51 protein-coding genes (2 of these 51 only partly in view) are annotated in these 57671 nt (G+C 34.6%); 18 read left to right on the top strand and 33 right to left on the bottom strand.

Going from position 1 to position 57671, the window contains the following annotated elements:
- Positions 1 to 1584 carry the 5' portion of a 1,4-alpha-glucan branching protein GlgB gene (glgB, locus tag MKS83_RS01865; protein ID WP_240581737.1) on the bottom strand. Its footprint begins 357 nt before the window's first position, so 1584 of the gene's 1941 nt are visible here — the first part of the coding sequence; it begins with the start codon at positions 1582 to 1584; its stop codon lies off the left edge, out of view.
- A 315-nt stretch (positions 1585 to 1899) separates the two neighbouring features.
- Here glgB and MKS83_RS01860 point away from each other — a divergent pair, with 315 nt between their 5' ends.
- Entirely contained in the window at positions 1900 to 2136 is a 237-nt protein-coding gene (locus MKS83_RS01860) for a YtxH domain-containing protein (protein ID WP_100375446.1), read from the top strand.
- Between the two features lie 391 nt (positions 2137 to 2527).
- A complete protein-coding gene (locus MKS83_RS01855; RefSeq protein WP_240581736.1) occupies positions 2528 to 3190 on the top strand; it encodes a TerD family protein in 663 nt (220 codons plus the stop codon).
- Positions 3191 to 3272: 82 nt separating this feature from the next.
- Here the strand turns inward: MKS83_RS01855 and hisS are convergent, their stop codons facing one another.
- The 3 genes from hisS to MKS83_RS01840 form a co-directional block, all read right to left on the bottom strand.
- Positions 3273 to 4622, bottom strand: a complete 1350-nt coding sequence (gene hisS, locus MKS83_RS01850; RefSeq protein ID WP_240581735.1) for a histidine--tRNA ligase — start codon at positions 4620 to 4622, stop codon at positions 3273 to 3275.
- Positions 4623 to 4771: 149 nt separating this feature from the next.
- Complete coding sequence (locus tag MKS83_RS01845) at positions 4772 to 5224, bottom strand: HRDC domain-containing protein (protein ID WP_240581734.1); 453 nt, start codon at positions 5222 to 5224, stop codon at positions 4772 to 4774.
- 37 nt (positions 5225 to 5261) lie between these two features.
- Positions 5262 to 5594 (bottom strand): single-stranded DNA-binding protein, encoded by a 333-nt coding sequence (locus MKS83_RS01840; protein ID WP_240581733.1) that lies wholly within the window; start codon positions 5592 to 5594, stop codon positions 5262 to 5264.
- 173 nt (positions 5595 to 5767) lie between these two features.
- Here MKS83_RS01840 and MKS83_RS01835 point away from each other — a divergent pair, with 173 nt between their 5' ends.
- From MKS83_RS01835 to MKS83_RS01815, 5 genes are read left to right on the top strand one after another with little or no spacing between them, the layout of a single operon-like run.
- On the top strand, positions 5768 to 6370 hold the full coding sequence (locus MKS83_RS01835) for an HPP family protein (protein WP_240581732.1): 603 nt from the start codon (positions 5768 to 5770) through the stop codon (positions 6368 to 6370).
- A 5-nt stretch (positions 6371 to 6375) separates the two neighbouring features.
- A complete protein-coding gene (locus MKS83_RS01830; RefSeq protein ID WP_100375440.1) occupies positions 6376 to 6720 on the top strand; it encodes a hypothetical protein in 345 nt (114 codons plus the stop codon).
- A 12-nt stretch (positions 6721 to 6732) separates the two neighbouring features.
- A complete protein-coding gene (locus MKS83_RS01825) occupies positions 6733 to 7671 on the top strand; it encodes a TIGR01777 family oxidoreductase (RefSeq protein ID WP_240581731.1) in 939 nt (312 codons plus the stop codon).
- Positions 7653 to 8234 carry a GDP-mannose pyrophosphatase NudK gene (gene nudK / locus MKS83_RS01820; RefSeq protein ID WP_240581730.1) on the top strand — a complete coding sequence of 194 codons (582 nt, stop codon included), beginning with the start codon at positions 7653 to 7655 and terminating at the stop codon, positions 8232 to 8234. Before MKS83_RS01825 ends, nudK begins: the two co-directional genes overlap by 19 nt.
- Before the next feature lie 35 nt (positions 8235 to 8269).
- On the top strand, positions 8270 to 8845 hold the full coding sequence (locus MKS83_RS01815; RefSeq protein ID WP_240581729.1) for a hypothetical protein: 576 nt from the start codon (positions 8270 to 8272) through the stop codon (positions 8843 to 8845).
- A gap of 52 nt (positions 8846 to 8897) precedes the next feature.
- Here MKS83_RS01815 and MKS83_RS01810 read toward each other — a convergent pair whose 3' ends face one another.
- From MKS83_RS01810 to MKS83_RS01795, 4 genes are all read right to left on the bottom strand, one after another.
- Positions 8898 to 9476, bottom strand: coding sequence for a hypothetical protein (locus MKS83_RS01810; RefSeq protein WP_240581728.1), 579 nt, complete (start codon positions 9474 to 9476; stop codon positions 8898 to 8900).
- A 125-nt stretch (positions 9477 to 9601) separates the two neighbouring features.
- Positions 9602 to 10639 carry a peptidylprolyl isomerase gene (locus tag MKS83_RS01805; protein WP_240583221.1) on the bottom strand — a complete coding sequence of 346 codons (1038 nt, stop codon included), beginning with the start codon at positions 10637 to 10639 and terminating at the stop codon, positions 9602 to 9604.
- Between the two features lie 81 nt (positions 10640 to 10720).
- Positions 10721 to 11233 (bottom strand): hypothetical protein, encoded by a 513-nt coding sequence (locus MKS83_RS01800; protein WP_240581727.1) that lies wholly within the window; start codon positions 11231 to 11233, stop codon positions 10721 to 10723.
- A gap of 281 nt (positions 11234 to 11514) precedes the next feature.
- A complete protein-coding gene (locus MKS83_RS01795; RefSeq protein WP_240581726.1) occupies positions 11515 to 12585 on the bottom strand; it encodes a branched-chain amino acid aminotransferase in 1071 nt (356 codons plus the stop codon).
- Between the two features lie 84 nt (positions 12586 to 12669).
- Between MKS83_RS01795 and mnmD the strand changes: the two genes are divergently transcribed.
- Positions 12670 to 13344, top strand: a complete 675-nt coding sequence (gene mnmD / locus MKS83_RS01790) for a tRNA (5-methylaminomethyl-2-thiouridine)(34)-methyltransferase MnmD (protein ID WP_240581725.1) — start codon at positions 12670 to 12672, stop codon at positions 13342 to 13344.
- 155 nt (positions 13345 to 13499) lie between these two features.
- The gene (locus MKS83_RS01785) at positions 13500 to 13916 is read left to right on the top strand and encodes an NUDIX hydrolase (protein ID WP_240581724.1); all 417 of its coding nucleotides are present in this window, start codon (positions 13500 to 13502) and stop codon (positions 13914 to 13916) included.
- 27 nt (positions 13917 to 13943) lie between these two features.
- On the opposite strand, the gene MKS83_RS01780 is transcribed toward MKS83_RS01785, so the two are convergent.
- Positions 13944 to 14648 (bottom strand): DUF4294 domain-containing protein, encoded by a 705-nt coding sequence (locus MKS83_RS01780; RefSeq protein ID WP_240581723.1) that lies wholly within the window; start codon positions 14646 to 14648, stop codon positions 13944 to 13946.
- A 52-nt stretch (positions 14649 to 14700) separates the two neighbouring features.
- On the opposite strand from MKS83_RS01780, the gene MKS83_RS01775 reads away from it, so the two are divergent.
- The 3 genes from MKS83_RS01775 to MKS83_RS01765 all read left to right on the top strand — a co-directional run bounded on the left by MKS83_RS01775 (position 14701) and on the right by MKS83_RS01765 (position 18566).
- On the top strand, positions 14701 to 15777 hold the full coding sequence (locus tag MKS83_RS01775; RefSeq protein ID WP_100375431.1) for a M42 family peptidase: 1077 nt from the start codon (positions 14701 to 14703) through the stop codon (positions 15775 to 15777).
- A 34-nt stretch (positions 15778 to 15811) separates the two neighbouring features.
- Positions 15812 to 16462: a ribulose-phosphate 3-epimerase gene (gene rpe / locus MKS83_RS01770; RefSeq protein ID WP_240581722.1), complete on the top strand. Its 651-nt coding sequence runs from the start codon at positions 15812 to 15814 to the stop codon at positions 16460 to 16462.
- A 259-nt stretch (positions 16463 to 16721) separates the two neighbouring features.
- On the top strand, positions 16722 to 18566 hold the full coding sequence (locus tag MKS83_RS01765; protein ID WP_240581721.1) for an alpha-L-fucosidase: 1845 nt from the start codon (positions 16722 to 16724) through the stop codon (positions 18564 to 18566).
- Positions 18567 to 18627: 61 nt separating this feature from the next.
- Here the strand turns inward: MKS83_RS01765 and MKS83_RS01760 are convergent, their stop codons facing one another.
- The 8 genes from MKS83_RS01760 to MKS83_RS01725 form a co-directional block, all read right to left on the bottom strand.
- Positions 18628 to 19044, bottom strand: coding sequence for a nucleoside-diphosphate kinase (locus tag MKS83_RS01760; RefSeq protein WP_039365479.1), 417 nt, complete (start codon positions 19042 to 19044; stop codon positions 18628 to 18630).
- 333 nt (positions 19045 to 19377) lie between these two features.
- On the bottom strand, positions 19378 to 20304 hold the full coding sequence (gene rsgA / locus MKS83_RS01755; RefSeq protein WP_240581720.1) for a ribosome small subunit-dependent GTPase A: 927 nt from the start codon (positions 20302 to 20304) through the stop codon (positions 19378 to 19380).
- 125 nt (positions 20305 to 20429) lie between these two features.
- Positions 20430 to 21509, bottom strand: coding sequence for a chorismate mutase (locus MKS83_RS01750; protein ID WP_240581719.1), 1080 nt, complete (start codon positions 21507 to 21509; stop codon positions 20430 to 20432).
- Between the two features lie 383 nt (positions 21510 to 21892).
- Complete coding sequence (locus tag MKS83_RS01745) at positions 21893 to 22153, bottom strand: hypothetical protein (RefSeq protein WP_240581718.1); 261 nt, start codon at positions 22151 to 22153, stop codon at positions 21893 to 21895.
- 350 nt (positions 22154 to 22503) lie between these two features.
- Positions 22504 to 23589: a DNA polymerase III subunit gamma/tau gene (gene dnaX, locus MKS83_RS01740; RefSeq protein ID WP_100375425.1), complete on the bottom strand. Its 1086-nt coding sequence runs from the start codon at positions 23587 to 23589 to the stop codon at positions 22504 to 22506.
- An 82-nt stretch (positions 23590 to 23671) separates the two neighbouring features.
- Positions 23672 to 24310: a TetR/AcrR family transcriptional regulator gene (locus MKS83_RS01735; protein ID WP_240581717.1), complete on the bottom strand. Its 639-nt coding sequence runs from the start codon at positions 24308 to 24310 to the stop codon at positions 23672 to 23674.
- Positions 24311 to 24315: 5 nt separating this feature from the next.
- The gene (locus tag MKS83_RS01730; protein ID WP_240581716.1) at positions 24316 to 25572 is read right to left on the bottom strand and encodes an aminotransferase class I/II-fold pyridoxal phosphate-dependent enzyme; all 1257 of its coding nucleotides are present in this window, start codon (positions 25570 to 25572) and stop codon (positions 24316 to 24318) included.
- A gap of 642 nt (positions 25573 to 26214) precedes the next feature.
- Entirely contained in the window at positions 26215 to 27381 is a 1167-nt protein-coding gene (locus MKS83_RS01725) for a cytochrome-c peroxidase (RefSeq protein ID WP_240581715.1), read from the bottom strand.
- Between the two features lie 190 nt (positions 27382 to 27571).
- Here MKS83_RS01725 and MKS83_RS01720 point away from each other — a divergent pair, with 190 nt between their 5' ends.
- Positions 27572 to 28069, top strand: coding sequence for a hypothetical protein (locus tag MKS83_RS01720; RefSeq protein ID WP_240581714.1), 498 nt, complete (start codon positions 27572 to 27574; stop codon positions 28067 to 28069).
- 304 nt (positions 28070 to 28373) lie between these two features.
- Positions 28374 to 29363, top strand: a complete 990-nt coding sequence (locus MKS83_RS01715) for an SDR family oxidoreductase (protein WP_240581713.1) — start codon at positions 28374 to 28376, stop codon at positions 29361 to 29363.
- A 100-nt stretch (positions 29364 to 29463) separates the two neighbouring features.
- Here MKS83_RS01715 and MKS83_RS01710 read toward each other — a convergent pair whose 3' ends face one another.
- Positions 29464 to 31662, bottom strand: a complete 2199-nt coding sequence (locus tag MKS83_RS01710) for an outer membrane beta-barrel family protein (RefSeq protein ID WP_240581712.1) — start codon at positions 31660 to 31662, stop codon at positions 29464 to 29466.
- 204 nt (positions 31663 to 31866) lie between these two features.
- Between MKS83_RS01710 and MKS83_RS01705 the strand changes: the two genes are divergently transcribed.
- The 3 genes from MKS83_RS01705 (at position 31867) to MKS83_RS01695 (ending at position 34717) form a co-directional block, all read left to right on the top strand.
- Positions 31867 to 32223 (top strand): hypothetical protein, encoded by a 357-nt coding sequence (locus tag MKS83_RS01705; RefSeq protein ID WP_240581711.1) that lies wholly within the window; start codon positions 31867 to 31869, stop codon positions 32221 to 32223.
- A gap of 148 nt (positions 32224 to 32371) precedes the next feature.
- Positions 32372 to 32731 (top strand): prevent-host-death protein, encoded by a 360-nt coding sequence (locus MKS83_RS01700; protein WP_100375416.1) that lies wholly within the window; start codon positions 32372 to 32374, stop codon positions 32729 to 32731.
- A 141-nt stretch (positions 32732 to 32872) separates the two neighbouring features.
- On the top strand, positions 32873 to 34717 hold the full coding sequence (locus MKS83_RS01695) for a chloride channel protein (RefSeq protein WP_240581710.1): 1845 nt from the start codon (positions 32873 to 32875) through the stop codon (positions 34715 to 34717).
- A gap of 41 nt (positions 34718 to 34758) precedes the next feature.
- Here MKS83_RS01695 and MKS83_RS01690 read toward each other — a convergent pair whose 3' ends face one another.
- From MKS83_RS01690 to kdpB, 6 genes are all read right to left on the bottom strand, one after another.
- Complete coding sequence (locus tag MKS83_RS01690; protein ID WP_240581709.1) at positions 34759 to 36483, bottom strand: ATP-binding protein; 1725 nt, start codon at positions 36481 to 36483, stop codon at positions 34759 to 34761.
- Entirely contained in the window at positions 36480 to 37604 is a 1125-nt protein-coding gene (locus tag MKS83_RS01685; protein WP_410679638.1) for a sensor protein KdpD, read from the bottom strand. The genes MKS83_RS01690 and MKS83_RS01685 overlap by 4 nt, the downstream gene beginning before the upstream one ends.
- 25 nt (positions 37605 to 37629) lie before the next feature.
- Positions 37630 to 38484 carry a DUF389 domain-containing protein gene (locus tag MKS83_RS01680; RefSeq protein ID WP_240581707.1) on the bottom strand — a complete coding sequence of 285 codons (855 nt, stop codon included), beginning with the start codon at positions 38482 to 38484 and terminating at the stop codon, positions 37630 to 37632.
- A gap of 105 nt (positions 38485 to 38589) precedes the next feature.
- A complete protein-coding gene (locus MKS83_RS01675) occupies positions 38590 to 39675 on the bottom strand; it encodes a porin (RefSeq protein ID WP_240581706.1) in 1086 nt (361 codons plus the stop codon).
- Between the two features lie 48 nt (positions 39676 to 39723).
- Complete coding sequence (locus MKS83_RS01670; protein ID WP_240581705.1) at positions 39724 to 40284, bottom strand: K(+)-transporting ATPase subunit C; 561 nt, start codon at positions 40282 to 40284, stop codon at positions 39724 to 39726.
- A gap of 114 nt (positions 40285 to 40398) precedes the next feature.
- Positions 40399 to 42423, bottom strand: a complete 2025-nt coding sequence (kdpB, locus tag MKS83_RS01665; RefSeq protein WP_240581704.1) for a potassium-transporting ATPase subunit KdpB — start codon at positions 42421 to 42423, stop codon at positions 40399 to 40401.
- Positions 42424 to 42521: 98 nt separating this feature from the next.
- Here kdpB and MKS83_RS01660 point away from each other — a divergent pair, with 98 nt between their 5' ends.
- Entirely contained in the window at positions 42522 to 42878 is a 357-nt protein-coding gene (locus MKS83_RS01660; RefSeq protein ID WP_240581703.1) for a four helix bundle protein, read from the top strand.
- A gap of 75 nt (positions 42879 to 42953) precedes the next feature.
- On the opposite strand, the gene kdpA is transcribed toward MKS83_RS01660, so the two are convergent.
- From kdpA to MKS83_RS01625, 9 genes are all read right to left on the bottom strand, one after another.
- Positions 42954 to 44651: a potassium-transporting ATPase subunit KdpA gene (gene kdpA, locus MKS83_RS01655; RefSeq protein WP_240581702.1), complete on the bottom strand. Its 1698-nt coding sequence runs from the start codon at positions 44649 to 44651 to the stop codon at positions 42954 to 42956.
- Between the two features lie 180 nt (positions 44652 to 44831).
- Positions 44832 to 44909 carry a potassium-transporting ATPase subunit F gene (locus MKS83_RS22280; protein WP_081999161.1) on the bottom strand — a complete coding sequence of 26 codons (78 nt, stop codon included), beginning with the start codon at positions 44907 to 44909 and terminating at the stop codon, positions 44832 to 44834.
- 362 nt (positions 44910 to 45271) lie between these two features.
- Complete coding sequence (locus MKS83_RS01650; protein WP_240581701.1) at positions 45272 to 46621, bottom strand: sigma-54-dependent transcriptional regulator; 1350 nt, start codon at positions 46619 to 46621, stop codon at positions 45272 to 45274.
- Between the two features lie 162 nt (positions 46622 to 46783).
- Positions 46784 to 46918: a hypothetical protein gene (locus MKS83_RS22225; RefSeq protein WP_262916676.1), complete on the bottom strand. Its 135-nt coding sequence runs from the start codon at positions 46916 to 46918 to the stop codon at positions 46784 to 46786.
- An 11-nt stretch (positions 46919 to 46929) separates the two neighbouring features.
- Positions 46930 to 47289, bottom strand: a complete 360-nt coding sequence (locus MKS83_RS01645; RefSeq protein ID WP_240581700.1) for a hypothetical protein — start codon at positions 47287 to 47289, stop codon at positions 46930 to 46932.
- Positions 47290 to 47518: 229 nt separating this feature from the next.
- A complete protein-coding gene (locus tag MKS83_RS01640; RefSeq protein ID WP_240581699.1) occupies positions 47519 to 50854 on the bottom strand; it encodes a DEAD/DEAH box helicase in 3336 nt (1111 codons plus the stop codon).
- 170 nt (positions 50855 to 51024) lie between these two features.
- Complete coding sequence (locus MKS83_RS01635) at positions 51025 to 52773, bottom strand: amidohydrolase (protein ID WP_240581698.1); 1749 nt, start codon at positions 52771 to 52773, stop codon at positions 51025 to 51027.
- 314 nt (positions 52774 to 53087) lie between these two features.
- Positions 53088 to 54335, bottom strand: coding sequence for an efflux RND transporter periplasmic adaptor subunit (locus tag MKS83_RS01630; RefSeq protein WP_240581697.1), 1248 nt, complete (start codon positions 54333 to 54335; stop codon positions 53088 to 53090).
- 1 nt (position 54336) lies between these two features.
- A protein-coding gene (locus MKS83_RS01625) for a CusA/CzcA family heavy metal efflux RND transporter (protein ID WP_240581696.1) crosses the window boundary here: on the bottom strand, positions 54337 to 57671 show its 3' portion. Its footprint extends 1027 nt past the window's final position; the window shows 3335 of its 4362 coding nt (coding positions 1028-4362); its start codon lies off the right edge, out of view — the gene reads right to left on this strand; it ends in the stop codon at positions 54337 to 54339.

Raw genomic sequence — 57671 nt, 5'->3', positions numbered from 1 at the left:
AAACTGGTTTTCATAAAAGGCAGGTACATCTCTGTAAATAAAGTTAAGATCCTTAACGAGTGTCTGCAATCCTTTATGAACAGGATATTGTAATAATTCCCAATCCAGGCTTTTGGTAAAATTCCATTCACTGGTCTGGCCAAATTCATCTCCCATAAACAGAAGCTTTGCTCCGGGATGGGTATACATATAAACGTATAATGTCCGGAGGTTGGCAAATTTTTGCCATTCGTCCCCCACCATTTTATAAATAAGACTCGATTTCCCATGAACAACTTCATCATGGGACAATGGCATCATATAGTTTTCATTATACATATACATTGAGGCAAATGTAAGCTTATGATGATGATATTTTCTGTTCGTAAACTCTTCTTCAAAATAATCCAACGTATCATGCATCCAGCCCATCATCCATTTCATTCCAAAACCGACTCCTCCGTCATGGACAGGCTTTGTCAACATTGGAAAATCTGAACTTTCTTCCGCAATCGTGATAATGGCATTACCAAATTCTTTATAAACAGCAGTATTAAATTCCTGCAAGAAAGTTTTTGCTTCAAGATTTACATTACCTCCAAAAATATTGGGTTCCCATTCTCCTTCATTCCGTGAATAATCGAGATGAAGCATAGAGGTAACTGCATCTACTCGCAATCCATCTACATGATATCGGTCTAACCAGAACATGGCATTTGAAATCAAGAATGATTTTACTTCATTTCTTCCATAATTGAAAATATAAGATTTCCAATCCGGATGAAAGCCCTTTCTGGGATCTTCAGGCTCATATAAATAACTTCCATCAAATCTGTGAAGCCCATTCACATCTCCCGGAAAATGAGACGGAACCCAGTCCAAAATAACTCCTATATTGTGTTTGTGAAGTTCATCAATTAAAAACATTAAATCCTGAGGAGAACCGAAACGTGATGTGGCCGCATAAAAACCTGTAATCTGATATCCCCAACTCGGATCGTAAGGATATTCCATCACCGGCATGAATTCCACATGGGTAAATCCCATATCTTTAACATAAGGAATCAGTTCTCCGGCAATATCTCTATAATTTAAAAAAGTATTGAATTCGCTTTTTCTCCAGGAACCCAGGTGTAATTCATACACAGAAATCGGAGCTTCTATACTGTTTTTTTTCCATCTGCTATTCATCCACTCCTTATCATTCCATTCGTACCAGTTGGTAGAAACTAGAGAAGCGGCCTGTATATTCTGTTCCCAGCTCAAAGCATAAGGATCACTTTTTTCCAACATTTCACCATGAGCTGTTTCAATGGCATATTTGTATAAAGTTCCCCATTCTAATCCTTCAATAAAACCTTCCCAGATTCCGGATTCATCCCATCTTGGGTACAGGATATGATCTGTTGAGTTCCATTTGTTGAAATCTCCTATTACAGAAACCTTCGTTGCATGGGGAGCCCAAACTGAAAAATACACTCCGGAAATCCCTTCTTTCTCTACGGAATGCGAACCAAATTTTTCGTAAAGACGATAATGTTTACCTTCTTTAAAAAGATAAATATCATGATCCGTAAAAAGAGTATATGTTTTAACAGAATTCATATTCAAACGATTTCGAAATAATAGCATCAGAAAAAAAGGTATTTCAAAATCTATTTATTTTAAAATTTGGATGTCACTCAAATATATGACTTTCTACCGTTTATTTTGAAAGTTTTTTATCATTAAATTTAAGTAATAGCTTTTTGCTGTCTATAATGACAAATTTAGTTACAAATTAAACTTTCAATAAAATTACTTAGCAATTAGGAAAAAGAAAATTTTAACATTATTTTATTACAGTTAATTTTATTTTGGCACGTAATTTACTGATATACTAATATCAAATCTTAATTATTAACTTTAAAATCGGAAATCATGGGAAATAAAACAAATGGCTTATTGGCTTTATTAGGTTTAGGAGCTTTAGCATATTGGAAATATAAGAAATCTACTCCCGAGCAGCAGCAAGCTGTAAAAGATAAAATCAATTCAGCAAAAGATAATCTTAACAAGTGGGGAAATGATATTAAAAATAAAGCTAATGAGGTAGCTTCTCAGGTTCAGGATAAAGTTGAAGAAACTAAAGCGAAAGTTCAGGATTCCAACTTTTAACTAACTTAACAATTTAACATTCATATACACAACAGAAAAAGCCATCATAATGATGGCTTTTTCTGTTGGTTCTGTACTAAAAGATCTTGTTTCCGACTGAGAAATTCTCCATTTTTCTTTCTTAAATTCTTCCCCAGTGTATTCTACTTTTGCATCTCAAGATTTTCTATTAGCATCCAGATAATTCTATTGTGTTATTTACATTACAATTTCATTATTTTTAATAGATATATCACAATTAAATGAAAAAAATTCTTGTTGTTGTAAAAATTTACATTTTTTTTACACAAATTCACAGATTTATAAGCAAAAAAATATATACATTTGTGAAAACGCCATTAATCAAAATTTATAAAACTAAAACTACCATTATTCAAAATAAACCATGCTCATGTTAAATTTAAAAAAAGGAGACTTTTTTTCTCTAAAAAAAAATACAGGACAAAACCTTACTGACTTCTGTTTGGGAGTTAGCTGGAGTAAGGTTAAATTGCCTCTCCCTTTTTACCTAAGTCTTTTTAACAGAAAAAGTTTAACAGAAATTGATCTTGAATTAACTTGTATCATGCTTGATAAAAATGGAAACAGGCTCGACTGGATCCATTCTCCCAAATACAACAGCTGGCTTATTCAGAATAATTTTCCGCTAGGAAAACTTTCTTCCAAAGATGAAGCTTTTAAACATCAGGAAAGCGATAATTCTTCTTTAAATAATTCCGATAAGAAATTAATAAAAATAAATCTGGAAAAGATTAATATTGAGATCGATCAGATCTTTTTTTACCTTCATATTAATCCAAAAAAAATTAATACAATAGATTTTTCTCTGATACCTTTTGTAACAGTTCAGATATTTGAGGGAAATATTCATCACATCAACAAGACATATTGCCAGTTTGAGATTCCAAAAAATAACGATTTAACTAAAAAAGGAAGTTTACTCGTTGGAAGGCTTTTTAAAACAAATAATGAATGGAAATTTGAGGCGATCGGTAAAGGCCTGTTGGATAAAAAGCATGCCATGGAGAAAAAGGATTTTGAGTTCCTTTCGTAAGAAAACGTAAATAAAATATATAAAAAACTCCGGCCTCTTCGTAGAAGAATGGCCGGAATTTAATTTTGATCTATAAATAATCTTATCCTAAAAACTCTTGCTGAGAAATTATAGTTTGCTCACCTGTTTCTAAGTTTTTGAATCGGATCGTATTTGTTTTAATTTCTTCTTCGCCTAAAAAGACAAGGTTTTTAATTCCCTTCTTCTCTGCGTAAGTAAATTGCTTGTTCAATTTAGCATTTTCAGGATAAAGTTCTGCAGAAATTCCTTTTTCCCGTAATTGATTTATTAGCTTTAAAGACTCCAATGTTTCTTCACCTCCAAAGTTGGCAAACAGATATTCAATATTCGCTGTTGCCTCTTCAGGGAAAAGATTTAATTCTTCCATCACCAGATAAATCCTGTCAAGACCAAATGAAATTCCAATTCCCGGGACATTTTTCACACCAAACACTTCAGTAAGGTTATCGTATCTTCCGCCACCTCCAATGGATCCCATCTGCGCTTCATCTGCTTTTACTTCGAAAATGGCTCCTGTATAATAATCTAAACCTCTTGCCAACGTAATATCAAAAACAAGATTTTGGATATCAACTCCAAGATTAACCGATTGTGTAAGAACAAATTCTAATTCTTCTACTCCTTTCAAACCTATCTCGTTACCCGCAAATTTTTCTTTCAGTTGAAGAAGATTTTCTAAAGCATCATTCGATTGATTAAAAAGGAAATCTAATTTATTAATCGAATCCTGAGCAATCCCTCTTTCTAATAGTTCTTTTACCACTCCATCTTTTCCAATTTTATCCAGCTTATCCAGAGCTACAGTAAAATCAATCAGCTTATCTGTAATTCCTGCATATTCCGCTAAACCCGAAAGAATTTTTCTGTTATTGATATGAATGGTTACTGAAACATTTAGCTGTAAAAACGACTTCAGATACAACTGAATCAGTTCTACTTCCTGCCAAAGACTTTCGCTTCCCACTACATCTGCATCACACTGATAAAATTCTCTGAATCTTCCTTTTTGAGGACGATCTGCTCTCCAAACCGGCTGGATCTGATAACGTTTATAGGGAAACGTTAGTTTTCCATGGTTCATGGCAACAAATCTTGCAAAAGGTACGGTAAGATCGTAACGAAGAGCCTTATCTGAGATTTGAGAAGTTAGTTTCTGATGGTTTTTATTTTCCCAGTCTTCCTGATTTACTTTTGAAGTATATTCCCCAGAATTTAAAATTTTAAAAATCAAGCGATCTCCTTCTTCACCATATTTCCCGGTCAATGTGGACAGGTTTTCAAAACTAGGTGTTTCTAGCGGCTGAAAACCAAACAATTCAAAATTCTTCTGTAAAATATTGATAATATATCTTCTTCGGGAAACTTCTAAAGCCGTAAAATCTCTAGTTCCTTTCGCTAAACTTGGTTTCATTTTATAAATGATTGATAGTTGATAATTGTGTATGCAAAAGTAAGCATTTGCAAAGACTTTTCTGTAATCAAAAAGCCAAAGAAATACATTCTTTGGCTTCAAAATAAATCATCATTTGTGTTGTTTTGATTTATTGAATCAATATTTAATCAGATACTTTCCAAAATTTCTAAAATTTCTTCTCCATAGTTTTCAATTTTATGCTTACCAAAACCTTTAATGTCTAATAATTCTTCTTTCTTAGCAGGTTTATATTTCGCAACAGAAGTCAGTTCTTTATTAGTCGCTATAAAATATGATGGCAGATTTTGCTCTTTAGCTTTTTCTGACCTCCATAATTTTAAAGCATCTAATATTTTAATATCATCTTCACTTAAAATCTCTTCTTCAGCAGAATATTTTACAGGTTTAGAATCTTTTACGCTGTTTACCGTTTGTTTAATCTCATCATAATAGAAGATAACTGACCAAAAATTTTCATCATGTACAAAAGCCGTTTCAACATTTAGTATTTGATGTTCATTCAGAAACTCATCAATATTTTTTTGATCGATGCGCAAAAACTCATCTGCAATTCTTACTTTTAAAACTTTAATTTTCATTTGTGCTTATTATTTTAAGATTTGGTAATCGTACTAATTATTTACTTCCTAAAAGTAAAATTTCATCTACTCTTATTTCTGTAATATATTTTTTCACTCCGTCTTTATCATCATACGATCTGTATGTTAGTTTTCCTTCTACAGCGATTTCTTTTCCCTTTGGAACATATTTCTGGAAAATCTCTGCTGTTTTGCCAAATGCAACCAGATTATGCCATTGTGTTTCTTCCACCTTTTCTCCTTTTGCATTAGTATAATGGTCATTCGTAGCTAAAGACACGCTTGCTTTGCTGTTTCCGTTTTCGAAATTTGTAATTTCTACTTCTTTTCCTGTGTAACCAATTAATGTTACTTTGTTTCTTAGTGACATGATTTTATAATTTATAAGTTAAACAATCAGATAAGAGAGGCTCACTGTTTTCTCAAATCTCTGTTGCAAAGATTCTGAAAATCTGTTTATTGAATCGGTTAAAAATTATTTAAATTCATTTGTAGTCGTTTGTAAACGGATATTTTGTATCTTTAGCTTATAAAAAGAAAATTGTGCGAAAAACCCTTAAGAGAACATTAAGAGTATCAAAATATGTAATCTACAAAGAAACACTGGTAGATTATAAAGAACATTTCTGGTCATTTCTAGGCGCTTTTTTTGGAATTGGGATCATTGCTTTTATCCAATCTCACACATTGTCTGCGACTGAAAACATTTTCCTTATCGGTTCTTTTGGGGCATCGAGTGTTTTAATTTATGGAGCTATTCAAAGTCCTTTAGCACAACCGAGGAATTTAGTTGGCGGACATGTTCTCTCGGCTTTGGTTGGTGTTACGGTTTATAAGATTGTACCGGACATTATTTGGCTTTCAGCACCACTTGCCGTTGCTTTTTCTATTGTATTAATGCAGTATACCAAAACTCTACATCCTCCAGGAGGAGCAACTGCACTTATTGCGGTAAGTTCCACAGGAAAAATTCCTGAATTAGGATATTGGTATGTTTTATCTCCTGTTTTATCAGGGTGTATTATCTTATTGTTTGTTGCTTTGTTTTTTAATAATTTAACACCTAACAGAAGTTATCCCAACCATACAAGGTTTAAAAGGTTATTAAAGAAAAAGCACGCGCATCCACACAAAATGAAAAAATAAAAATTATGAATTGTCTAGAATGCGGAGAAAAAATTATCGGAAGATCCGACAAAAAGTTCTGCAATGATGCCTGTAGAAACGCCTACAACAATAAGCAGAACAAGGATTCAAACAATCTGATGCGTAATGTCAATAATAAGTTACGCAAGAATTACCGTATTCTGACAGAGATAAATACCGAAGGGAAAACTAAAATCGCAAAAGCAAAACTGGATGGCTTGGGTTTTGATTTCAATTATTTTACCAATATCAAAGTGTATAAAAACGGAGCAGAATATAAATTCATTTACGACTACGGATACAAAATACTGGAAGATGACTATATACTGATCGTAAAAAATCAAGCATAAAAGACTTGCTATATGAAAGAAATAGTACTGATTACAGGAGCCGGCGGATTGATTGCCCAAGAGCTGTCAAAAAAAATAAACAATGATTTTGAGGTAAGATTTCTAACCCGAAATAAAAAACATGAAAATGATTTTGAATGGGATGTAAAGAGAGGCAGTATTGATGAATCTGCATTAGAGAACGTTTCTCATATTATACATCTTGCGGGAGCCAATATTTCAGAAAAGCGATGGACTGCGGAAAGAAAAAAAGAACTTATTTCCAGTCGTGTAGATTCTGCAAAGCTACTTTTAGATACTGTAAGAAAAAAAAATATAAAACTAAAATCTTTCATTTCTGCTTCCGGAATTAATTATTACGGAACAGTAACTTCCGAAAAAATATTTACAGAAAATGACGCTCCAGGGAATGATTTTTTAAGCGAAGTCGTTGTTCTTTGGGAGAGAGCTGCGGATGAATTCGAAATACAAAATCTGGCAGAAAGAGTAGTAAAAATAAGGACTGCCGTTGTACTATCCGAAAAAGAAGGTGCTTTAAAGAAAATGCTTCCTCCAATACAATATGGTATAGGTTCAGCACTTGGGACAGGAAAGCAGTATATGCCATGGATTCATATTAAAGATATATGCTCTATTTATGAATTCGCCTTAAAAAACTCACATATAAATGGTGCTTATAACGCGAACTCTCCAGAGCATACCACTAATGAAAATTTAACAAAACAAATAGCCAGAATAATACAAAAGCCTTTATTCATGCCAAATATTCCTGGATTTGTATTAAAACTTATCTTCGGAGAGCTTGCCAACGCTTTGTTAGAAGGTTCCAGAGCTTCTTCACAGAAGATCCAGAATGCAGGTTTCCGGTTTGAATTTCCCAATTTACAAAACAGTTTAGAAGATTTATTATTAAAAAAGTATAAAATTTACAGATGCAAAATCCAAAAATAAAGATTAAAAACACAGAAATATTATCCGACAACTGGTACACTTTGAAAAAAGTGACGTTTAGTATTGAAAAGAAAGACGGCAGTGAAGAAATCCAAAGCAGAGAAGCCTATGACAGAGGAAATGGAGCAGTAATTCTCCTTTATAATACTTCTCAGAAAACCATTATTCTTACCAGACAGTTCCGTTTACCAACCTACATCAATGGCAATGATGACGGAATGCTGATTGAAGCCTGTGCAGGATTATTAGATAATGACCATCCTGAAGAATGCATAAAAAGGGAAACAGAGGAAGAAACCGGCTATAAGATTTCTGAAGTGCAAAAAGTATTTGAAGCCTATATGTCACCCGGTTCGGTTACTGAAATTCTTCATTTTTTTATCGCTGAGTATTCAAATGAAATGAAAATGACCGATGGGGGCGGACTGGAGGAAGAAGGTGAAAATATTGAAGTTTTGGAGCTTTCTTTTGAAGAAGCACTTCATCTGATTGATAATGGTGGTATTAAAGATGCAAAAACCATCATGCTGATTCAGTATCTCCGGTTAAAAAATATTTTATAAAATTCTTACCATACGTAAAAATTAAATTTCAAATTATGAAACTTTTATTATCATTAAGTCTTTGTTTATCATTATCTGCTTATTCTTTCGGGCAAAAAACAGAAACATTAAGTTCCAAAGATCAGGCAATTGCTGAGCATTTTAAAACAGAATATAAAAAGAAGAACTATAAAAAATTCGAAGGAAAAATAAATGTAAAAGATACTCAGGTACTGTTTGATGACAAGGTTATTTTCTATGACAAATCAGATAAAACCATAGCTTCTATCCTTAAACAAGGTCTCATATATCCGCAATTACTGACCGATTATCAAATGGAAAAATTCCTGGCTGAAACCACAGATAAAACCCAAAAGAGATTCCTGAAGCTTCAGAAGGATCCACGTGCCGGTTTTGATGTAAACAATGTAAAACTAAGCAGTATTAAAGAACTTACCTTTGCCAGCTCCAACCCTAAGGCAAAAAGATTCAAGCTAACTTTTAAAGATAACAGAATCAACAGTACAATCATCTATTTGATTGAGCTTACCAACAAAAGTGCAAAAGAGAATACTCCCCTTGAAGATTTTATAAAAGAATCAAATTTGACTTATTTAGATCAGACTGAATAAAAAAGCTTCAAATAAAAATCCCTCTCCTAAAAATAAGAGAGGGATTTTATTGTTAGATCTTATCCAAAACTTTCTTCGGCAAGATTTTCGTTAATTCAGTTTTAAATTCTTTTTCGAGGATTACAAATTTCCAATATTTTCTGTCTTTTGAAACAGCACACGCTTTCATATTGGCATTAATTAGATATGAACCTTCGTTGGCTAAATATTTCACATTATTTTTACCATATTTACTCACTAAAGCTGCATTCATCTGCTTTTTCATTTCATCATTCAACGAATTTACATTACATTTCATCTTAAGATAATAGTTGGCAATAGAGAAATATTCACCGCTAATTAATTCTGGTTTCTCAATATCCCCGAATTGCAAATCCTGTACATCAATCTTCATAAAAGGATTGTTATAGGTTAAATTCAAAATCTGCGTCATTTGCTCTTTGGGAACAATGGTAAAAAATTTAGGATAAATACAACTTACCGATTGATCTATTTTTTTAGTTTTAATTGTATTTACAAAATAGGTAAGGTTTTTCTTTATGGCTAAATCATCTGTATTTGTTTTTGTCTGTGCAAAAGAAATAAATGATAAGAGAGCGAACAGAAATAAAAGTGATTTGGCTTTCATCATTACTAATTTTTGAATGTATCTTTAAGAAATATGTCGGAGTATCAAGATTGTTTGTTACAAAATGATTTTCAATTAAATAAAAAAGCCATCCTTGCGGACGGCTTTCAAAATATTTTAAGATTCGATTATTGTACTTTTACAAGCTCAACATCAAAGATCAACCAAGCGTTTGGCGGAATCACACCTCCAGCTCCTCTCTCTCCATACCCCATTGCCGGTGGAATTAATAAAGTAGCAGTTTCTCCTTCTTTTAATAAAAGAATACCTTCATCCCATCCTTTGATTACTCTACCCATCCCGATTGGAATTTCAATCGGTTCATTTCTTTTGAATGAAGAATCGAACTCAGTTCCGTCTACCAGCTTACCTGCATAATGTACCGATACATTATCACCCGCTTTAGGAGCTTTTCCTGAAGTTGTTTTTGTAATTTTATAGTAAAGACCTGATTCAGTTTTTTGCATTCCCGCTTTTAAGTCTTCAACCATTTTCAGTTGATTCGCTTTAAATTCTTCTTCTTTTTTCTTCTTTTCAGCTTCTTCTTTAGCTGCGAATTCTTTATTTTTTTCAGCAATCTTAGCTTTTCCTTCATTGAAAGTTTTTGCCGGATCGTAGTTTTTATACTCATCACCTTTGCTGAAAACAGAAACTTTTTCTAAGACGATATCTGTTTTAGGTTTATCTTGCGGTCCTTTTTCTACATTGGCAATCGCATCGATCACATCCTCTCCTTTTACTACTTTCCCGAAGATCGTATGTCTTCCGTCTAACCACGGTGTTGCCACTTCAGTAATGAAGAATTGAGATCCGTTCGTATTAGGTCCTGAATTCGCCATAGAAAGAACTCCTTTTCCGGTATGTTTAAGGTCATTTTTCTCATCTTCAAATTTATATCCGGGATCTCCCATTCCTGTTCCCTGAGGATCTCCCCCTTGAATCATGAAATCTTTGATCACTCTGTGAAAAATAGTTCCGTCATAGTAAGGAACTCCTTTCGCTTTAGCTTTGTTATCGATTTTACCTTCTGCAAGACCGATAAAGTTCGCTACAGTTACAGGCGCTTTCTTATCTTCAAATTTTACAATCAGGTTTCCTTTTGTCGTTTGAAGATTGGCATAAAGTCCGTCATTAAGACCTTCGTAAGTTTCTTTGTCTACGTTCATTTTTTTATAAATTGGGGTACAACTCATCAGCGAAATACTTGCCGCTGCCAGAATTATATTCTTGTTAAACAATTTCATTTATTATAAAGCTTTTAATTTTATGATTAAAGGGATGTCGTTATCAATTTTCTTCTCATCCCCGAAAGTTCCGTAAGCCAGAGAAGAGGGAACCAAAAGTGTAACTTCCTCACCATCATGTATAAAACGTAAAGCATTTTCTACCGCTTTTAATTCATCAAAATGTCCGAATTTAGCATCTCTTCTTGCAATCGGCTGATCGTAAATCTTGGTCTGATCAAAATCGTAAAGATCATAAGAATAAGAAATCAGACTTTCATCTGCTCTTTTTTCTCTTTTATCAAAACCCTGAGTATTCACCCAGTAATTAAGCTGTGTCGGATAAAATTTCTCGGTCTGTCCGCCAATCCAGTCCTGAATCTGGTTTCTTTCCAACGTGTTCAGGTTTTTCATTCTTTCCCTTGAAATATCCAGATCACTTTTGCTCAAAACACCACCTACAGGAGGATGTGCCTGCTGTGGATTTCTATTGCAGCTCAATAAGCCCAATACAGATATGAAGAGTATTTTTTTCATAAGCATTTGCGAAAATACACATTTCGGGAATTAATTACAAAAGTTGGTTAACTTATTAGATAAAAGTCCTGCAGCTTTTACAATAATTTGATTTTAAATCATTATAGCTTTCCATTGTTCAATTTTTCTAACTGTCATTCTGATGAAGGAAGGATCTCAGACAATTACAATCACAGATCCTTCAATTCACTTCGCTCCTTTCAGAATGACAATACACAACTCCTTTACAACAAAAAAGCCGGGAAATATTCCCGACTTCATATAGATTTTATTGAATTGAATTAAACTGTTTCTAAGACGTGATCTACCAGCACTCTCCATCCGAATGTATCTTCAGACAGATTGGTCTGTAAATCCACTAAATCTTTTTTCAAAATTTCAGCATAGCTCTCTTCAGAAGAAAGTTTTGGTAATTCCAATTTTTCGCCATTATATCCTAAAGCTTGGAAAACTGTAGTTACCACTGCTGTTCCCACTCCCCAAACTTCTTTCAAAGTTCCGTTTCTCTGAGCTTCTACCACATCTTTTACTTTGATTGGTTCAACTTTTACTTCAATTCCTCTCTTTTTAGCCAATTGAATAAAGCTATCTCTTGTAACACCGTCAAGAATTTTCTCTGAAGTCGGAGGTGTATAAATCGTATCGTTAATTCTTACAAATACATTCATTGTTCCACTTTCTTCAAAATATTCGTGAGTAGCATCATCTGTCCAGATAATTTGCTCATATCCTTCTTCAATAGCCAACTGAGTCGGGTAGAAAGACGCCGCATAATTTCCTGCAGCCTTAGCAGAACCTACTCCACCATTTGCCGCTCTTGAATAATGATCTGAAATTTTTACAGAAACCGGTTCTGTATAGTACATTTTAGCAGGAGTTGCTACGATTGCAAACATATATTTATCAGCTACTCTTGCCTTCAACGCTTCTTCAGTAGCAAAAATCAATGGTCTAATGTATAAAGACATTCCTTCTCCCTGAGGAATCCAGTCTCTGTCTATATCTACCAAAGCTTTCAAACCATCCAAAAACATTTCTTCCGTCACTTCAGGCATAGCAAGACGTTTCGCTGATTTATTGATACGTTCAAAATTCTTTTCAGGCCTGAAAAGGAAAACCTGCCCGTCTTTGTCTTTATAGGCTTTCATGCCTTCAAAACAAGCCTGTCCGTAATTTACCCCCATCATTGCTGGTGTAAATGGTATTGGACCATAAGGAACTAATTTCACATCACCCCACTTTCCATTTTCATACTCACAAATCACCATATGATCAATAAAAGTATTTCCAAATGAAAAATTGTTTGGGTCGAATGTAGAAATTCTGGAGTTTTCAGTTTTTTGAATTATCATTTCTAAAATTTTTTATGATGTTCTACAAATTTAACATAATTTTCTAAATATAAAAATTTTAGAGTAAATTTGTGAAAAAATAGCTTGAAAAGAGAAATAAAAACGACAAACGACGGAAGCAAAACACTGTTTATCAATGAATTAAATGAAAACTACCATTCTCACCATGGTGCTCTTCAGGAAGCTGAACACGTGTTTATTAAAAATGGACTAAATCTAATAAATGATTACGAAATTAATATTTTAGAACTGGGATTTGGAACAGGTTTGAATGTTTTAGTGACAATTAATGAATATTTAAAAACTGACAAAAATCATGTCATCAATTATTTTTCACTGGAAAAATACCCCATAAATGAATCCGAAATTAACGATTTAGCCTATTTTAAACATTTTGATAACCCGGAATTCAAAAATATTTATCAGAAAATTCATTTAGCAGAATGGGAAAAATCAGTAGAAATCACTAAAGGATTTAACCTCAAAAAGATAGAATGTGACTTTTTTGAGCTGAAAAACATTGTGTTACCTAAAATAAATCTGGTATATTATGATTGTTTCGGGGCAAGAGTACAGCCAGATCTTTGGGAAAAGCCTTTATTTGAAATAGTAGCTGATAAAATGGAAGTTAACGGGCTTTTAACAACATATTCCTCAAAAGGCAGTGTAAGAAGAATCCTGCAGGAACTGAACTTTAAAGTGGAAAAGAAGCAAGGCCCCCCAGGAAAAAGAGAAATGATTAATGCAGTTAAATTATAGAAGTTAAAGTAAAAAGTTAAACGTGAGAGGCCAACAGAATACACAACATAATGTAAAGAAATGCTTAACTTAAAGTATTGTTCAGATTAATTTCGAATTTCTAATCTTTAACTTCTCTCCAAATTTCCTTACTTTAGCTATAGAAATTATTATATATGATAGATAAGATCAACATTAGAGTCTACGCTTGTGTTGTTAAAGACAAAAAAGTACTAACCTTATTTGAAGAATATGCAGGTGAAGCTTTAATGAAATTTCCTGGCGGTGGGCTGGAATACGGAGAAGGGGTTTTAGAATGTCTTCATCGTGAATTTGAAGAAGAGCTTAATGTAAAAGTCGAAATTGTAGAACACTTTTATACCCAGGAAGACTTTTTAGTTTCGCGTTTCAGAGAAAACGAACAATTACTTACTATATATTATATTGTAAATATTATCAACGAGGATGACTTCCTTATTCATGATCCTTGTATCGAAAAAACAGAATGGATTGATATTCACCAGGCTCACAATCCATTTCCTTTACCTATTGACAAAATTGTATTTGATAAATTAAAAGAAAAATTCCTGTAAAAATATTACAGGAATTTTTTATTTTGATTATTTACCAACTTTAAACTGATAAGCACCTGGATAAGGCTGAAGAAACCCTGAGTTCCAGTTAGACTGCAATAAAGATTCTAAAAATTCATCTGTTCTGTTAACATGAGGATTATACTGATCCTTTAGATCAATATCTGCTATTTTACCTTTTATATTCCAGATAAAAGCAGAAAAACCACCTCTCAGTTCTTTAATAATCTCATAAACGCTTTTACCCGTTGCTCTGTTCATGAGTTTAGCAAAAACCTGGCCTTCTGTAGTCGTTAAATCCCTCAGCTGCTTTTCATATTGATCAGCCAGCATATTCTGTCGCTCTCTCACATATTTTCTCTTCGCTTTACTATCCATATTGGTCATTTCCTTCTGAATATCGCGATACTGCCCCAAAGCCGTTATAAATAACGGATAGACCCTGTATAATTTTTTATTAAGGAAATAATAGTAGTTTTTATCCAATTGGTTATTAAACTTTGGTTTGTTCAATAACGTCAGTTCATCCATTACAACTACCGTTTCACCATTTATTTCATAAAACTTGGCTTTCTGCCTTTCATCATAATAATATTTATTACCAAATTCATCTACTTTCAACAATTCAGGAGGATATTGGCTTAAAGGAATATACCTTAAAGAATCTTTTTGCCCGAAAACACCCACCCCTAAAAAGAAAAGAAAAAGGCAAATAATTTTATTAAAATTCATTATTTTTACACTTATTAGAACAAAAATTACTTACAAAAATCATTCCTTTTTTATGAAATTTGAAAAGAAATCTTTAAAGTTTTTAGAAAAATACTTAAATACGGCCTCTCCGACTGGTTTTGAGCATAAAGGCCAGGAAATCTGGATGGATTATATAAGTCCTTATGTTGACAAAATAGAAGTTGATCATTACGGTACCTGTTACGGAATTATCAATCCTGAAGCAGAGTTCAAAGTAGTGATCGAAGCCCATGCAGATGAAATTTCATGGTATGTGAATTACATTACAGATGATGGCTTGATCTACGTGATCCGAAATGGAGGTTCAGATCAAACAATTGCCCCGTCAAAAGTAGTTCATATCCATGGAGAAAAAGGCATTGTAAAAGGTGTTTTCGGCTGGCCGGCAATTCATACAAGAAGTACTAATCAAAACGAGCCTACACCAAAAATTGAAAATATCTTTATCGATTGCGGTGCTGTTTCCAAAAAAGAAGTTGAAGATCTGGGAATCTATGTAGGATGTATGATTACTTATCCTGATGAATTCTTTGAAATGAATGACAGATATTTTGTCTGCCGTGCTTTAGACAACAGAATCGGAGGATTTATGATTGCTGAGGTTGCAAGACTTTTAAAAGAAAACAAAAAAAGCATTCCATTTGGTTTATACATTACCAACTCCGTTCAGGAAGAAGTCGGCTTATACGGTGCGGATATGATTGCTGATACCATCAAACCCAACATTGCTATTGTTACCGATGTTACTCATGATACAACAACCCCTATGATCGAAAAGAAAAAAGAGGGTGATCAGAAATGCGGAGCGGGCCCTGTTATTTTCTTTGCTCCAAGTATTCATCATACCATCAGAGAATTGATTATCGATACGGCAAAGACAAAGAAAATTCCTTTCCAACGTGCCGCAGCAAGCAGAGCTACAGGTACAGATACTGATGCTTTCGCCCATTCAAACGGCGGTGTACCAAGTGCATTAATTTCCCTACCTTTGCGCTATATGCATACCACAGTAGAAATGGTCTCTAAGGAAGATGTAGGAAACGTGATCAAACTCATCTACGAAACTCTTCTTAAGATACAGCCGGAAATGAAACTGAAGTATCATTAACAGAAGAAATAAAAGTAAAGTATAAAAAGTAAAAATGAAAACGAAGCTTATTGCTCCTTCCCTTTTATCTGCAGACTTTGGGAATCTGCAAAAAGATATTGAAATGCTGAACAATTCTCAGGCTGACTGGCTTCACGTAGATGTGATGGACGGAAGATTTGTTCCTAACATCTCATTTGGCTTTCCGGTGATGAAAACAATTCAACAGCATGCTAAAAAATTTGTTGATGTACATTTAATGATTGTCGAGCCTGAAAAATATGTTGAAGAATTCATCAATCACGGTGCAGATTTGGTTTCTGTTCATTATGAAGCTTGTACACACCTTCACAGAACGATTCACCACATTCAAAGTTTAGGCGCAAAGGCAGGAGTTGTCTTAAACCCTTCCACTCCGGTTTTAATGCTTGAAGATATTATTGCTGATGTAGATTTAGTATTATTAATGAGTGTAAATCCGGGATTCGGAGGACAGAAATTCATTGAAAACACTTACAAAAAAATCGCTGAAACCAAAGATTTGATTCTAAGCAATAATTCTACCGCCCTTATTCAGATAGACGGAGGAGTGAATCTTGACAACGCAGCAAAGCTTTTCGAAGCAGGAGCTGATGTTTTGGTTGCCGGTAATGCCGTATTCTCAGCAGAAAACCCCGAAAAAACTATTGAATTACTAAAATTCTAAATTAAATTTCACTTATAAAAATGAAGAGGCAACCTTTCGGTTGCCTTTATCATTCCCCAAAAAATAGAGTTTATATCGTCATTAGTTTTATGTATTAATTATAGATTACTTTCATCATAATTCGTGTGTAAATTTCTTAATAAATATTAATATAAAGCACCGTAAAAACACGGAAATCAACACCGTATTTTTACGGTATTTTTAAAATACTCCTATTTTACAACATGGCTACTTTCCTTATTTTAGCAAAAAATAAACAATGAAAAATAAATTGACCAAGATCTTTTTATTAAGCACAATCTTCGCAACTTCTCATATCAATGCCCAACATACTCCATCTGACAGTAAAAAAATGGAATGGTTCCAGGATGCTAAACTGGGGATTTTTATCCACTGGGGAATTTATTCAGTCAATGGTATTTCCGAATCCTGGTCTTTTTTCAATAATTATATCAATCACGAAAATTACATGAAGCAGCTCAACGGATTTTCTGCTTCACAATATCATCCTGAAGATTGGGTAAGATTAATTAAAGACTCAGGAGCAAAATATTCGGTAATTACCACAAAGCATCATGATGGTGTTGCTCTTTGGAATTCCAAAGCAGAAAAAGCAACAACAATCTCTAAAAATTCTTTAGCCCAAAAAGATGTATTGACTCCTTTCGTAAGTGAACTTAAAAAATCTGGTTTAAAAACAGGTCTCTATTACTCTCTTCCGGACTGGAGTCATCCTTATTATGACATTATGACCAGAACCAAGAAAAGATATGACATAAAAAGCGATACTGAACGTTGGCAAAATTACACCACCTACTATCAAACCCAGCTGAATGAACTATCTTCTCAATACCAACCTGATCTTTTATGGTTTGACGGCGACTGGGAACATAGTTCAGCAGAATGGCACGCTCCAGAAACTCTTGAAAATTTGAAAAAATTCAATCCAAATATCATTATTAATTCAAGACTTAATAATCACGGTGACTATGAAACACCAGAGCAGGGAATTCCGGTAATCAGCCCAGAGAATGAATTCTGGGAACTTTGCTATACCATGAATGACTCATGGGGATTTCAGCCTTTTGATACTCATTATAAAACTCCCAATATGATTGTAAGAACATTAACAGATGTAATCAGCATGGGAGGAAATTTATTATTGGATATCGGACCTAAATCAGACGGAAGTATTCCTGAAGAACAGATCGAAATTTTAAAAAATCTTGGAAGATGGACTTCAAAACATAAAGAAGCGGTTTACGGAACAAGAAAAGGGTTACCTTTTGAAAATCATAAAGGAAAATCTTCTATTTCAAAAGACGGTAAAAAATTATTCCTTTACCTGGAAGAAGCTAAAGATTTTACAAAAATTTACGGCTTATCTTCATTACCCATATCAGCAAAAATCATTGGCGACAATACAGGTAAAGTCAATTTTAAAAATGATAGCAATGGAAATATAAATTTAAATTTTTCAAACGTAAAATTCGATCAGGATGTAACGGTTGTAGAGCTTAGTTTTAATGAAAAAATTAAGTTCTCCAGTGTTATAAAAAAAGAGGATCTTGTCTTGCAAAAAATCTTAGAAGATCAAAATACTAAAAATACTACATACAAAATTGCGGAACAATTGTATGAAGGGAAAAATATTTTTAATAATTCAGGCTTAACAAATGATGGCCTGAATATGAAAATTCCAACAAATTTAAAAACCAATCAGGAAATTTTGAGCTGGATCAGCAAGCATGCCGAAGCTCTATTTGAAACAGAAAAAGGTTTACCAAACGGACATTATGCCGGAATGAGTGCTCTTTCGAAGGACCGGCAGACGGTTTATCTTTTTGTAGAAGGAGTTCCAACAGGACCTATTGCCTTAAAAGGAATTAAAAACGGAATTTCAAGAATCCGTATTGTAGGTGAAGGATCTATACTCAATCATTCTATTTACAACAAACTGTACTGGAGTGACAGACCCGGAATTATTTATATTGATATCCCTAAAGAAAGATTGGATAAAAATATGACTGTAATTGCCGTTTTACTAGATAAGCCTGTCGAATTGTACCGCGAAAAAGTAAAAGCCATCGAAAACAATTTATAAGTTCTGTATAAAAAGAAAGTCCGGAGAAAAATCTCCGGACTTTTTATTTTGAAAGTTTTTCTTAGAAAATTTCTCTTCCTGAAAAATGAAACTGAGCTTCAATAAGAGCGTTTTCATCAGAATCTGAACCATGCACAGCATTTTCTCCGATGCTTCTTGCAAACATTTTTCTGATTGTCCCTTCAGCAGCTTCTGCAGGGTTGGTGGAACCAATTAAAGTTCTGAAATCTTCAACAGCGTTTTCTTTTTCTAGAACAGCAGCTACAATTGGACCTGAGCTCATAAATTCTACTAATTCTCCATAGAACGGTCTTTCAGCGTGTACTTCATAGAATTTTTTAGCATCAGCAACTGTAAGCTGAGTCAATTTTAAAGCTTTAATTTTAAAGCCTCCTTCAGAGATTTTACCTAATATCGCACCGATATGTCCGTCTGCAACTGCGTCCGGCTTAATCATAGTGAATGTAATGTTAGACATAAATGTTATAATTTTTTAAGTACCCAAAATTACAAAAAAATATTCGATTTTGATTTTTAATTTTTTTTAACATAAAATTAACTTTTTGAATAATTCGCAATCAATTTTTTGGCACAGTAATTGTTTATTCTATTCCGATTCTCATGTTTAATTTGAGTTTTCATGGTTATTAGTTTTTACCCAGCTTCGGCTGGGTTTTTTTATATTATTAAATAAAAGATATTTTTATTGCGAAATCAGCAATAAATTTAATTTATTAAAATACAATAATTTAATTATTGCTTCATTATAAAGCAATAACATTATAGGAAACGAAAAAAATTAACGAAAAATTTATTTTGAAGAAGACTCTTCTGCCTCTTCCATAAGCTTTAAATACGTAGAATATCTGGAATGTTGGATCTCTCCAGTCTCTAAACTATCCAAAACGGCACATTTCGGCTCATTAATATGAAGACAGTTATGGTATTTACATTCTTCTCTTTTTTTGAAAATCTCAGGAAAGTAATGTTGTACTTCTTCCTTTTCAATATCAATCATAGCAAATTCACGTACTCCGGGTGTGTCGATCACATTACCGCCGAAGTCCCAAAAATGCATCTGCGCAAAAGTTGTCGTATGCTTTCCCTTTAAGTGGGTATCTGAAATTTCAGAGGTTTTTAAATTTAGCCCCGGCTGTAAAGCATTGACCAAAGTAGATTTCCCACATCCGGAATGTCCGAAAAAGACAGAAGTTTTATCTTTAAGCAGATCCTGCAGCTGATTTAAATTGAGTTTTGAATAGGAAGAAATCTCGAGAGAATCATATCCGATTTCATTGTAAAGGAATTCTATATCTTTTACAATTTCAATTTCTTCTTCGTTGAGTACATCGATTTTATTGAATAAAATCAGTGGGGTAATATTGTAAGCTTCGCAGCATGCCAAAAATCTGTCAAGAAATCCCAGAGATGTTTCAGGATATTTCAAGGTAAAGATAAAGCATGCCAAGTCAATATTGGATGCAATAATATGAGCTTCTTTTGAAAGGTTTACCGACTTTCTTATCAAATAGTTTCTGCGTGGTTCTATTTTGGTAATCCAGGCAATATCATCCTGCTCCAGCTGAAATTCTACAAAATCCCCTACAGCAAGCGGATTCGTTAATCTGGTTTTAATCAATTTAAATTTTCCACGAATTCTGGCTTCAAAAATTTTTCCGGTTTCCAATTCCAAAACCTGATACCAACTTCCTGTAGATTTAATGACTTTTCCTTTCATAGACAATATTGCTGCAAATATAAGGATTTAGGCGATAGAAAATAAGGCTTAGAATTTAGAGAAACAGAATTGTTATCAAACTGTTTGCTAAAAACTAAGCCTTACTTATAAAAATCTAAAAACTACTATCTGTTGATCATAATATTATTTTGTACTTCAATAGATTCTTCATGAATTGCTTTGAAGACTTTCTCTATAAATTCCTGAGACATTCCTGTTTCCAGTGCTTTCTGAACAGCGTATTCTGTAATCACTTTCCAACGCTCCGGCTGGAAGATCGCAATATCATTTTCTTTTTTAAGCTTACCGATTTTCTCCGAAATTTTCATTCTCTGAGATAGGAGTTCTATCAATTGAAAATCAAGATCAGAAATTAGTGTTCTGTGTCGCCCCATTTCGCCTTCAAATCCTGCTAAGTTCGTATTTCTGACTTTTAAATTACTCATCAGTTCAGCTAAAACTTCCGGCGTAATCTGTTGAGAAGCGTCACTCCAGGCTTCATCAGGATTACTATGTGTTTCAATAATTGCACCTTGGTAACCAACATTTAATGCTTCCTGAGTAATATCTGCCAAACCTGTCCGGTTGCCACAAATATGAGAAGGATCAATCAGCATAGGAATATTGGGAAACTGGCTTTTGAAATCTAGTGCAATCTGCCAATTCGGATTGTTTCTGTATTTTGTTTTCTGGTAGGTAGAAAATCCTCTGTGGATTACTCCCAAATTGGTAATCCCCTGTCCTAAAAGCCTTTCTAACGCTCCGATCCATAAAGCAAGATCCGGATTTACAGGATTCTTCACCAACACTATTTTATCTGTTCCTCTCAATGCCTGAGCAATTTCCTGAACTGTAAAAGGGTTTACCGTAGAACGGGCACCGATCCATAAAATATCTACATCTGCTTCCAACGCTGCAAATACGTGATGTGCATTGGCAACTTCAGTCGCCGTTTTGAATCCATATTCTTCTTTTACTTTTTTCAACCAGTTCAAACCAATCACTCCTACTCCTTCAAAACCATTTGGCTTTGTTCTTGGTTTCCATATTCCCGCACGAAAAACCGGAACCTGTGCATTGGTTTCCTTAATTCTTCTGGCTGTCTCCAACATCTGGGCTTCACTTTCCGCACTGCATGGTCCGGCAATCATCATCGGTTGAGCGAAGTCGTTAATCCACTCGTTCTTTAGGTCTTTTAAGTTCATATCTTTATTCTATTTTATTCTTGTTTATGAGTTAATATCCATAGCAAATGCATTATAAAATTACTTTATAATTCTTTTCAAAAAATGCCGTTAAAGTTTTAAAGGAATCAGGATTTAAATGAATGAGATTTCAGTTTTCCTGTATTTTTTGAGAAAGAAATTCAGATTAGCAATACCAATAAAATCGGTAATAATTTCTGAAATTTCTAAAATAGGTAAATGAAAAGCTAAAATAACCGCTAAAATAATCAGCGGGTGCAAAAGTAGACTGGTAAGGTGTAAACAATTTTTTCATTGTTAAAGCGTCTATTTTCAGCTATTCTATAATAATTTCATTGGCCGGAAAACGATATTCCGCTCAAATATTTGACAAATATATAAAATTATGTCAAATCAAACCTCATTAAATCATCAAGATCTTTCAAAAGAGGATTTTTTTCTATAAATTTTTCGAAGATTTTTCTTTTGGTCATTACTTCCACCTTAAGATTTTCGAAGTCTCTCTTATATTCAATCTCAATAGAATAGTTATGAACTTTCCTTTTGAAATGGTTGAAAAACTCACCACTTATTTTATCAAATTCTACCTTGGCAGAATCTGAAGGATAAGAAACTGTAATTTGATTTTCAGCCGACTTAAACATTTTAAATGTTTTCACCGCATTAAAAATGAATGAATCTTTCTTCTGCAATTGTTTTAGCCTCAGATTCCATTCCATCTGAAGATCGGTATCTGTAAAATGGTGTTGTGGAAGATTTTCGGTTTTTACCGCTACATTCTCGTCTACTTCTGTTTTTTCTTCTTTATTCAGAAAAGAATTAATACTGAATCCTGATGTAGACGGACGCTTTGATAAAGGTTTAGAGGTTTTAATAATGATATTTTCCTCCTGAACAGAAACTACAGCTTCTACCTTTGTTTCTTTTATTTCCTGAGGTTGTGCCGGTACGGGAATTTTAACTTCTTGCTTTTCTTCAAGAAACGGAGCTAATATTATGAACTTTTTTTTTTTGCAACGTCTCCATTAGCCGTTAAAGAAGCTAACTGCATCAAAGCGATCTCTACAGTAAGCCTAGGATTTTTAGAATTTTTGTAATTAATATCCGCATGATTGCAAATTTCAATGGCATCTATTAATTGTTGAGCATTCCATTTTTGGGCCTGTTCCACAAACTTTGCCTTGGTTTGCTCTCCCACTTCTATTAATTCTATTGTAGAAGCATTTTGGGCCATCATTAGATCTCTGAAATGATTTCCTAAACCTGCAATAAAAATATGCGGATCAAATCCTTTTTTTACAATTTCATTGAAAGAGAATAATACTTCAGGAATTTTATTTTCTTTGGCTAAATCAACAATATTAAGATATTGATCATAATCCAGAATATTCAATACTTCAGCAGCTTTCGCCAGTGTAATATTTTTCTGGGAAAATGTGGAAAGCCTGTCAAAAATAGAAAGTGCATCTCTTAACGCTCCGTCGGCTTTTTGAGCAATTAAATATAAAGCATCATCTTCATACTGTACATTCTCTTTCTGGGCAATATTTCTAAGGTGTCCCTGAATACCTTCAATGGTAATTCTTTTAAAATCATAAATCTGGCAACGGGATAAAATCGTAGGAATGATTTTGTGTTTCTCTGTAGTTGCCAAAATAAAGATTGCATGAGCAGGCGGCTCTTCCAATGTTTTAAGAAAAGCATTAAAAGCAGCAGAAGACAGCATATGGACCTCGTCGATAATATATACTTTATATTTACCAACCTGAGGAGCAAAGCGGACCTGATCTATCAATTCCCTGATATCATCCACAGAGTTATTGGATGCTGCATCTAATTCATAGATATTATACGCAAAGCCATCTTCTGAAACAGAACCATCTTTTTCATTGATCTTCCTAGCCAGAATTCTGGCACACGTTGTTTTACCAACTCCTCTGGGCCCGCAAAAAAGCAGAGCCTGAGCTAATTGATTTTCTTCAATCGCATGCTCTAAAGTATCTGTAATGTGAGATTGCCCAACAACGGTATCAAACTCTTGCGGGCGGTACTTTCTTGCAGATACAATAAAATTTTCCATTGGCCAAAAATAAGAAATAAAGTTTTAATCTGAAAGGGTAAAGGTTTCAAATTATCCACAAAATTCTTAGAAAATAATAATTTTATTTCTCTTTTTTCTGGTAAGCATAATCAATAATATCAACGATAGCTTTTTCAATTTCCTGTCTTCCTTCGTCTGTTTTCAAATCTATACCACAGAATTTGCTGGCATTATGCCCTGTATAAAGATTTAGATAATAAGCTCCGGAAACAAGTAAAGCAGCAATTGCTCTATACCTTACTGAATCTTCCGGCCCAAAATAAGGATCTACGATATTCGTAAAAAGCATTTCACCCATTTCTTCTCTTTCGTCTGCAATTTTCTTAAGGATAGGTTTACTTTCAGAAAGCCCCCAAAGCATGATTTTCTGAAGCTCTTTATTTTTCTTCAGATTATCGTATTGACTCAGAATAGCAATTTTAGACAGTTCCTTACCTCCGTCTGAAATATCAACTTCAACATTTTCCTGATTCACTCTACTCCAATAGTCCTGAGATTTGATGTATTCATCGATCAGTTTATCGGTGCTTCCGAAATATTCATAGATCAGTTTTTTATCAAATCCAGCTACTGCAGCAATTTTACTCACTTTCAGTCCTGAATAGCCTTTTACTCTTAAAATTTTCCCAACTGCGGCTAATAGTTTTTGTTTGGTCTTTTCTTTATCTCTGATAGGACCTTGTACAACTTTTCTAGGCATGTTTATTATTTTTTTGCAATATGCAATTTATTTTTTATATCCTCAAATGCACTCAACGTTTTGTCAAGATGCTCTCTTTCGTGTGTTGCAGTGATACTCATTCTTATACGAGCATCTTTTCTCGCTACTGCGGGATATATTATCGGATTGGTATAGATCCCGTGATCTAAAAGAAGTTTCCCAGCATCTCCTGTAATATGCGGATCTCCAATTTTCACAGGGATAACAGCAGAACAGGTAGTCCCTGTATCTAATCCCATCTCGTCTAATCCTTTTTTGAAATAATTGATATTATCCCACAGCTTTAACCGCCAATGCGGTTCTTCATCTATTAATTCAATGGCTTTAATAATTCCCGTAGCGGTAGGAGGCGGAGTCGTAGCCGAAAATATTTGCTGACGGGATTGAAACCGGATAAAATTAGTCAGCTTTTTATTAGCAATGACATATCCTCCAAGATTTCCAAATGTCTTACTGAAGGTTCCTGTTATAATGTCAATTTTATTCAGTAAACCCGTATCTTCAATGGTCCCCCTTCCTGTCTTACCTAAAATCCCTACTCCATGCACATCATCCACCATTAAATAGGCATTATATTTTTTCACTAATTGATATATTTCCTCAATTGGCGCTGTATCTCCATCCTGAGAATACACTCCATCAATAACTACCAATTTGGTACGGTATTGACTTTCCGAGGTCTTTAAAATTTGTTCTAAAGCCTCCAGATTATTGTGTGGAAATGTTTTTCTATTTGTTAAAATACATCCTTCATACACACTTGCATGTACAGCCATATCTACAATGGCAATATCTTCTTTTTGAAGCAGAATCTGTAATGTGGCACTATTTGCGGTATATCCGGTAGTAAAAATTACAGCTTCATCCTGCGATCTTCCAAAAAAAGAAGCAATTTTTTCTTCCAAATCCTTGTGATAGGAATAATATCCCCCGATAAGAGGAGTGGCCGCCGTACCTGCACCAAACTTCTCAATTCCTTCAATAGCTGCCTGCTTTACTTTAGGATGCTGTGTAAAACCTAAGTAATCACTGGTAACAAAACTAATAAACTCTTTAGTAATATTTCCCGTAGTAACACTCATTACCGAACTACATCCTGTATTATTCTGCAATCTGTAACGATGTCCATTAGATTTCATATAGTCCAAGAAATCATAATAAGCATCCGCACGATCCATCATATCCAGACCTGGAATATTTTCAAAATCTTTGAAAGTTGCCGTTGTAAAATCTATGTTCATTTTTTAGTTATTAGTTTGTGGAGTTATTTAATACAAATATATGATTTATAGTTATATATTTACATTTAATTCACAAAAATATATAAATATTTTTTTCCACAATCATTAACTCATTTTCTTTTAGATAATCTTTTGCTTTAAAAATTAAATATCCAATCAATTTTATCAATAGATTTCATTAAACTTCCCTGCTTTCAGCATTAAAAAACAGTAAGAAATTTGCTCTTTTCAAATCTATTATTCCGAATACATTAAAATAGGTATATTCTTATCCGGACTTTCCGTATTTGCCCAACTTTATCTTTTTCAGCCTCTTCTTCCTTTAATAAGTGAATTTTAATGCGGGCGCGGGAAACTTCTTGTATTTTCTAAATAACCTTATTAATTATTGAATCAATTTTAAACATCACATTTTTCCAGCAGAAAATGAACATGTTAGAGCCAATACCAATTAATTTTATGAAAAATCACAAATTTGTGGGATTTCAGGCATAATATTTGCACCGTGTTGTACAACTAAGTTTATAAAACATAAAGACAAAAATTTGAATTTATAATTTGTAGCACCCAAATCTTAATTATATATTTTATTTACGAAAAACCCACAATGATTACCATTGTGGGTTTTGTTTCTTTATATTGCTATTGAGGCAGAACCGGGGGTGAAATTCTTTCATTTTTTGTTGATAATGTTCTTAAAAACACTTCTAACTGCATAATTTCCTCATCGGTTAAATCAAGAAGCCTTAACATATCAGATTTGTGAGAAGTCAATTCTATTCCATTATATATAGTAGTCCGGTGTTTATAAGGTTCCGGATTTCCTTTATTATAGATTTGAATAATATCTGTTAAAGATGTAAAAGATCCGTTATGCATCCATGGACCGGTTCTTACCGCTTCCCGTAAACTTGGCACCCGGAATTTACCTACATCTTCAGATTTTTTAGTTACCAAATATCTTCCTAAATCTTCTTGTTCTGAGCTTAGCAAAGACGTTCCTATATTTTCGAAACGATTATTCGAAAAATACCCGGAATTATGACAATTGATACATTGTGCCTTGGTACGGAACAGATGCAACCCCATTACTTCATCATCTGTAAAAAGACTAGCTTCGCCATCAATAAAACGGTCAAATTTACTTGGAGGACTTTTTATACTTCTTTCGAACGTAGCAATCGCTTTGGTAACTCTCTCTTTTGTTATGGTTTTGTCTCCAAAGGCTTTTTCAAACAGAATTTCATATCCTTTAATTTTAGCAATTTTTTCAACCGCCATATCAATATGCTCACTCATCTCCTTTTGATCCTGAATAGGCATCTGAGATTGCTCTTCCAAAGAGTTTGCGCGTCCATCCCAAAATAAAGATGTTGCATACGCCGTGTTTAAGATGCTCATCGCATTTCGTGTTCCCAATTGTCTGTTGTGTCCAAAAGAAACCATTCTGTTGTCACACCATCCCAATTCAGGATCATGACAGGAAGCACAGGCAATCTGATTAGAACCTGAAAGCCGCGGATCATAGAAGAGAGTCTTTCCCAACACTTTTTTTTCCGGAGAATATATATTATCCTCCGGAAACTGTATTTCAGGAAGATGTCCTATTTCTGAAAAATATGGTTTAGCCTCTTCATCCAGCATAGGAACAGGCCACATTGAAGTATCACCAGAAGCATACAATTCCCTAAGCTTTGCAATGAAAGATCTTTTTGGGCTGATTTCTTTCTGAACTTTATGGCTCAGACAATTGTTTAAAAGTGAAACGGTAAGAAATAAAACTAAAACCCAGCTTAGTATATTCTTCATTTTCCGATGAATTTCAGCAAAAATAGGGATTAATTTTATTTTGAAATAATGCAGATCATTAGCAATTTAAAAAATAAAAATAAACAATTATCAATCAACAAGTTAAAACAAAGTCGGTATTATTTGCAAATCAGATTTGATAAAATGAATAAAAATATTAATTTTAGTTTTTTTAAATGTCTTTACAATTATGCAGCCTGATGCGTCTCATAAGCTGATTCCGATGACTATGTTCGTCTTAGAATATTATTCCCATGAAGGATATGCAGATCTTCAAACATTAAAACTGATGAAGAACTATGCTAATTTCTTAAAAAAGCCTTTGCGTATAGGAATGTTTGTTCCGGTAGATCAGCAAGGAAATGTTTTAAAAGAACCTAAAAACTACACTTCGTGGAAAGCTCTTGAACATAATAGTAAAGGTGAAACAAATGACATTACTGCATTTGAAGAATACAGAATTTATCAGGCTGCCGAACAGCAATGCCTGTTCAAAGATTTTAAAGTAGATTACAACGGCTATTCCCGGGTGAGAATAGTTGCTGCCTATAATAATTCCATTGAATTGTCTTTTAATAAAAATGATCTTAGCTTTTCAGCTTTTAAAGATGTGGAATCACTTACTTCATTTGATGAAATATATTTAACCCGAACAGCTTTACGAATGATCGGGATAAAAAAGAAATAAGACAGAACCATTTCACTTTTTTCTATTTTTCCGTTATAAATAAAAAATCCTCAGAAATTCTGAGGATAAAAACTAATAACCATGAAAACTCAAATTAAACATGAGTTACATTTCGTTATTAAAATTTTGTGCCAAAAAATTTAATCATCCGTTTTTTTAGGAAAAATTAAGATTATTTAAGAAAAAATAATAAAATCTATTAGCAGAGCTTATTTTTTTATTTTCATGGTGAATAAAGTTTCATCAACATTTGTTGGCATAATAATAGGTTGATTATTGATATCAAACCAAAAACAATCACAAAATGAAATCAGCAGATCTATTACAAAAAAGTTTAAAAGGAAAAACCGTCGTCATTACCGGAGGAAGCAGCGGAATAGGAAGAGCTATTGCGGAAGCTTTTGCCTTAGAAGGCTGCAATATCGTAGTTGCCGCAAGAGGAAAAGAAGGTCTTGATGAAACTGTAAACCTGTGCCGGGATCTTGATGTGGCAGCAATGGCTGTACCGACAGATGTTTCCATCGCTGAAGATGTCCGAAATCTAACGAATAAAGCTTTACAGTTTAACGGAAGAATAGATATCTGGGTGAATAACGCAGGGGTAATGGCAAGCGGAAAATTTGAAGAAATCCCTATAGAACTTAATGAGCAGGTGATAAAAACCAATCTGTTTGGGTATATGCATGGCGCCTATAGTGTTTTACCTATTTTCAAAAAACAACAGGAAGGGATACTAATCAATAATATTTCTATCGGCGGCTTTATGCCCGCTCCTTACAGTGCGGCTTATTCTTCTGCCAAATTTGGAATCCGCGGAATGATGGAATGCCTGCACGGAGAACTATCTGATTTTCCTCATATTCATATTTGTAATCTATATCCTCAAATTCAAAGATCAACCGGAAATATGCATTCTGCGAAGTATTCAGGATTAGATTTTAAGATACCTCCATTTGCAGCGGACCCGAGAGATACTGCCGCTAGTATTGTTCAACTTGCCAAACATCCCCAAAAAGATCTTTTCCCGGATTTAACGTCTATGGTTCTCAAAAATATATATGGATTATTTCCTAAACCTATCATTAACACTGCTTCTGCAGCGATGAGAGTATTAATGAAAGTGAAAAAAGCTCCCGATGAATCCGGAAATGTTCTTTCTCCATCATCAGAACCTCACCGGATTTATGGCGAAACGATGTTTCCCGTACTTTCAAGAAAAACAACCATGTCTATTTTTGCCGGAATGGGATTAGGTTTAGCCTATATGCTTTTTACATCCAGGTCTTCAAAATAATAAATGCCAGAAAAGTACTTCTATTTATACTTTAATTTTAGTTTAAATAAAAAACGGATCATGAATATATCATGATCCGCTTCATTTAGAAAACACGAAACTATTTCCCTCCACCTCCGTTTTTTTCAACATCGGTTTTGGTATTTTCTTTTACCTTTTGGTTTCCAAATCGTTTTACGAATGAAATGGAGGCACCATACCAATCCCATTTCGAAGCATTTCTGAATGTTGCTCCCTGAGTATAGGTTGTAGCATCATAATTAGGCCTCTGAAAGATATTCATCAGCTGAAGGCTGACTTCCATTTGTGTTTTCGGGAATATTTTCGTCACAGAAATATTATGAAAAACGTTTGCTTTGTTGGTGGTAGAGTTCCCGTTATTTTGGTTGGAAACTTCAACCCATGCGCTCAGGTTAATATTTTTATTAAATAGATTGGTATATGAAAGATTGGTGGAAGCACTCAAATAACTGATATAGTTGTTTGCTCCTTCCAATTTGTTTTTCTGATTAAAATCGCTGTTATCAATATAATACCAACCCAAACCAAGATTCACTGTAAACTTATTTTTAAAGAAAGTCTGGTTTGTATTTGCGTATAGATAATATTTATGCACCTTTCCTGCAAAATTAGACGGTTGGGTAATGGTAATTTTCTTGGCGTTGTTTTGAGCATCTGTAAGTGTTCCTTCTACATAATCCGTCCAATAATCCTGATCGGTAAACATATATCTTGCCGAGATGAAGTATTTCTTTAAAATTCCAAGTTTCATATACACTCTGTCACTTGGATTCGGTTCCAGGTCCATATTTCCACGGCTGTAAAACCCATCATTATTGGGAATCAGGAAAGGGTTGAATTCTGCATACCAAGGTCGCCATATATTTTTATTATACGTCAAACTCAGGTCATATTTATCCGAGAAGGAATACTTCAGCAAAATATTGGGCAGCAATTTACCATAAGAATCTTTTCTCGAAGTTCCGGCAACATCCTGACGAATTTGATAATCAATATATTCATAACGAAGTCCGATTCTGGTTTCTAATTTTTTAAAGAACGTTTTACTGTAGTTTGCATAGACCGAGCCTATATTATCTTCGTAATGGAAAGTATCGCTTTTACTGAGACCTTCCAGATTATTTCCATAAAGATTATTCGGAATTACATTATTATTGAAGTCCATTTTACCACCAATCTCAAAATTCCCTCCTGATTTTCCAAATGGCTGAGTATAATCAACTTTAATATAATAATTTCTGTTTTCTGTATCGGTAAGTACGCCTATGTCTTTTATATCCCTTACTAAATTGTTATTTTTAAGAGAAAGCATATCTTTTATATAATAGCTGTCATCCGACTGTCCATAATAATTCGTACCCAGGTTTACATCTAAAATCTTATTCTTTTCTTTATCATACCATTTATAGAAAACATTTGTTCCCAGATTGCGGTTAAGTCCATTTGAGTTTTGATTTTGATTATAAGAGTTATCAAATATTCCGTTGATATTTTTCAAGCCGTCTGCTTCAGAAGTAGAGCTTGAGTTACTTTGGTAATATTCCAGAATAACTCCTATTGTATTTTTGTTATTTAATTCAAATTCCGAAGTTGAAGAAACAGACGGACTTCTGTATCTTCCAATAGTTTTTGAGTTGATCTGAGTGGTTGAATTATCTTTATATAAGGTGTAAAGACTTGAATTGCTCTGCACATTCGTATTATCACCATAACTTCCGATAAGTGTCTGGGTAAAGTTTTTCTTGTGATAATTCAGATTGAGATTGGCATACTGAGAATTTTTAGTATTCTGCCTGTTATTTAAAGTAACACTTCCTTTCAGCCCCTCATCATCTCTTTTCTTTAAAACGATATTTATTACTGATCCTGTCGCTTCATAGCGTGAAGACGGACTGGTAATCACTTCAATTTTCATCAGATTATCGGCCGGAATTGTTTTTAAATATTCTTTCAATTCTTTACCGGTAAAGACTGTTTTCCTGTCATTGATATAAACCGTGACAGTTTCTCCTTCCGCTTTTATTGCATCATTATTATCAATACTTACCAAAGGAGTCATACGCAGTACATCCCAGGTTGTATTCCCTGCAAGAATAGAGCTATTAGCAACATTAAAAACAGTACGGTCAACTTTAGACTCAACGGTAGGTTTTTTTGCCACAAAGGTGACTGTTTCTATTTCTTTCTCTTTTACTTTTGATTCTACAGTGTCTTTTTCAGCTTGGGCAAAAACTAAAGTGCCCATTAATAAAGCGATTGGCGCTATAATATTTTTCATTAATAGTTATGTTTTCCAATTATAAGACACCAATAAGGGAATATTCGTTACATCCTTTAAACGTTAAATAAGGTTAATATTATGAACCGAATTCCCAATTTTCTCACAAAAAATCAATTTGCGCTTCAATAAGCATTAATAAATGAGGGGCTTTTTCAAACTTCAAGATAAGATTTTCTAACTTTGCGGACTAAAATTCAAGTAATGACAGTAGAAGATCTTGTAGGCAGTTATTCTGTTCAAGGCAGCAATCAGGAAGAAAGCAACCTTATTTCTTATCATGGATTATTAACTTTATCTCTTGATGAAAACAAAAGAATTATTGCCCAATGGATGATTGGAGATCAGCTACAAAACGGTACAGGATTTTATAAAGATCAGATTTTGGTCATCAATTTTAATTATAAAGGTGAAGATCACAAGATATACAAAGGTGTAGCTGTTTACCGCTGCATCAGTAAGGATATCCTAGATGGATTCTGGTCTGAAAAGCATGGAAACCCTTTGTATCTGGGAAGCGAGCATTGTGTACGTATTGACCGTCCTGAGTTTTTACATTGAAAAACTTTTCATTCACAGGGGATCAATATTTCATTTATTAAAAAATTTCACTGGAATTAAAATTTAAATTAAAAAATTACGAAAGAGATTTTCTCATTTTATTTTGAAAATCTTTTGCTTCTACGTAAATTTGCAAAAAGTAAAATTTATGAATTATACACTTGAACTCAATACGCAGGACCCCGGTTCAAACGTCGTTTTTAACAACATCGTATTTGATTCGTTCAAAGTGAATATTGTTGAAAGACATACAGGTTCGATGCGTTCCCGTTCAAAACTCAATCATGTCTTATTCAAAGTCAGAACTTTAGACAATAATCTCATTCAAACTAAGGAAGGTAACGGTAGAATCAAAATAAAAGGAGAAGATTTTGAAATGTATCAAAAGGCAATACAGGTTCTCTCATCCTATGAATATAAAAATAAGCTGATTAACAGAAAAGAAGCGGAAGAAAATTATGTTCACTTTATTTTGAGGTTGGTTATTTCTAACTATACGCTTAACTAACTTTCCAGCAATAATTTATCTTATACTCCGAAATCTATTGATTTTGGAGATTTTAGATTTGAAATCTTAGTGTTCAATCATTAAAAATATAATTTCTTACATTTACATTTCTATTGATTGCATATCCCCAAATTTAAGCAGGTGAAAATTCATAATAAAAAAAAATTACTGAGCTTTTTAAAGTTTAAAAGAGACTTTCAAAAGTTTGGACTTGAAAAAGCACGCAGCTACGAACTCATTCTCCATTGGTTAAATAACAGGCTCAGCAGAAATCAATTTCTTGTTTTGTCAGGAATTCTTGTAGGAAGCACAGCCGGTTTGGCAGGGGTTTTACTAAAAACTTTAGTTCACAGTATTCATCATTTTATTACTACTAAAGTTCATTTTGAGTATCAGATTTTATTTTACATTGTTTTTCCGTTTCTAGGAATTGTTCTGACAACAAGCATTGTTCTTACTTTATTTAAAGGACAGGACAGAAAAGGGATCGGAGCCATATTATACGAAATTGCACAGAACTCCAGTATTGTTTCATCGGTTAAGATGTATTCTCAAATTGTTCAGAGTGCAATAACGGTAGGACTTGGAGGATCTGCCGGTCTGGAAAGTCCTATTGCTGTAACAGGAGCTGCAATAGGCTCCAATTATGCACAAACCTACCGGCTAACTTATAAAGAACGTACCCTTTTATTAGCAGCCGGAGCAACTGCGGGGATTGCTTCTGCATTCAATGCACCGATTGCTGGAATTATGTTTGCTTTTGAAATATTACTCACAGGGGTTGTGTTCACCGATTTTATTCCTTTGGTGGTTGCAGCCGTTTGCGGGAGTTTGTTATCAAGAGTTTTACTTCAGGAAGACGTTCTTTTCAGGTTTTATGCAAGAGAAGCTTTCAACTATCGTAACGTACCTTATTATCTTGTTTTAGGCATAATCACTGGATTATATGCAAGATATTTTGTTGTTATTTCTCAGAAGGTGGAGCATTTTATAAAAGGATTACAGATGTCCCGTCTCAGAAAAGCCATGTTTGGAGGTGCTGTTCTTTCCTTATTATGTGTACTTTTTCCACCTTTGTTTGGAGAAGGTTATGAAACAGTAAAGGCTTTTACCAATGGAGATACACATAAAATTATTGAAAACAGTCTTTTCAGGTATTTTGAGATTAAGGATCTCACTATTATCATTTTTCTGGTCTTGGTTCTTTTATTAAAAGCCTTTGCCACTTCTTTTACCATTTTCAGCGGAGGAAACGGAGGAAATTTTGCTCCTTCCCTTTTTGCAGGCGGAACTGTCGGTTATTTATTTGCGATCATCTGTCAGCAAATAGGCTTCACAGAGGTTCCGATCACCAATCTTGTTTTAGTAGGAATGGCAGGAGCCATGAGCGGAGTCATGTATGCACCGTTAACGGCAATTTTTTTGATTGCAGAATCTAGCTCCGGGTATGATCTGTTCATTCCGCTGATGATTGTTTCTATTTTGTCTTATCTTATTGCCAAATGGTTCTCCCCTATTTCTCCAGAATTAAAATCAATGGCTGATCAGGGAAAAATCTTCACCAACAAGCATGATAAAAATATTTTATTTTCTTTAAAAACAGAAGAGTTTATTGATCGATATTCTCAGTCGGTTCTGGAAAGTGCTCCTATTGATGATCTCTTTGAATTGGTGAAAAACGGTGATAAAAATATTTTTGCCATCGTTGATGAGCAAAAAACACTACGCGGAATCCTTACATTGGACGATATCAGACCTTATTTATTCAATGCTGAAAAAATCCCGGTAACAATTACTGAGATTATGAAAACCCCTCCTGCACTGATTCATCAGGAAGACCGTCCTTTGGAAATTCTCCAGATCTTTGATGATACCGGAGTCTGGAATTTACCTGTAGTAGACGATACCAATAGATTCGTCGGATTTATATCCAAGTCTAAAATTTTAATGAGCTACAGGCAATTACTGAAAGAATATTCAGATTAAAACTGATCTATAAAAAGAGCTTACTTTTACGGTAAGCTTTTTTAATGATCTTTTAAAATAAAAGCAAATGTACTTCCTGCTCCATACTCACTTTTTACAAAAATTTCTCCACCCTGAGATTCGATAAATTCTTTGCTTATACTCAATCCCAGACCTGTTCCTTCCTTTTTTACACCCGGAATCCTGAAATAACGGTCAAATACTTTTGAAATATACTGAGGTTCAATTCCCTGGCCCGTATCCGTAACGGAAAAAATAATTTTATCTTCTATCTTTTTTACCTCTATGGCAATATCAGAGTTGTCATAAGAATAACGTATAGCATTGGAAAGCAAGTTATTAAGAACCCAGGCCGTTTTTTCACTGTCTGCTAAAACAGTTGTAACTTCAGGAGAGATGTTCACAAGAATTCTGATCTGTTTCTGCTCCGCAGCAGCTTTATTGGCATCTATTGCATATTCAACGATTTTGGATACTTCGGAAGATTTTATGCTAAGTTTGATCGAACCACTTTCCAATTGGGTGATATCCAATAATTCCCCGGTAATCTTCAATAGCCTGTTCGCATCATCTTTAATTCCATTAACGAGGTTTTTCTGATCTTCATTCAGTGCACCTATTTTATCATTTTCGAGGAGTTGCAATCCCATTTTTATTGATGAGATTGGCGTTTTAAATTCATGAGAAACTGTTCCGATGAAATTGGTCTTAGCAAGATCCAGTTCTTTAAACGGCGTAATATTATGCAACATAATTACCTGCCCTATAAACTGGCTGTCTTCTTCCCCTGTAGGTACAATATTAATATCAATAATATTTTTTTCAAAGTAACTCTCTTTTCCATCTGCATAGATTTTCATAGGTTCAGTTTCTGTTTTTCCATCTGGATGGATGATATCTTTGATGATACTTCTCACCAGGTCATTGGTAACCGCAACATCCTGGATGAGCTTTCCGACAAAATTTTCTTTCTTAAGACCTGTAATGTTCAAAGCTTCATCATTTACAAAGAGCACTCTTTTATTTTCGTCAATTCCGATCACCGGATCCTGCATGTTATCAATAAGGGTTTCGATCCGTTTTTTTCCTTTTAAAATTTTCTCCAGCTTACTTTCTGAGTATTCATGAAGTTTCTCAGCCATGGTATTAAAAGATCTTGCCAATTCGCCAAACTCACTGTTGCTTTTAAAGTGCACTCTTTCTTTATAGTTCTGATTGGCAATCTGCTTAATACTCTGTGTTAAAATTCTAATCGGGTCAGCGATATTGGAAGGAAGGTTTACCATTAAAATAAATGCCATCAAAAAACACAGCATTCCTACAATGGAAATAACTGCAATCGCATTTTTAGCGGTTTCATCGGCAATGCTGCTTTTGTGCTGAATGGCAGCCATATTAAGCTGCATGAGCTCGGCAATATCTTTTCTTATGGAGGATTTTAACGAAGCGTTTTGAGTATCTTTTTTCAGGGCTGAAAAATGAGTAACCACTTCTTCTGTTGCTTCTCTTTCTCCAGGCTCCGTAACGTTTTTCTGCTGTTTGGCCAGATATTTTTCAAATACTCCGAAAGCCAATGGATCCGAATTGATTTCTTCTAATGCCAACAACATATTTCTGGAATATTCCAGGGTATTGTAATTGGCTACCAAAATGTTATTGGTATCCCGTTTTAACTGATTGATATACCATCCGCTTAAAACCGACAGTACGATAATCATCATAAACAAAAGGCCTACCCCTATATTAAGTTTTGTTTTGATTTTCATGATAATATAACCAAATCTATATTCTCCTGCGACAGCTTATTCAACAATGAATTGAAGGTATCTGTTGCCAGAATGATTTTCCATAAGTTCAAATGAGGTTTTCCAATACAGACTGTTGTAATTTTCCGTTCTTCACATTGTTCCATAATAGCATGGGCAACATTGGTATTTTCCACTTTTATAATCTCAGCTCCTAATTCTGTAGCTAATTTAAAATTATTAATCAGATGACGCTGCTTATCCAAAGCAATTTTATCTGAACTTTCCCGGGGAATCTGAACATACAGCAGATACCACTGACTATTGTAATAATTGGCTAATCTTGCCGTTTTCCGTATTACATTTTTAGCCGTTTTTTCATTGGAACTGATGCACGCCAAAAACCTTTCTTTTTTTATGGCTTTATGAATGGTAACTTCTGATTCTACTTTTCGTGTAACTTGTGATGCCACTTCTTTTAAAGCCAACTCGCGAAGCTGTAAAATACTTTCAGCTTTAAAAAAGTTATTCAGTGCTGCATTGATTTTCGTCTGATCATAAATTTTTCCGGCTTTTAATCTATTGATCAGTTCTTCGGCTGTTAAATCGATATTTACAACCTCATCTGCCATAGAAAGAATAGAATCCGGGATTCTTTCTTTTACTTCTATATCGGTAATACTTTTTACTTCTTCATTCAGACTTTCGATATGCTGAATATTAACCGCTGAAATCACATTGATACCGGAATCCAGAATTTCCATAACGTCCTGCCACCGTTTTTCATTTTTACTGCCTTCGATATTGGTATGTGCCAATTCGTCAACAATCACCACTTCAGGGCGGAGATTCAACACAGCCTGAACATCCAGCTCCTCCAGTTCTTTTCCTTTGTAGAAAAGTTTTCTTCGAGGAATAATCGGTAATCCATCCAATAAAGAATGGGTTTCTTTACGATTATGTGTTTCAATATAACCGATTTTCACATCAATTCCGTTTTCTAAAAGAGCATGGGCTTCCTGCAGCATGCGATACGTTTTACCCACACCGGCACTCATTCCTATGTATACTTTAAACTTTCCTCTTCTGGAATTTTTTATAAGAGTAAGGAAGTCTTCCGCAGAATTTCCGTCTTCCGACATATTGTATTTTTTTATTGTTTTTAACTTAATTTTTTTTGACATTCCTTTCCAAACTTTCTATCCGTTTTTCCAATGCCTGAATTTTTTCTGAATCCGTCATCTGTGGTGGAGAATCTTCTTCTATTTTCCATTTCTGATATCCAATCCATATTCCGGGAACCAGCATGACAATCAGAAGCAAATCCCATAAAAGCACATTCTTCAGAGACGGTTTCTCTTTGTCTTTAGTAATAGATTCAAATTTAAAATACCTTGACAGCAAAAAAGTTGCCCAGCCTATAAACAGACAGTTAATAAAATAAAAGTAAAATCCACCAATAAAATAGGCAAAATCAAGATGGGCAATTCCATATGCCGCTGTACAAAGTGGAGGCATACAAGCTGTAGCAATAGCAACCCCTGCAATGATTTTTACGCCTTCTTTTTTTACAATCCCGATAAAACCTGCCAATCCACCAAAAAATGCCAGGAAAATATCGAAAATTGAAGCTTTTTGAAAAGCTTCCAGCAGTTCTGTAGAATGATCAAAAGGATTAATTATAAAAAATAAAGTTGCCGAAGCTAAGCTTACTACTGTCATTTTAATCCAGTTTCTGGCTCCCTCAATTCTCAGATTCCTGTCATTAATTGCCAGTCCGAAAGCAAATCCTATAACCGGACCCATTAAAGGAGAAATCAACATAGCTCCGATTACCGCACTTATTGAATTTGTGGTAAGACCAATACATGCTATGATCATTGCAAACCCCAAAATCCAGAGATTGAATCCTTTAAAGATTACTCCTTCTTTTATTTCTCCGTACGTTTCCCATTCGTGCTCTTCTTTTGCTGTGTAAATCTGCTGCCCTAAGTATCTCTTGAAAATGTCGAATCTTTTCATTCAAATATTTTTAAGGAAAGTTAGAAAATTTACACACATATTGTACATCGTATCACAAAATCCCCGACCGATTTCCCGGCAGGGATTTTTTAGTGGTTTGAACAATTAAAAACTCACCGCCAGTGATGTTACTGCCATAAGATCATTATTCTTAAGATTATTATCCCTGTTCAGGAAAATATCATCTTTGCTGCTTAAATTTTTGATTTCCGTTCTCCAAACCAGATTAGGAAGGATCCAATAATCAGCATTCAGGGAATATCCGAAGGTTTTGAAACCATTTTCTGTTCCGGTAGCGATAATTACTCCTTTTTCATCACTGTAATATTCTCCTCTTGCCGCAAAACTTAGCTTTTCGGTTGGAGAATACTTCGCGATAATGACCGGTGAATACCATATGTTGTACTGATCGCTGCTTTTGGACTTCTGTTCGGCTCCGATGTCAAACCCGGTGATTAAAGCAAATTTTTTACTCAACTGAAAACTTCCGTACAAATTATGAAAATACCTCATCTGTCTTATGCTGTCCGGCTTGTCATTTCCAATGAAAGAGCTGCTGTTCAGCGTAATTTTTTCATTCGGCTTATAGGTTAACTGATGACCGAAAGCTACCGTTGAGTTTCCGTCCACACGCTGAATTCTTTGCCAGCCGTTCAGTACCAATCCGCTTACAAACCATTTTCCGTTGTCGCTGGTATAAGAAATCTTGGCACCGCTTTCGAAATACGGAGAATTATCCGCTAACATACTTCTTGTTAAAGTAAAACAGTCTTTGCTTACTGCACTTTCAAAGCCAATATGGGAAGGAAGTATTCCTGCATCAATCCAAAGATTTTTGTTTTTTGAAATTTTCACTCCAACATTCGCTTCATAGATGTTTTTTAAAACACCTGATTCTGCCGCATAATTGGAATTCATATACGTTCCTACGCCTAAAGCAACATTTGCTCTTAATTTTTCAGTTTCATAGTTTGCTTTTACAAAACCTAAATTTAAATTAACTTCATTGTTTCTGCTGTGGCTATAGACAAAGCCTGGTCTTGTATTGTTTTTTGGATTATTAAAATCGTATTGATAGTATACTTCAGCATAACCGCTTATTTTTAAAGGACTTTTTGTTTCTTCCTGAGCATATAATGTAGAAGCTGCTCCTAACATTAAAAATGTTAATATTGATACTTTTTTACCCATAATTTTTTCTATTTGAAATATCGAAGTTTGTTCGATTTCATTTTTAATTTACTTCAAACCGTCTAATGCGATATTGAGTTTTAAAACATTGATTTTTTCAGTCCCGAATAATCCGAGAAGCGGTTTTTCTGTATTGGATGTTATTAATTCCTGAATTTTATTTTCATTGATCTTTCTGATTTTAGAAATTCTTTTTACCTGAATTTTTGCGGCCTGTACAGAAATATTTGGATCTAATCCCCCTCCACTTGCTGTCACAAGATCTGAGGGAATTTCTGATTTTTTAATCTCAGGATTATGCTTCATAAAATTATCAATTCTTTCCTGAACCGTTTTAAGATAATCCGGATTAGACGGACCTTTATTACTTCCTCCTGCTCCTGCCGCATTATAATCTACTGCTGAAGGGCGTGACCAGAAATATTCATCTCTATCAAATTTCTGACCTATGTTGGCATAATACTTTTTGCCATTATATTCTATAACTTCTCCTTTTCCGTTATTAGGTGCTGCCTGAGCGATTCCAAAAATGAAAAGTGTGTAGATTCCTGAAAAAAACACAGCGCATAAAAGTGTTAGTCTGATGGCTGGTAATATATTTTGTTTCATAATGAAGATGTTAAACGTTAGAAGTAAAAAGTAGGAAGCTTAACAATATGCTTTTTACTTTTTACTTTTTACTTTTTACTTTTTACTTTTTACTTTTTACTTTTTACTTTTTACTTAAATAAAAATCGATACTAATAAATCAATAATCTTAATCCCGATAAATGGAATGATAACCCCTCCTAAACCGTAGATTAAAAGGTTTCTTCTTAAAAGTGCACTTGCCCCGATTGGTTTATAGGCAACTCCTTTTAAAGCCAGGGGAATCAACATCGGAATTACAATCGCATTGAAAATGACTGCTGAAAGAATCGCTGATTCCGGAGAATGAAGATTCATGATGTTCAATCCTTGTAAGGCAGGAATGGAAGCAATAAATAAGGCGGGAACAATGGCAAAATATTTTGCAACGTCATTTGCAATACTGAAAGTGGTTAATGTTCCACGCGTCATCAATAACTGTTTCCCGATTTCTACCACTTCGATAAGCTTCGTCGGGTCATTATCCAGATCCACCATATTCCCTGCTTCTTTTGCAGCCTGTGTTCCACTGTTCATCGCCACACCTACATCTGCCTGAGCAAGAGCAGGAGCATCATTGGTTCCGTCTCCCATCATGGCAACCAGCCTTCCTTCGGTCTGCTCTTTTTTGATGTAATTCATTTTATCTTCAGGTTTTGCTTCCGCAATGAAATCATCAACTCCTGCTTTTTCAGCAATGAATTTTGCAGTCAAAGGATTATCTCCGGTTACCATCACTGTTTTGATCCCCATTTTTCTTAAACGGTCAAAACGTTCTTTAATCCCCGGTTTAATAATGTCCTGTAATTCTATAACTCCCAGAGCTTTTTCATTTTCTGAAACCACGAGCGGTGTTCCTCCGTTTTGCGAAATAGCTCTGACTTTTTCTTCAACTTCCGCTGGGAATATATTGCCTGAATTGGTAACAATATTTTTAATTGCGTCAGTTGCCCCTTTTCTGATTCGTGTGTTTTCATAATCAATACCTGAGCTTCTTGTTTCTGCCGTAAAACCAATGAACTGAGGGTCTTTCACATCATAAATCGAAGGATTTATTCCTGCTAATTCTACAATTGATTTTCCTTCCGGAGTTTCATCCGCCATAGAACTAAGAACCGCCGCTTTTATTAAAGCCTTTTCCTCAATTCCGTTAGCAGGATAAAAATGGGTTGCTTTTCTGTTTCCAATGGTAATGGTTCCGGTTTTATCCAGTAATAAAACATCAATATCTCCTGCTGTTTCAACTGCTTTTCCACTTTTGGTAATTACATTTGCTCTTAGCGCTCTGTCCATTCCCGCAATACCGATTGCCGATAGTAAACCTCCGATTGTAGTAGGAATCAAACAAACAAATAAGGAGATAAATGCCGCAACAGTAATCGGTGTATTAGCATAATCACCAAATGGTTTCAACGTCACGGTAACAATGATAAATACTAATGTAAATCCGGCCAAGAGAATCGTCAGGGCAATTTCATTCGGGGTTTTCTGTCTTGATGCACCTTCAACCAAAGCAATCATTTTATCTAAGAAACTTTCTCCGGGTTCTGTAGTAACTTTTACTTTAATTTTATCCGAAAGTACTTTTGTGCCTCCGGTTACACTACTTTTATCCCCTCCTGCTTCACGAATTACGGGAGCACTCTCTCCAGTGATCGCACTTTCATCGATCGTAGCCAGCCCTTCAATAATTTCTCCGTCAGAAGGAATGATATCTCCGGTTTCACAAATAAATACATCCCCTTTTCTTAATTGGCTGGAAGGTACTATTGTAATTTCTTCGTTTGACGAAAGCATTTTTGCAGGAGTTTCTTCTCTTGTTTTTCTTAAAGAATCTGCCTGAGCTTTTCCCCTTGCTTCGGCGATAGCTTCGGCAAAATTGGCAAAAAGAAGGGTGATAAACAGTATTGCTGTCACAATGATATTATAGATAAGGCTTCCCTGGGAAGTTTCACCTGCTGCAATCCATACACAAACTCCGGCCATTACCAGTGTTCCGATATACACCATAAACATAACCGGATTACGGAACATTTTTGCCGGATGCAGTTTTATAAATGATTGTTTCAATGCTTCATTCACTAATTCAGCCTGAAACAAGTTGTTATTATTTCCTTTCATTTTTTTATTTGTTAGAAGTAGAAAGTAAGATGTGAAAAGAGTAAAAATCATTCACATTCAAGTTTTTATACTTATATTTATTTTTTAAACACATTTTGATGAAACCCCATAGAAATTTAAAAGCGTGGAGTGATAGTATTGCTTTAATTAAAGAAGTATATCTTGTTACCAAATCTTTTCCTAAAGAAGAACTTTTTGGCACCACTTCACAAATGCGGCGGGCTGCATTATCCATTCCTTTAAATATTGCAGAAGGAGCTGCAAGAACCAGCAAAAAGGAATTTGTCCGTTTTCTTGACATATCCATTGGATCTATTGCAGAACTCGATACTTTATTAATCATTTCATTTGAATTAGAATTTTTGTCCAACGAAGAATTCCATTTATTAAGCAATAAGCTTGATTTAATTGGAAAACTCGTTTATGGCTTGAAGCGAAAGTTGCTTAGTGAGTGAGAAGCTAAAAGTAAAAGGTGAGCTGTAGTGATTCCACTTCTTACTTTTCACCTCTTACCTTTGACTTCTCATTCCCTACATAGAAAAATATTCTGCGATAGGTCCCAGCGCCAATGCCGGGAAAAATGACAATGCTGCTACAATAGCAATTACAGCAAATACCATCAATCCGAATGTTGAAGTATCGGTTTTTAGTGTTCCTGCACTTTCAGGAATGTATTTTTTAGCGGCAAGACTTCCTGCAATGGCAACCGGACCAATAATTGGTAAGTATCTAGCCATCAACATGACAATTCCACAGGCGATATTCCAGAAAGGAGTGTTATCTCCCAATCCTTCAAAGCCACTTCCATTGTTGGCACTCGATGAGGTAAATTCGTAAAGCATTTCGCTGAAACCGTGATAACCAGGATTATTCAGCCAGCTTGCGAATGTTTCGGGATTCTGAGAATACAGATAACTCGCCATCGCTGTACCTGAAAGAATCAAAAAAGGATGAAGAAGCGCGATAATCATGGCTATTTTCATTTCTCTGGCTTCAATTTTCTTTCCTAAAAATTCTGGTGTTCTTCCTACCATTAGTCCACTGATAAAAACGGCAAGGATGATGAAAATATAGAAGTTTAAAAAACCAACTCCCACACCTCCGTAGAAACAGTTTACCATCATTCCCAACAATTGATTCATTCCGCTTAAAGGCATAAAACTATCATGCATAGAGTTGACACTTCCTGTAGAAATCACCGTTGTGGCAATACTCCAATAGGCAGATGCTGCAGATCCGAAACGTACTTCCTTGCCTTCCATATTTCCCATGTTCTGAGAAATTCCCATATGAGCAATCGCTGGGTTTCCATTTACTTCTGAAATGACTGTAGGAATCGTAAGGAGTAAAAATCCTATGGTCATTACTCCAAAAACAGTCCAAGCCAGTTTTTTTCTTCTCAAAACATACCCCATAGCAAAAACCATCGCCAAAGGAATCAGCATTTGAGTTACTATTTCTACTATGTTGGTAAAATAATTCGGGTTTTCGAAAGGATGCGCCGAGTTAGGTCCAAAAAACCCACCTCCGTTGGTTCCCAAATGTTTTATGGCTGTAAATGCAGCAACCGGACCACGGCTGACTTCAATTTTATCACCTTGTAAATTGGTTATTGTGTCTTTACCTTCAAATGTCATCGGTGTTCCGTTAAATGCTAATAATGTAGCCACCACAATGGCAATCGGTAATAAAACTCTGGTACAGCTTCTTACAAAAAAGAAGTAAAAGTTTCCTAATTTGTCAGTTGCTCTTTCTTTCATTGCAACAAAAACTACGGCAGCAATAGCAATACCGCACCCTGCAGAGATAAACTGCCAAAGCATTAAAACCAATTGTCCTAAATATGACATCCCTGTTTCCCCGGAATAATGCTGTAGGTTGGTATTCGTAACAAAACTTACTGAAGTATTAAATGCCAAATCTCCACTCATGGATGGGTTATGATCCGGATTCAGAGGCAGCCAGCTCATATTGGTAAGGACAAACATTGAGATTAAAAACCAAACAACATTTATGGTCAGTAATGCTGCAAGATGTTGTTTCCAGTTCATTTCCTTTTCAGGGTCTACACCGGAAATTTTGTAAAAAATTTTGTCGATAGGATTAAGTATTCCATCCAGCCAGGTTTTTTCTTTGGTAAAGATCTTGCCAATATATCTTCCCAGAGGAATTGCAAGCAAAACCACTAAAGCATACATCAGAACAATTCCTGTAATTTCTGTATTCATTTTTTTAATAATAATTTTATTGTATAGTTTATCTGTTTGTGATGTGGTGGTGTTTTATGTTAAAGCTAAACCTTTAACGAATATTACCAGATAAATAAAGGCTATCACGAAGGACGTCCAAAAAATTAAGGTCAGCCAGTCCTTCAAACTTTTTTTAGTATTTGGAGTCATAATCATTTTTTAGAATTTTTCTGGTTTTACCAAAACGTAGCATACATAGGCAAATACGGCAATGGCAATAACGAATAATGCGGTCATATTTTTTCAAAAGATTTAATGGTTAGAAAGAATAGTACAAACAGTACTAAACCCGTAAGTGTTAAGATAGTTGTCATTGTTTTTTATATTAAAAAATTTTTATCGCAAGTCCTACAAACATAATTGAGCCGTAAAGAAGCAAGAGTAAATGCCAAGGTTTAAACCTTTTTATTATTTTTAATTTCCAGTTTTGCATACCAAAAGTTTTATTGTATGCCAGAATATTCTCAATAATAAGACCGTGAAGGATAAAAAAATATAACCAACTAAATTTCAATTCATTAAAATTAAAACAATCCACATACAAAAAGAAAAACCCTTTCAAAACGAAAGGGTTTTAATAGTATTTTGAAAGGGTTATCCTATGAACTGATCCCGTATTCTGAAAGCTTTCTGTACAATGTGGTTAATGCTATATTGAGTAGTCGGGCGGTTTCCGTTTTATTTCCGTTTGTATAATTAAGAACTTTTTGAATATGAATTTTTTCTGCACTGGCAAGCTCAAAAGCCGACAGGATTTTTCCTTTTACTTTTTCTTCATTTAGATTCTGAAAATCATAAGGCAATGATTCTATTTGTAAATGATCTCCTTCTGTCAGAATAATACTTCTTTCAATAATATTTCTTAATTCACGAATGTTTCCTTTCCAAGGATGCTTTTTAAGGGCTTCCAAATATTCAGGGGAAAGTTCTGAAATCTTCTTTCCAATCTTCATCGAAAATTTTTTTAAAAAGCTATATGCTAAATCTTCAATATCATTAATTCTCTCACGAAGCGGAGGCAGAGTCATTGTAAAAATATTGATTCTGTAATAAAGATCTTCTCTAAAATTACCTTCTTCAATTTCTTTTTCAAGATCACGATTGGTCGCTGCAATGATTCGGACATCAATTTTAGTAGGTTTATTGTCCCCTACTTTTAAAAACTCTCCGGATTCTAACACACGAAGAAGTTTTGCCTGAAGATCTAAAGGCATTTCACCGATCTCATCCAGAAAAACAGTTCCGTTATTCGCTTCTTCAAAAATCCCTTTTGAGTCTTTTACGGCTCCAGTAAAAGCTCCTGCTTTATGTCCGAATAATTCATTTTCCAGCAACTCTTTACTGAAAGCTGAACAGTTGATCGCGATAAAGTTATATTTTGTTCTTTTGCTGGCATTGTGAATGGCATTGGCAAAAACTTCTTTTCCCGTTCCTGTTTCTCCTGTCAATAAAACGGTTGCATCAGTAACGGCCACTTTTTTCGCTGACTCAATGGCAAGCTTAAGTTTTTTTGAATGTCCGACGATTGAATCAAATGAATGCCTATCTCCCAATTGTCTTTCCAGTTGGGAAATACGTTTATTTAAAGAGGCTTTTTCCAGTGCTTTATATACCAATGGAATGATTTTATTGTTATCATCTCCCTTTGTTATATAATCAAACGCACCATTTTTAATCGCCTGAACGCCATCAGGGATATTACCAAAAGCTGTTAATAGAATAACTTCAACGACATCATATTTCTCCTTTATTTTTTTAACGAAATCAACCCCACTTCCATCCGGTAATTTTACATCGCAAACCACCACATCAATATCGCTAAATTCTAATCTCTTTTTGGCGTTTGCAAGATCTGAAGCCTGAAACACTTCAAACCCTTCAAGGCTTAAAATTTTGGATAATAAGGTTCTTATTTTTTCTTCGTCGTCAATAACCAGTATTTTACTCACTGCTTTTATTTTATTTACAAATTTAAAATTATCTTTTCCTGATTTTTCTTTTTATGAAAAATTTAGCTACATTTTTTGAAGACAGGTCTACAAATAAAAAATCAGCAGACTGGAAAATTGGCCTGCTGTTTATCAATACTAACAAAATTAACTGCGAAATAATTACATATACTGCATGATTGCTGCAATCACAAATACTCCCACAATCACAATGATATGGGTAGCAAAAACCTCTAACCCGTGTAATTTGGAAGTCTTTTTCCACTGTTCCCAACTTCCGTGTTTTCTTATTTTCATAGTCTAATATTTTAAATTCCTGATTTATAAACTTGGTGTAGGTAAGCATTTTTCAAAGGCACAGGGATTTTTTCAAAAATCAGATTTTTGTATGCTTTGTCACAGGTAAACGTAAGACTGTCTAAAGAATAGATAAAAACAGATTCTATCGCATTTTTCAATGCCTGATCTCCTTTTTTATACATCTCGTTCATTTTATTAAGACAAAGAATTAAAACTTTCTGATCTTTTTTACCAATCAGTTTTTTAATTTGTTTTGTGAAAACATTAATCACCATAAAAGAGTTTCTGGTTCTAAAGGTATCTTTAAACTCTTCTTCTGATTCCGGAATTACTTTTACGATTTCCTGTATTGCTTCTGTATGATTCATTTTTAGAATTATTTTGAATCATTGATGCCAATTTATATTCCTTTTTCGATAATCGAAAATTATAATTTGAAAATCAAACAGTTATATTCAAATCTATCATGATAAGAAATAAAAAAGACTATCAAAACGATAGTCTTTTTATCAATATGATAAATGGTAAAATATTTTTATCAACAGAATTCACTATGTTTTATTCTGATAATAAAGTTGTTTTAAAGATCAATTTCAATTACAAAATTTCCAACAACTCATTTTTTGACAGATTATTAAAGAAAGAGGCATCTGTTTTAACTAAATCCTGAGCCAGCTTATGTTTTTTCTTTTGCATGTTCATTATTTTTTCTTCCACGGTATCCGTACAAATCAATCGAACTGCCACTACATGTTTCGTCTGTCCGATTCTGTGGCTTCGATCGATCGCCTGATTTTCGATGGCAGGATTCCACCAGGGATCAATAAGGTATACGTAATCTGCTTCGGTTAGATTCAAACCTACCCCGCCTGCTTTTAGACTGATTAAAAATACGCGAACCTCATCATTGGTCTGGAAATTCTGTACTTTTGTTCCTCTGTCCTTCGTTTGACCTGTCAGATATTCAAACGGAATGTTTTTTTTCTTTAATTCGGCTTTAACCAAATCAAGCATGCCTACAAATTGGGAAAAAACCAATATTTTATGTTCTTTGGATTTATTTTCAATCTGCTCGGTAAGGATTTCAATCTTCACGGCATTACTTCCTGAATGTCCTTCTTTCAAAAGTACCGGAGAGTTGCATATTTGTCTGAGTTTCGTTAAACCCGTTAATACATGCATACTATTTTTTGTGATTTCATCCTCATTGGTAGCCGAAATAAATTCACGCAATTCCTGTTCGTAATTATCATAGATTTTGCGCTGTTCTGCATTCATTTCACAATAAATGACCATCTCTGTTTTTTCGGGTAATTCACTGGCAACCTGTTTTTTTGTTCTTCGGAGGATGAAAGGTTTTATTTTTTGTTGAAGTTCCAATGCTCTTTTACTGTACTCAAATTTATCGATCGGGATTGCATAAATATCTTTGAAATACTGCTTACTTCCCAACAATCCGGGACAGGCAAAGGAAAGCTGTCCGTACAGATCAAACGTATTGTTTTCAACAGGTGTTCCTGTAAGTACAACTCTGTTCCTGGATTGTAGCAAACGTGTTGCTTTATATCTTTCTGAATTTGGATTTTTAATCGCCTGTGACTCATCTAAAAAGATATAATTGAAACGGAAATTTTTCAGAAAATGAATATCAGACAAAACCATTCCATATGTCGTTAATACGATCTCATATTCATGCATTTTTGTGATACTTTTCTCCCTTTCGGCTCCGTAATGTGCCCATATTTTCAGAGAAGGAGCAAATTTTTGTATTTCTTCCTGCCAATTGAACAGCAAAGAAGTCGGAACCACCACCAAATTGGTCGTATGTCCGTATTTTTCTCTTTGTGATAAGATAAAAGCAATGATCTGCAGAGTTTTTCCCAACCCCATATCATCGGCAAGACATCCTCCAAAGTTAAAATTGTCTAAAAAATTCAGCCAGTTCAGTCCTTCCCGTTGATAATCTCTGAGTTCGGCATTCAATTCTGCAGGAACCGGAACCTCACTCCTGTTTATCTTTGAAAATTGTTCGTGGTAAGTTGTAATTTCATTCTGTACTTCTTCACTCAACACTTCTTTTTCAAATAAATCGGATATTTCTGTGAAATTGATTTTAGGAATTTTAAGTAAATCCTCGTCTATATCTCCTACCTGAAAATATCTGTTTATTTTTTCTATCCATTCATCGGGTAAAATTCCGTGAGAACCATCATCCAGCTGTACAAATTTACTTTTGTTTTGGAGAGCCCTGTGTACTTGTTTCAGCGTGGCTTTCTTTTTTCCGAAATGAACTTTTAACTTAGCATTAAACCAGTCAATTCCACTATTGACTTCTATAGTTATTTTGGCTTTGTGAGGATTGAGCTTATTATTTTTAATTTCATTAAATCCAAGAATGGTAATCCCTTCATTTCTCCATATTTCAAAAGCATTGAAAAACCAGCTTTCATCTAAAAATTTATCTTTATGGAGATAGAAATATTCACGTCCTTCCAGCTGTTCGCTAAAATCAGGATGCTGATTCATAATTACCGAAGTGAGGGCAATTTCCGCATTGTGATCTCGTTCTATTTTAAATTCGTTTCCGTTCTGATCAGTATCAAATATCTGCTTTCTGGAATAAACCGGAACTTCTACTTCTCCATACTTCATAACAGGAATAATGGCTATGAAATTTCCTGCCTGATTAAGGTAAACAATACGTTCTACTTCAAAGTTTTTCTCAATAAGTTCTACAGAAGTGGCTTTGCGGATATAGCTGTAATTAATATGAACAAGATTCTCTAAAGGAGCCAGAACATTCTGAATAAATTCTTCATATTTAGAATAATGAACCAGTAAAATTTCATTATTAGCTTTAAAGAACTTAAGCACCCGAAGCATATCGGGATGATCTACATAATGGAAAGTCTGATGATGATAAACAAAATTTTCATTCCGGATCACCACATTTTTGAAAGGAATTGCAACATCATTGAAAACAAGTTCACCGGTAATTTCAAAAAACGGTTCTTTTTTAAATACAGTGAGTTGTATTTCAGCTTTTAAAGCCTTTATATCAACAGGAATCAGAGATTTGGCAGAAATGGTTTCAGCAATCTCTATGTCATGAAAATAGGTATCTAATTCTAACGGATTTTTAATAATCTGATGTAAGGCTTCCAATTCTGTATCCGTATTGTCCTCATTGTATTTGTTCTGAAAAACAACAAGGGCTGTATAGAATTTAATTGCTAAAGGACTTTCAGCTTTCCATATCAGATTCATAGGATCTGTGCTGCTTACAGGATTTTTAATTTTTCCGGCCTGTGTTATATCCGCTTCCATGAGCAAAAAGCTCAGTTGATTGTAGTAGCGGTGTCTTCCAATAACAAGGATCTGTTTTTTATCTGTTTCCTGAGCCGCTAATTTTTTGATGAGAGATTGCTGTTGAGGAATAAGATCTTTCTTAAAAGCCTGTTCGTCTATTTTCAGCAGTTCTTTTATTTTACTTTCGACACTCAGCTTTCCATCTACATAATTTAATTGGAAATAGGCATCCAGATTCGATTCATTTTCCAAGCCATATCCTTTCGCTGATCGTACTAATATTTTACGACGAAGGTTATTATCATAGAATATCCGAAAGTCTTCTTTCTCAAGAATGCAATGAATAATCTCAGCCTGATGTTCACACAATTTTTGATCATCCTGATCACAGGAACAGGATGAAATAATATCATTTCCAATCTGGCTTACCGAAACTCTGGGAAAATCAAAGGTTGCATTGTTTTTAGTAAACACACCAACATTCAGTTCAAGGGCAATGGGAAAAACATTCTGGAAATCCCTTTTCTCCATAAAACTTCCGTTTTGGGTATGTTTAAGCAATTCATACACGGAAAGCGTACTGATATGGATATTGAATAGTGTATATTCTCCTGATAATTCCATTACTGATAAATGAATCTTAAGAATGTTGGATAAGATGACAAATTTCTGAAAATTAATCCTAAATCAAATATTGATTAAGCTTAGTTTAAAACTAATTTATTTCCTAATTTAAATTTTCGTAATAAAAAAATACCTCAAGAAAACTCGAGGCATTTTGTATAAGGTCTATTTTAATTTCTTTTAAATACCGATTTTCCATTTTTGAATGTTTCCACCACTTTTATGTCTTTAATTGTTAATGGATCTACTTTCAATGGGTTTTTATCTAAAATAACAAGATCTGCTTTTTTACCTTTCTCCAGTGTTCCTTTTTCATTTTCTTCGCTCCACTGCCATGCAGCATTTATCGTAATTGCTTTGAGTGCTTCGTATGGCGAAATACGCTGATCAGGTCCCAATATAACACCGGATCTTGTTTTCCTGTTCACTGCGGCATAGACTGCAGTAAGGAGATCTGGAGGAGTTACAGGGGCATCATGATGAATTGTAAAACGTATCCCATTGTCAAGTCCTTGTTTAAGCGGACTTATATGCGAAGCTCTTTCTTTCCCTAAAACACTGTTTAAATGCCAATCTCCCCAAAGATAACAATGAGTAGGAAACCAACTTGGCATGATTCCGATCTGCTTAAATCTGGGAACCTGATCTGCACGGCAAACTTGGCTATGAATAAGGACACAACGCATATCTGAAGTAAGGAGCCCTTCTTTCTTTAAGGTATCCATTAGATTCAGTCCTTCGTCAATGGCTGCATCTCCATTACAATGAATATGAGCCTGCATACCGTGCGAAAGTATATTTTTGAGTCCCTCATACGCTGCTTTATGACTGTAAATAGGATGTCCTGTAAAGTTTTTTCCTTCTCCATCGGGAGGAACGAGATAAGGTTTTGTAAGCCATGCTGATTTCCCTTGTGGTGAACCGTCAAAAGTCATTTTTATAGCTCCTATCTTGAAGTGATTATCATATTTTCGGTAATATTTTTTTAAAGAATCCAGACCCTTTGCATTGGTATCGTAATCAGGAAGAACAATATAGTCTCCTTTTAACAATCCTTTTTTATTAGCTGCCATTACTAAACTAATATTTTCCGGTATAGAACGACCGTCACAGATTGTTGTTTGTCCGTTGGCAAACCATTCTTTTTCTGCATTCAATAATCCTTTAAACTTATCTTCTTCGGTTGACTTTGGCAGTTTACTTATGGCAAAAAGAAGGGTATTGATATTCGCATTCTCCTGCATTTTTCCGGTAAGTGTTTTAGATGAGGTATTTTTCCCTATCACTCCACCTACAGGATCAGGAGTATTATATGTAATTTTCATATCATTGAGCAAACGAGTATTTGCCACTCCCATATGACCGGAAGTATGAAGTATATATATCGGATTAACGGAAGATACTTCATCCAGTTCCTGTGCGGTAGGATGACGATGTTCTTTCATAATGGCATCATCATAACCATTTCCGATGACCGGCATACCTGGTGGAATATTATTTTTCCGGATATACTCTTTCAAAGCCTTTTGAAGATCAGGAATCGACATTACTTTACCATAAGGTTCAGGCTCTAAGTCGGCAGCAAAAGAAAAGGAAGCCGCCTGACTAACATGACCATGTGCATCAATAAAACCGGGCATGAGCGTTCTGCCTTTAAGATCAATTACCTGAGTTGAGTCTCCTTTATAAGACATCGCTGTTTTTTTGTCACCCACAAAAGTTATTTTACCATCTTTTAGCGTTAATGCTTCAACATAATTTGCATCATTCCCTGTCATGGTAAGAATATCTCCGTTAATGTAAATCGTATCTGCAAATTCATTTTTTGATGAAGTACAGGAGTTCGTTACTTGCAACAGAAATAAAGCCGTCAATAACTGCAAGAAAACTAAATACCGTTTTGTAATTTGGTTAGGCATGTTGTTTATTTTTTATAGTTATACATTCAATAATAGAAATCGATGGGTTCTGATCAATCAATTTCTTTATTTTTAAGAGAAACTATTTTAACGATAAACATGAAAACTTACTACAACTTCTAAAAGCTGTAAAATATTTAAATTTTTATAACCCCAAAGTTAGTTTTTAAAAATTTAGCCCTTATAAAATTAACTAAATTGTCATTAAGAATAATAAAAAGGTCTGAATATTTTTATTTTAAGCATAATACGGCTCTGGACATTCAATCCTTTATTTCTATTATTAAAATTCTAACACAAAAAAACTTTATAACTTAATGTTCGTGTTCCCCTGAATTGGACAGCTTTGCATTCACAAAGAAGGCTCCTTTTACTACAATCTTTGCATCGGGAGCAATATTGTTTACCGGAGTAATTGCCGTATAGCCCATATCTGTAGATCCTTTTACCACTTCTATTTTTTCAAAATTCATAGTTTTTGAATGTCCTTTCGTTTCTTTCCCGTGATTTTTTTCTTCTTCTTCATGGGATTCTGATTTTTTATCAGTCTGTACAAAGACATAATACTTTCCATCTGCTTCTACAATCGCTTCGTTCGGAATGACCGGAGTTACTGATTTATCCAGGCTCACAATTCCGGTAATATTCATTCCGTCGATCAATCCTTCTTTATTACCTGTAACATTGGCGTGAACTGAGATTGTTTTGCTTTCATTTTCAAACGAAGAACCTATGCTGTAAATTTTTGCATCATATTCGGTTTCAGGATTATTGGTCAGCTTAAAATGAACGATCTGCCCGATCTTCATTTTCGGTAAATCTTTTTCAAACACCTGAAGATCAAGATGAATGGAATTGTTATCAATAATATCCAACACAGGAGAAGAAACATCTACATAACTCCCAATCTGTGCATTGATGTTACTTACGGTTCCGCTGACCGGAGAAGTAATAGCCAATCCCGAACGTAAATTACCATTTGTTACTTTTCCAGGGTTTATTCCCATCATCTGAAGCTGTCTCTGTAATGATGATCTCTGAGTTCTTAAGCTTTTTAATTCTGCATCTGCACTCTGAAGATTCTTTTTCGCTCCTGCATCATTATCAAAAAGTTCTTTCTGTCTTCTGTATTCCTGTTCTGCATAGGTAATTCGGCTGTTTACAGTCAAATATTGTTCCTGCAGCTGAATGTATTCAGGATTGCTTATGGTAGCCAAGACCTGACCTTTTCTCACAAAGTCACCGATCTGAACATTAATGGTTTTAATAACTCCACCATATAAAGAAGTTACTGTTGCTTTTCTGTTGTTAGGAACCCTCAATAATCCGTTTGCTTTAATGGTTGAAGTAAGCTCTTTCATTTCAATCGTTGCCAATGTCACTCCGACCGATTTCATTTGTTCTTCCGTAAGTTCTGCAATGGTTGAGGAAGTTTCTTCATGATTTTCCTCTTTCTGTTCTGTTTTGGGTTCCACAGCTTTTTCAGAATCTTCTTTTTTCCCACAGCTTATCAAAAAAAGTGAGATAAATACAAGACTGATGATATGATATTTGATGTTCATTTTATTTATTTAGTATTGAATTAATAGTAATTACAGATTCATTCACCTGCTGTATGGATTCGAGGTATTTCAGCTGAATATTCGTAGCAGTCTGTAAAGCAAAAAGATATTCCACATATGATATTTCACCTGTTTTATACCCTAACTGTCCGGCTTTTATAATCTTTTCCGCATTCGGAATGGCTTGGTTTATATAATACTCATATCGCTTTATATTTTGCAGGTATTGATTGAAAGTATTTTCCAACTGGTTCTCCAGTTGTTTTTCCTGTAATTTTGCGTTGGTTTCTGCCATTTGCTTCTGAAATTCCCAGGATTGTATTCTCCCTTTTGTCGCCCCGAAAGTCAAAGGAATGGAAACTCCTATTGTTCCCGAATGAAAGCGGTTTCCACCATTGAAATACTGCTCCATTCCATTGATCGTCTGAAAGCCTATTAAAGACTGATTCGTATACCCGATCGTAAATTCCGGAAGTCCCTGAGATTTTTCAACCTTTTTATTCTTTTCGGCAATCTCCATTTCCTGATAGAATGTTCTTACGGTAGGATGCTTTGCAATCGAAAGACTATCAAGAACATTCTCTGCTTTTAAAGGATAATAGTTTTTATTGGCGGGAACTGTAATTTCTTCAGATGTATTGAGGAGTGTTTTTAAATTTTTATACGCATTGGTAAGATATACTTCATTCTGCTTCAGCAGCAGATTAATTTCTCCTTTCTGGGTTTCAGCCGTATTGATCTCAATTTTTTTAATATCTCCGGCTTTAAACCTTACCGTAGCAATTCTTATAAAATCCTGATATAGACTATCCAGATGCTTCAGTTGCAATTGATTGTACTGCAAATATTCGATCTGGTAATAATAGGTTCTGACCTGTTTTGTCAGTTCATTGGCAGAAATTTCTTTATTAATCTGTTTTCCTTTAATCTCTTCAGTAATCAGTTCTTTTCTGGCTTTAAACAAGGTTGGAAAAGGAATATTTTGCGAGATTGAAAAAGACTGGTCGAACTTTTTACTGTTATACTGCCCTAACTGTGCATCCACACTCAGTTTTGGAAGTTCTTTAGCGGTAGGTTTTAAGGCTTCGCTGGCTTTAATATCCAAATCTTTTGATTTGATCAGTTCATTATTACTCAACGCCATTTGTACAGCCTGTTCTGCCGTTATAGAGATTTCTTGCTGTGCTTTAAAAGTCTGCCCAAAGAATAAGAATCCTAGTATAATAACTGCGCTTAATGATTTAGGTTTTATCTTTTTTAAATCAATTTTTGTATTAAAAATAATATACAGCATCGGCAATACGAACAGCGTAAGGAAAGTAGCCGTAATCAGACCTCCTATTACCACTGTTGCCAAAGGTTTCTGAACTTCGGCACCTGCTCCCGTGGAAATAGCCATCGGTAAAAATCCTAAAGATGCTACCGTTGCCGTCATCAATACAGGTCGCAACCTTGTTTTTGTCCCTTCAATTACCCGTTTTATAATATTCGTTTCTCCCTCTTTTTTCAGTTGATTGAAAGTTCCGATCAGTACAATTCCGTTGAGAACGGCAACTCCAAATAGAGCGATAAATCCTATTCCGGCACTGATACTGAAAGGCATATCTCTGAGTACTAAAGCAAAAATACCTCCTATTGCACTCATTGGAATTGCTGTAAAGATCAATGCCGCCTGTTTAAAGGAATGGAATGTAAAATACAGCAACATAAAAATCAACAATAATGAAACCGGTACCGCAATCATCAGTCTTTTACTTGCAGCCTGTAAATTTTCAAACTGACCTCCATACGTGAAATAATAGCCTGATGGTAGTTTTACTTTGTCCAACTTTTCCTGAATGTCTTTTACAACACTTTCCACATCACGGTCTTTTACATTAAACCCGATTACAATTCTACGTTTTCCTTCTTCACGGCTGATTTGGGCAGGTCCTAGTTTATAACTCACATTCGCCACTTGAGAAAGCGGAATCTGTGCTCCGGAATTTGTAGAAATCATCAGATTATTCACATCATCAATATTGGTTCTGTGAAGACTGTCTAAACGTACCACCAAATCAAATCTTCTTTCGTTTTCAAAAACCTGACCGGCAGTCTGTCCTGCAAAAGCGGTGCTTAAAGCATTATTTACCTCTTCAATATTCAATCCGTAATTTGCCATTCTGGTTCTGTCATATTCTACGTTGATTTGCGGAAGACCACTTACCCGTTCAATCTGTGGTGAAGTAGCTCCTTCAACCGACGAGATTATTTTTGCGGTTTTATCCGCATACATAGCCAATGAGTCCAGATTCTCGCCGAATATCTTTACCGCCACATCTTGCCTGATTCCGGTCATCAATTCATTAAAACGCATTTGGATCGGCTGGTTTTTCTCAAAAAATACTCCCGGAATAGTTTCCAGTTTTTCAGAAATTTCATCAGCCAGTTCGTCATAAGATTTTTTACTTTTCCATTCCTCTTTCGGCTTTAAAACAATGATCAAATCGGAAGCTTCCGGGGGCATCGGATCTGTAGGAACTTCTGCTGAACCTGTTTTTCCGATTACCATTTTTACTTCGTCAAACTGCTTGATAATTCTTGAAGCCTGCATTGAAGTTTCAATACTCTGACTCAGAGAGCTTCCCTGCGGTAGAATACAGTGAAAAGCATAATCTCCCTCCTGCAATTGGGGAATAAACTCTCCTCCCATTCTGTTGAATATGAAAATCGATACCACAAATAAAGCCACGGTTCCTCCTACTAAAGCATATTTTATCTTTAAAGCTTTTTCCAATAACGGTTGATAAATTCTTTGCAGTCTGTTCATCATTTTATCAGAAAAAGTTTCTTTATGGGCTATTTTCTTAGATAAAAATAAAGCACTCATCATCGGAATATAAGTCAATGACAAGATTAATGCTCCCAAAATGGCAAAACCTACCGTTTTCGCCATCGGCGTAAACATTTTTCCTTCTACTCCTGCCAACGTTAAAATAGGAATATAAACGATGAGGATTATAATTTCACCGAAAGCCGCACTGCTCCTGATTTTAGATGCGGATAAAAAGACTTCTTCATCCATTTCTGATTGGGTCAATATTTTCGTTGATTTTCTCAGTCCTAAATGATGAAGGGTTGCTTCTACAATAATGACCGCTCCGTCTACAATCAAACCGAAATCAATTGCTCCCAAGCTCATCAGATTGGCACTGACTCCGAAAACATTCATCATTCCTAAAGCAAATAAAAGAGAAAGCGGAATCGCCGAAGCCACAATTAATCCGGCTCTGAAATTTCCAAGAAAAAGTACCAGAACAAATATGACGATTAAGGCACCTTCAATTAAGTTCTTCT

This window comes from Chryseobacterium sp. Y16C (assembly GCF_022488405.1).
In the GTDB taxonomy this organism is placed as follows: Bacteria; Bacteroidota; Bacteroidia; order Flavobacteriales; family Weeksellaceae; genus Chryseobacterium; species Chryseobacterium geocarposphaerae.
Note: the sequence above shows the minus strand (reverse complement) of the source record. Positions and strands in the feature narration are given on the sequence as shown.

Bases quoted from the DNA above. Each gene is read 5' to 3' on its own strand.
- MKS83_RS01860 (WP_100375446.1), top strand. From the start codon at position 1,900: ATGGGAAATAAAACAAATGGCTTATTGGCTTTATTAGGTTTAGGAGCT.
- MKS83_RS01855 (WP_240581736.1), top strand. From the start codon at position 2,528: ATGTTAAATTTAAAAAAAGGAGACTTTTTTTCTCTAAAAAAAAATACA.
- hisS (WP_240581735.1), bottom strand. From the start codon at position 4,622: ATGAAACCAAGTTTAGCGAAAGGAACTAGAGATTTTACGGCTTTAGAA.
- MKS83_RS01845 (WP_240581734.1), bottom strand. From the start codon at position 5,224: ATGAAAATTAAAGTTTTAAAAGTAAGAATTGCAGATGAGTTTTTGCGC.
- MKS83_RS01840 (WP_240581733.1), bottom strand. From the start codon at position 5,594: ATGTCACTAAGAAACAAAGTAACATTAATTGGTTACACAGGAAAAGAA.
- MKS83_RS01830 (WP_100375440.1), top strand. From the start codon at position 6,376: ATGAATTGTCTAGAATGCGGAGAAAAAATTATCGGAAGATCCGACAAA.
- MKS83_RS01825 (WP_240581731.1), top strand. From the start codon at position 6,733: ATGAAAGAAATAGTACTGATTACAGGAGCCGGCGGATTGATTGCCCAA.
- nudK (WP_240581730.1), top strand. From the start codon at position 7,653: ATGCAAAATCCAAAAATAAAGATTAAAAACACAGAAATATTATCCGAC.
- MKS83_RS01815 (WP_240581729.1), top strand. From the start codon at position 8,270: ATGAAACTTTTATTATCATTAAGTCTTTGTTTATCATTATCTGCTTAT.
- MKS83_RS01810 (WP_240581728.1), bottom strand. From the start codon at position 9,476: ATGATGAAAGCCAAATCACTTTTATTTCTGTTCGCTCTCTTATCATTT.
- MKS83_RS01805 (WP_240583221.1), bottom strand. From the start codon at position 10,639: ATGAACGTAGACAAAGAAACTTACGAAGGTCTTAATGACGGACTTTAT.
- MKS83_RS01800 (WP_240581727.1), bottom strand. From the start codon at position 11,233: ATGAAAAAAATACTCTTCATATCTGTATTGGGCTTATTGAGCTGCAAT.
- MKS83_RS01795 (WP_240581726.1), bottom strand. From the start codon at position 12,585: ATGATAATTCAAAAAACTGAAAACTCCAGAATTTCTACATTCGACCCA.
- MKS83_RS01785 (WP_240581724.1), top strand. From the start codon at position 13,500: ATGATAGATAAGATCAACATTAGAGTCTACGCTTGTGTTGTTAAAGAC.
- MKS83_RS01780 (WP_240581723.1), bottom strand. From the start codon at position 14,648: ATGAATTTTAATAAAATTATTTGCCTTTTTCTTTTCTTTTTAGGGGTG.
- MKS83_RS01775 (WP_100375431.1), top strand. From the start codon at position 14,701: ATGAAATTTGAAAAGAAATCTTTAAAGTTTTTAGAAAAATACTTAAAT.
- rpe (WP_240581722.1), top strand. From the start codon at position 15,812: ATGAAAACGAAGCTTATTGCTCCTTCCCTTTTATCTGCAGACTTTGGG.
- MKS83_RS01765 (WP_240581721.1), top strand. From the start codon at position 16,722: ATGAAAAATAAATTGACCAAGATCTTTTTATTAAGCACAATCTTCGCA.
- MKS83_RS01760 (WP_039365479.1), bottom strand. From the start codon at position 19,044: ATGTCTAACATTACATTCACTATGATTAAGCCGGACGCAGTTGCAGAC.
- rsgA (WP_240581720.1), bottom strand. From the start codon at position 20,304: ATGAAAGGAAAAGTCATTAAATCTACAGGAAGTTGGTATCAGGTTTTG.
- MKS83_RS01750 (WP_240581719.1), bottom strand. From the start codon at position 21,509: ATGAACTTAAAAGACCTAAAGAACGAGTGGATTAACGACTTCGCTCAA.
- MKS83_RS01745 (WP_240581718.1), bottom strand. From the start codon at position 22,153: ATGTTTAAGTCGGCTGAAAATCAAATTACAGTTTCTTATCCTTCAGAT.
- dnaX (WP_100375425.1), bottom strand. From the start codon at position 23,589: ATGGAAAATTTTATTGTATCTGCAAGAAAGTACCGCCCGCAAGAGTTT.
- MKS83_RS01735 (WP_240581717.1), bottom strand. From the start codon at position 24,310: ATGCCTAGAAAAGTTGTACAAGGTCCTATCAGAGATAAAGAAAAGACC.
- MKS83_RS01730 (WP_240581716.1), bottom strand. From the start codon at position 25,572: ATGAACATAGATTTTACAACGGCAACTTTCAAAGATTTTGAAAATATT.
- MKS83_RS01725 (WP_240581715.1), bottom strand. From the start codon at position 27,381: ATGAAGAATATACTAAGCTGGGTTTTAGTTTTATTTCTTACCGTTTCA.
- MKS83_RS01720 (WP_240581714.1), top strand. From the start codon at position 27,572: ATGCAGCCTGATGCGTCTCATAAGCTGATTCCGATGACTATGTTCGTC.
- MKS83_RS01715 (WP_240581713.1), top strand. From the start codon at position 28,374: ATGAAATCAGCAGATCTATTACAAAAAAGTTTAAAAGGAAAAACCGTC.
- MKS83_RS01710 (WP_240581712.1), bottom strand. From the start codon at position 31,662: ATGAAAAATATTATAGCGCCAATCGCTTTATTAATGGGCACTTTAGTT.
- MKS83_RS01705 (WP_240581711.1), top strand. From the start codon at position 31,867: ATGACAGTAGAAGATCTTGTAGGCAGTTATTCTGTTCAAGGCAGCAAT.
- MKS83_RS01700 (WP_100375416.1), top strand. From the start codon at position 32,372: ATGAATTATACACTTGAACTCAATACGCAGGACCCCGGTTCAAACGTC.
- MKS83_RS01690 (WP_240581709.1), bottom strand. From the start codon at position 36,483: ATGAAAATCAAAACAAAACTTAATATAGGGGTAGGCCTTTTGTTTATG.
- MKS83_RS01685 (WP_410679638.1), bottom strand. From the start codon at position 37,604: ATGTCGGAAGACGGAAATTCTGCGGAAGACTTCCTTACTCTTATAAAA.
- MKS83_RS01680 (WP_240581707.1), bottom strand. From the start codon at position 38,484: ATGAAAAGATTCGACATTTTCAAGAGATACTTAGGGCAGCAGATTTAC.
- MKS83_RS01675 (WP_240581706.1), bottom strand. From the start codon at position 39,675: ATGGGTAAAAAAGTATCAATATTAACATTTTTAATGTTAGGAGCAGCT.
- MKS83_RS01670 (WP_240581705.1), bottom strand. From the start codon at position 40,284: ATGAAACAAAATATATTACCAGCCATCAGACTAACACTTTTATGCGCT.
- kdpB (WP_240581704.1), bottom strand. From the start codon at position 42,423: ATGAAAGGAAATAATAACAACTTGTTTCAGGCTGAATTAGTGAATGAA.
- MKS83_RS01660 (WP_240581703.1), top strand. From the start codon at position 42,522: ATGAAACCCCATAGAAATTTAAAAGCGTGGAGTGATAGTATTGCTTTA.
- kdpA (WP_240581702.1), bottom strand. From the start codon at position 44,651: ATGAATACAGAAATTACAGGAATTGTTCTGATGTATGCTTTAGTGGTT.
- MKS83_RS22280 (WP_081999161.1), bottom strand. From the start codon at position 44,909: ATGACCGCATTATTCGTTATTGCCATTGCCGTATTTGCCTATGTATGC.
- MKS83_RS22225 (WP_262916676.1), bottom strand. From the start codon at position 46,918: ATGAAAATAAGAAAACACGGAAGTTGGGAACAGTGGAAAAAGACTTCC.
- MKS83_RS01645 (WP_240581700.1), bottom strand. From the start codon at position 47,289: ATGAATCATACAGAAGCAATACAGGAAATCGTAAAAGTAATTCCGGAA.
- MKS83_RS01640 (WP_240581699.1), bottom strand. From the start codon at position 50,854: ATGGAATTATCAGGAGAATATACACTATTCAATATCCATATCAGTACG.
- MKS83_RS01635 (WP_240581698.1), bottom strand. From the start codon at position 52,773: ATGCCTAACCAAATTACAAAACGGTATTTAGTTTTCTTGCAGTTATTG.
- MKS83_RS01630 (WP_240581697.1), bottom strand. From the start codon at position 54,335: ATGAACATCAAATATCATATCATCAGTCTTGTATTTATCTCACTTTTT.